Origin of the sequence: Candidatus Zymogenus saltonus (assembly GCA_016929395.1) — a bacterium.
Classification (GTDB): domain Bacteria; phylum Desulfobacterota; class Zymogenia; order Zymogenales; family Zymogenaceae; genus Zymogenus; species Zymogenus saltonus.
Genome location: JAFGIX010000052.1, coordinates 1 through 57671 on the forward strand (window position 1 = coordinate 1; position 57671 = coordinate 57671).

Annotated in this window: 51 protein-coding genes (1 of these 51 running past the window's edge); 35 read left to right on the forward strand and 16 right to left on the reverse strand. The window is 50.8% G+C overall.

What is annotated here, in order from left to right:
- Positions 1-474 precede the first annotated feature (474 nt).
- The 4 genes from JW984_09985 to JW984_10000 all read right to left on the reverse strand — a co-directional run bounded on the left by JW984_09985 (position 475) and on the right by JW984_10000 (position 3915).
- Entirely contained in the window at positions 475-924 is a 450-nt protein-coding gene (locus tag JW984_09985) for a hypothetical protein (protein ID MBN1573511.1), read from the reverse strand.
- Positions 893-1486: a DUF4065 domain-containing protein gene (locus JW984_09990; protein ID MBN1573512.1), complete on the reverse strand. Its 594-nt coding sequence runs from the start codon at positions 1484-1486 to the stop codon at positions 893-895. The genes JW984_09985 and JW984_09990 overlap by 32 nt, the downstream gene beginning before the upstream one ends.
- A 346-nt stretch (positions 1487-1832) precedes the next feature.
- Positions 1833-3362, reverse strand: a complete 1530-nt coding sequence (locus JW984_09995; protein ID MBN1573513.1) for a GMC family oxidoreductase — start codon at positions 3360-3362, stop codon at positions 1833-1835.
- Between the two features lie 28 nt (positions 3363-3390).
- A complete protein-coding gene (locus JW984_10000; GenBank protein MBN1573514.1) occupies positions 3391-3915 on the reverse strand; it encodes a gluconate 2-dehydrogenase subunit 3 family protein in 525 nt (174 codons plus the stop codon).
- A 241-nt stretch (positions 3916-4156) separates the two neighbouring features.
- On the opposite strand from JW984_10000, the gene JW984_10005 reads away from it, so the two are divergent.
- Positions 4157-4453, forward strand: a complete 297-nt coding sequence (locus tag JW984_10005) for a hypothetical protein (GenBank protein ID MBN1573515.1) — start codon at positions 4157-4159, stop codon at positions 4451-4453.
- Between the two features lie 465 nt (positions 4454-4918).
- On the opposite strand, the gene JW984_10010 is transcribed toward JW984_10005, so the two are convergent.
- Positions 4919-6055 (reverse strand): acyl-CoA dehydrogenase family protein, encoded by a 1137-nt coding sequence (locus JW984_10010; GenBank protein ID MBN1573516.1) that lies wholly within the window; start codon positions 6053-6055, stop codon positions 4919-4921.
- 199 nt (positions 6056-6254) lie between these two features.
- Positions 6255-7298 carry a tetratricopeptide repeat protein gene (locus JW984_10015; GenBank protein ID MBN1573517.1) on the reverse strand — a complete coding sequence of 348 codons (1044 nt, stop codon included), beginning with the start codon at positions 7296-7298 and terminating at the stop codon, positions 6255-6257.
- A gap of 405 nt (positions 7299-7703) precedes the next feature.
- Here JW984_10015 and JW984_10020 point away from each other — a divergent pair, with 405 nt between their 5' ends.
- Entirely contained in the window at positions 7704-8129 is a 426-nt protein-coding gene (locus tag JW984_10020; GenBank protein ID MBN1573518.1) for a prepilin-type N-terminal cleavage/methylation domain-containing protein, read from the forward strand.
- A gap of 872 nt (positions 8130-9001) precedes the next feature.
- Here JW984_10020 and JW984_10025 read toward each other — a convergent pair.
- The gene (locus JW984_10025; protein ID MBN1573519.1) at positions 9002-10408 is read right to left on the reverse strand and encodes a hypothetical protein; all 1407 of its coding nucleotides are present in this window, start codon (positions 10406-10408) and stop codon (positions 9002-9004) included.
- Positions 10409-10659: 251 nt separating this feature from the next.
- Here JW984_10025 and JW984_10030 point away from each other — a divergent pair, with 251 nt between their 5' ends.
- Complete coding sequence (locus JW984_10030; GenBank protein MBN1573520.1) at positions 10660-11973, forward strand: UDP-glucose/GDP-mannose dehydrogenase family protein; 1314 nt, start codon at positions 10660-10662, stop codon at positions 11971-11973.
- Entirely contained in the window at positions 11974-12912 is a 939-nt protein-coding gene (locus tag JW984_10035; protein ID MBN1573521.1) for an SDR family oxidoreductase, read from the forward strand.
- Positions 12913-13299: 387 nt separating this feature from the next.
- On the opposite strand, the gene JW984_10040 is transcribed toward JW984_10035, so the two are convergent.
- Positions 13300-14736: a CoA-binding protein gene (locus JW984_10040; GenBank protein ID MBN1573522.1), complete on the reverse strand. Its 1437-nt coding sequence runs from the start codon at positions 14734-14736 to the stop codon at positions 13300-13302.
- A gap of 203 nt (positions 14737-14939) precedes the next feature.
- Between JW984_10040 and JW984_10045 the strand changes: the two genes are divergently transcribed.
- Both JW984_10045 and JW984_10050 read left to right on the forward strand, forming a co-directional pair.
- Positions 14940-16052, forward strand: coding sequence for an endonuclease/exonuclease/phosphatase family protein (locus JW984_10045; GenBank protein MBN1573523.1), 1113 nt, complete (start codon positions 14940-14942; stop codon positions 16050-16052).
- Between the two features lie 22 nt (positions 16053-16074).
- Complete coding sequence (locus tag JW984_10050) at positions 16075-16521, forward strand: DUF192 domain-containing protein (GenBank protein ID MBN1573524.1); 447 nt, start codon at positions 16075-16077, stop codon at positions 16519-16521.
- A 120-nt stretch (positions 16522-16641) separates the two neighbouring features.
- On the opposite strand, the gene JW984_10055 is transcribed toward JW984_10050, so the two are convergent.
- Positions 16642-17439: an enoyl-CoA hydratase/isomerase family protein gene (locus JW984_10055; GenBank protein MBN1573525.1), complete on the reverse strand. Its 798-nt coding sequence runs from the start codon at positions 17437-17439 to the stop codon at positions 16642-16644.
- A gap of 168 nt (positions 17440-17607) precedes the next feature.
- Here JW984_10055 and JW984_10060 point away from each other — a divergent pair, with 168 nt between their 5' ends.
- From JW984_10060 to JW984_10075, 4 genes are all read left to right on the forward strand, one after another.
- Positions 17608-18396 (forward strand): phosphodiester glycosidase family protein, encoded by a 789-nt coding sequence (locus JW984_10060; GenBank protein ID MBN1573526.1) that lies wholly within the window; start codon positions 17608-17610, stop codon positions 18394-18396.
- 276 nt (positions 18397-18672) lie between these two features.
- Positions 18673-19404, forward strand: coding sequence for a transcriptional repressor LexA (gene lexA, locus JW984_10065; protein MBN1573527.1), 732 nt, complete (start codon positions 18673-18675; stop codon positions 19402-19404).
- Between the two features lie 72 nt (positions 19405-19476).
- Positions 19477-19728, forward strand: coding sequence for a hypothetical protein (locus tag JW984_10070; GenBank protein ID MBN1573528.1), 252 nt, complete (start codon positions 19477-19479; stop codon positions 19726-19728).
- Positions 19729-19827: 99 nt separating this feature from the next.
- Entirely contained in the window at positions 19828-20991 is a 1164-nt protein-coding gene (locus JW984_10075) for a site-specific DNA-methyltransferase (GenBank protein ID MBN1573529.1), read from the forward strand.
- A 1-nt stretch (position 20992) separates the two neighbouring features.
- Here the strand turns inward: JW984_10075 and JW984_10080 are convergent, their stop codons facing one another.
- A complete protein-coding gene (locus JW984_10080; protein MBN1573530.1) occupies positions 20993-21712 on the reverse strand; it encodes a restriction endonuclease in 720 nt (239 codons plus the stop codon).
- Between the two features lie 120 nt (positions 21713-21832).
- Between JW984_10080 and dinB the strand changes: the two genes are divergently transcribed.
- The 19 genes from dinB to atpC all read left to right on the forward strand — a co-directional run bounded on the left by dinB (position 21833) and on the right by atpC (position 42718).
- The gene (dinB, locus tag JW984_10085) at positions 21833-23119 is read left to right on the forward strand and encodes a DNA polymerase IV (GenBank protein ID MBN1573531.1); all 1287 of its coding nucleotides are present in this window, start codon (positions 21833-21835) and stop codon (positions 23117-23119) included.
- Between the two features lie 176 nt (positions 23120-23295).
- A complete protein-coding gene (locus tag JW984_10090) occupies positions 23296-24030 on the forward strand; it encodes a hypothetical protein (GenBank protein MBN1573532.1) in 735 nt (244 codons plus the stop codon).
- Between the two features lie 205 nt (positions 24031-24235).
- Positions 24236-27238 (forward strand): phosphoribosylformylglycinamidine synthase subunit PurS, encoded by a 3003-nt coding sequence (locus JW984_10095; protein ID MBN1573533.1) that lies wholly within the window; start codon positions 24236-24238, stop codon positions 27236-27238.
- Positions 27239-27322: 84 nt separating this feature from the next.
- A complete protein-coding gene (locus JW984_10100) occupies positions 27323-28168 on the forward strand; it encodes a phosphoribosylformylglycinamidine synthase subunit PurQ (protein MBN1573534.1) in 846 nt (281 codons plus the stop codon).
- A 250-nt stretch (positions 28169-28418) separates the two neighbouring features.
- Positions 28419-28553 carry a 50S ribosomal protein L34 gene (gene rpmH, locus JW984_10105; protein MBN1573535.1) on the forward strand — a complete coding sequence of 45 codons (135 nt, stop codon included), beginning with the start codon at positions 28419-28421 and terminating at the stop codon, positions 28551-28553.
- A 447-nt stretch (positions 28554-29000) separates the two neighbouring features.
- Complete coding sequence (gene rnpA, locus JW984_10110) at positions 29001-29399, forward strand: ribonuclease P protein component (GenBank protein MBN1573536.1); 399 nt, start codon at positions 29001-29003, stop codon at positions 29397-29399.
- A 96-nt stretch (positions 29400-29495) separates the two neighbouring features.
- Positions 29496-31151 (forward strand): membrane protein insertase YidC, encoded by a 1656-nt coding sequence (gene yidC / locus JW984_10115; GenBank protein ID MBN1573537.1) that lies wholly within the window; start codon positions 29496-29498, stop codon positions 31149-31151.
- A gap of 9 nt (positions 31152-31160) precedes the next feature.
- Positions 31161-31823 carry a KH domain-containing protein gene (locus JW984_10120; protein ID MBN1573538.1) on the forward strand — a complete coding sequence of 221 codons (663 nt, stop codon included), beginning with the start codon at positions 31161-31163 and terminating at the stop codon, positions 31821-31823.
- Positions 31824-32106: 283 nt separating this feature from the next.
- Entirely contained in the window at positions 32107-33582 is a 1476-nt protein-coding gene (gene mnmE / locus JW984_10125) for a tRNA uridine-5-carboxymethylaminomethyl(34) synthesis GTPase MnmE (protein ID MBN1573539.1), read from the forward strand.
- 273 nt (positions 33583-33855) lie between these two features.
- The gene (locus tag JW984_10130) at positions 33856-34629 is read left to right on the forward strand and encodes a ParA family protein (GenBank protein ID MBN1573540.1); all 774 of its coding nucleotides are present in this window, start codon (positions 33856-33858) and stop codon (positions 34627-34629) included.
- Positions 34629-35501 carry a ParB/RepB/Spo0J family partition protein gene (locus JW984_10135; protein MBN1573541.1) on the forward strand — a complete coding sequence of 291 codons (873 nt, stop codon included), beginning with the start codon at positions 34629-34631 and terminating at the stop codon, positions 35499-35501. The genes JW984_10130 and JW984_10135 overlap by 1 nt, the downstream gene beginning before the upstream one ends.
- Positions 35502-35622: 121 nt before the next feature.
- Complete coding sequence (locus JW984_10140; protein MBN1573542.1) at positions 35623-36102, forward strand: polymer-forming cytoskeletal protein; 480 nt, start codon at positions 35623-35625, stop codon at positions 36100-36102.
- A 147-nt stretch (positions 36103-36249) separates the two neighbouring features.
- Complete coding sequence (locus tag JW984_10145; GenBank protein ID MBN1573543.1) at positions 36250-36675, forward strand: ATP synthase F0 subunit B; 426 nt, start codon at positions 36250-36252, stop codon at positions 36673-36675.
- Position 36676: 1 nt separating this feature from the next.
- On the forward strand, positions 36677-37345 hold the full coding sequence (locus JW984_10150; protein ID MBN1573544.1) for an ATP synthase F0 subunit B: 669 nt from the start codon (positions 36677-36679) through the stop codon (positions 37343-37345).
- A gap of 38 nt (positions 37346-37383) precedes the next feature.
- Positions 37384-37893, forward strand: a complete 510-nt coding sequence (atpH, locus tag JW984_10155; protein MBN1573545.1) for an ATP synthase F1 subunit delta — start codon at positions 37384-37386, stop codon at positions 37891-37893.
- 1 nt (position 37894) lies between these two features.
- Positions 37895-39403 (forward strand): F0F1 ATP synthase subunit alpha, encoded by a 1509-nt coding sequence (locus JW984_10160; GenBank protein ID MBN1573546.1) that lies wholly within the window; start codon positions 37895-37897, stop codon positions 39401-39403.
- A 63-nt stretch (positions 39404-39466) separates the two neighbouring features.
- On the forward strand, positions 39467-40327 hold the full coding sequence (gene atpG / locus JW984_10165) for an ATP synthase F1 subunit gamma (GenBank protein ID MBN1573547.1): 861 nt from the start codon (positions 39467-39469) through the stop codon (positions 40325-40327).
- Positions 40328-40640: 313 nt separating this feature from the next.
- Positions 40641-42044: a F0F1 ATP synthase subunit beta gene (gene atpD / locus JW984_10170; GenBank protein MBN1573548.1), complete on the forward strand. Its 1404-nt coding sequence runs from the start codon at positions 40641-40643 to the stop codon at positions 42042-42044.
- Between the two features lie 263 nt (positions 42045-42307).
- Positions 42308-42718: an ATP synthase F1 subunit epsilon gene (gene atpC / locus JW984_10175; GenBank protein MBN1573549.1), complete on the forward strand. Its 411-nt coding sequence runs from the start codon at positions 42308-42310 to the stop codon at positions 42716-42718.
- Positions 42719-43218: 500 nt separating this feature from the next.
- On the opposite strand, the gene JW984_10180 is transcribed toward atpC, so the two are convergent.
- Positions 43219-44742, reverse strand: a complete 1524-nt coding sequence (locus JW984_10180; protein ID MBN1573550.1) for a YifB family Mg chelatase-like AAA ATPase — start codon at positions 44740-44742, stop codon at positions 43219-43221.
- 9 nt (positions 44743-44751) lie between these two features.
- Positions 44752-45213 (reverse strand): cyclic nucleotide-binding domain-containing protein, encoded by a 462-nt coding sequence (locus JW984_10185; protein ID MBN1573551.1) that lies wholly within the window; start codon positions 45211-45213, stop codon positions 44752-44754.
- Positions 45214-45366: 153 nt separating this feature from the next.
- Between JW984_10185 and JW984_10190 the strand changes: the two genes are divergently transcribed.
- A complete protein-coding gene (locus tag JW984_10190; GenBank protein MBN1573552.1) occupies positions 45367-45954 on the forward strand; it encodes a hypothetical protein in 588 nt (195 codons plus the stop codon).
- A 628-nt stretch (positions 45955-46582) separates the two neighbouring features.
- Here the strand turns inward: JW984_10190 and JW984_10195 are convergent.
- From JW984_10195 to JW984_10205, 3 genes are all read right to left on the reverse strand, one after another.
- Complete coding sequence (locus JW984_10195) at positions 46583-47728, reverse strand: glycosyltransferase (protein MBN1573553.1); 1146 nt, start codon at positions 47726-47728, stop codon at positions 46583-46585.
- A 147-nt stretch (positions 47729-47875) separates the two neighbouring features.
- On the reverse strand, positions 47876-49306 hold the full coding sequence (locus JW984_10200) for an aromatic ring hydroxylase (GenBank protein ID MBN1573554.1): 1431 nt from the start codon (positions 49304-49306) through the stop codon (positions 47876-47878).
- Between the two features lie 191 nt (positions 49307-49497).
- Positions 49498-49818 (reverse strand): hypothetical protein, encoded by a 321-nt coding sequence (locus JW984_10205; protein MBN1573555.1) that lies wholly within the window; start codon positions 49816-49818, stop codon positions 49498-49500.
- Between the two features lie 391 nt (positions 49819-50209).
- On the opposite strand from JW984_10205, the gene JW984_10210 reads away from it, so the two are divergent.
- The 5 genes from JW984_10210 (at position 50210) to JW984_10230 (ending at position 55671) form a co-directional block, all read left to right on the forward strand.
- Complete coding sequence (locus JW984_10210) at positions 50210-51121, forward strand: ABC transporter ATP-binding protein (protein MBN1573556.1); 912 nt, start codon at positions 50210-50212, stop codon at positions 51119-51121.
- On the forward strand, positions 51118-51930 hold the full coding sequence (locus JW984_10215; protein MBN1573557.1) for an ABC transporter permease: 813 nt from the start codon (positions 51118-51120) through the stop codon (positions 51928-51930). The genes JW984_10210 and JW984_10215 overlap by 4 nt, the downstream gene beginning before the upstream one ends.
- A gap of 241 nt (positions 51931-52171) precedes the next feature.
- Positions 52172-53668, forward strand: coding sequence for a DnaJ domain-containing protein (locus tag JW984_10220; GenBank protein ID MBN1573558.1), 1497 nt, complete (start codon positions 52172-52174; stop codon positions 53666-53668).
- Positions 53669-53680: 12 nt separating this feature from the next.
- On the forward strand, positions 53681-54598 hold the full coding sequence (locus JW984_10225) for a branched-chain amino acid transaminase (protein MBN1573559.1): 918 nt from the start codon (positions 53681-53683) through the stop codon (positions 54596-54598).
- Positions 54599-54771: 173 nt separating this feature from the next.
- On the forward strand, positions 54772-55671 hold the full coding sequence (locus JW984_10230; GenBank protein MBN1573560.1) for an MBL fold metallo-hydrolase: 900 nt from the start codon (positions 54772-54774) through the stop codon (positions 55669-55671).
- A gap of 462 nt (positions 55672-56133) precedes the next feature.
- On the opposite strand, the gene alaS is transcribed toward JW984_10230, so the two are convergent.
- A protein-coding gene (gene alaS / locus JW984_10235) for an alanine--tRNA ligase (protein MBN1573561.1) crosses the window boundary here: on the reverse strand, positions 56134-57671 show its 3' portion. The gene runs 1105 nt beyond the window's last position; only the last 1538 of its 2643 coding nucleotides appear in the window; its start codon lies off the right edge, out of view; the stop codon is at positions 56134-56136.

The following is a 57671-nucleotide window of genomic DNA, read 5'->3' on the forward strand; positions in this document are numbered from 1 at the left end:
AGAGCTTCGGATCAACGTCCGGGATCTTCCGACCGTACGATTTTGTCCAGAATCTCTTTTCCTCTGCACTATTTTTTGCCATAATATACCCCTTAAAAATGATGAATAATAAAAACCAGAACGTCTCTGAAAGTTAGTTTGGGATGTTAGCAGGTTTCTCCCCCTATTTCAATGCTTCAATATCAAAAAATGAAATTCATTTGCGGGTATGGGGTCGCGGCAAATGCGTGGTGCATTGTTATCTCGAAGCGATCAATATCGTGGACGGCCGCATAGTGAAAAGCATAGCGTTAAGGCTGTGCGGACGCTGCGTTTGCGTGTGCCCGAACAACGCCGTTAGCCTCACCCTTGGATCATCCTCAGTACGAGGAGGAGGTGATAAGGCGGAGCGAGGCGGTTGTTGTGTTGCGTGGGGGGGGGAGGAAACTATCTTGCAGGAAGGCAAACGGTCAACACACCCATGACTAATGAATTTTATAACCTATCCAGCTTATGTTGAATTTCATCAAGAAATCTTTTAGGATCATCTTTGATTCTATCGGATATTAGATCAGATTTAATAAGGCCTTTTATTATTTGCACCATCGTTAAACCGTCTAACTCACCTTTTATTTCTATATCTGGATTGTTGATAATTTTTTCTTCTTCTACACACTCAGGAATTTCATTATAATTGATATGACACTTTTCTTCGAATGGGAATTTTTCAGGCAAAAAATTTTCTGGTAAAAACGAATAGTAGTCGCCTTCTTCTAACCATGCCTCCCTTGTTGTCGTTGTAGAAATGTATAAACTAAATGAGAATCCTAATAATTTATGTATTTTACCAGTATGGTTAATACAAACAAACCATCTCGGTTTTGTTTTACCCTCGAATTTTCCATATGGATAATTATTCCATTTTAAGACTTTTCCTACTTCCACCTGAAAGTTCTTCCCAAGCAATATGATTGAGATATTTTTCTTCTGGATAAGTTAAATCTTCTTGAGGTTTTTCTGTTATATTACCTCCAAAAGTAATTTTGTAATCTATAATTCCTTTTGGATTTCTATTCCAAGTTATTTTCCAAGCTAAAATAACTTCATGGGAAGCATCACTCATGTCTTTTGAAAATACTTTACTATTTGCGTAAATCTCGATTAGACGAGACATCTCTTTTCTTTCCATTTCTGAAAAATAAGATAAATCGGGCTTCCCTTTAGGTACAATATATATTCTGCCCTCTTCTCTCTCCTCGAATCTATATAAAGCAGTATCCAACTTATGTCTATTATCATATAACTCTTTAGGTACTGGCCCCTGTTTATAGGCACGATAAGTAAGGCCCAATGATGGTATTCCCGTTTTTTCAAGACAGGTAAAGTCTAAGAATGCTAAATACTTATACAAATATGTCTGTGTAATAAGTTTTCTCGCTTTACTTTTATGACTTAATGCAAAATAACATATTGCATTGTCAATTTTTTCTTTTTGATAAGGAATCATTGTCTAATATATTCCTCTTTTTTATAAAATAATATCATATAATATTCATTATAAGTATTTCTGTCAAGAGGACATATTATTATACTTCTTTTTAGAAATATTAGCAATTCTAATAATAGCACCATCGCTAAATGGGAGGTTCTGCCTTATTAAAAGTGAGGTGCCACTGTATAGAGGTTTTAATAAGCGATATGTAAAAGAGTAATGCTTCCCGACCTTACTTCTAAGATTGTAAACCAAAAACATCTTAAAATACAACAACACAATAAGAGTCTGACAAACACCCAAAGACAAACCGCTGGATTTAAAAAACCAAGAAACATCAGCTAAATACTAAAACCCCCCCTTATCCAAAATACCTCCCCCTGTTCGCTAATATGTAGTCCGCCGTCCTGTGGGAGAGCGCCATCGTGGGGAGCATGTTGTGGGAGCTTGACGTCGACGGCGAAACCGACCCGTCGACCACAAAGAGGTTCTTTGCCCCGTGGCACTCGAGGTAGCTGTCCACCACGCTCGTCTTCGGGTCGGGCCCCATCCTGCAGGTTCCCTGTATGTGAAAAGACATGATTGTCAACGTGCACGGCTCTATCCCCCGCTCGTCGACGATCGATACCTCCGACGGATCGGAGATGACGGCGGGCACCTCGTAGGTGAACATCACCTTCTTGGCCCCGGCGGCAAACAGGAGGCCTGCGGATTCCTTCATCGCCCTTACCATGTCGGCCTTCGTCTCGCCCTTCATCTCGTACTCTATGACGGGCCTCCCGAACCTGTTGAGGGAGACGGAACCGTCAGGGCCGTCGAAGACCAGGACCATTATGTTGGCCATCCGGCTGTATTCCGTCATCAGCTCCTTGTAGTCCTCCCCGAAGCCGGGGACGACCGTCGACACCTGGCCCGGCAGCGTGAAGCCCCCCTCCAGCCGAAATCCGGTGAGGCCCCGATCCTCGTCCACCTCCTCGTACCGGTCGGTGTAGTATGACTGGGGGATGCCCCTGTAGCTCTTCAGCTCCTCGTCAAACAGCCCGAAGACCATGGTATAGGGCTGGAGGATCAGGTTCTTCCCTATGAGACCGCTCTCGTCCGGGATTTTTGATTTGAGGAGGAGCTGGGGGGTGTTGATCGTGCCGGCTGCTATGACTATCACCTTCGCGGTAACCTCTATGGAAGCCTTATCCATCCCCGTCTTCCCGTCCAGTATCGTACCCGCCACTTTTTCCGCCCTTTCGCCGTCTCCCACGATCTTGTCCGCCCTGGCGTTGACGTAGAACTTCGCCCCGGATGCAATCGCCCTCGGGATGTAGTTTTCTGTGGTCGCCTGCTTGTGGCCGTAGGGGCAGCCCAACAGGCAGTAACCGCACTCGATGCACCCCTCCCTGTTGTGGTAAAAGGCGTCCCCCGTATAGCCGGCCCTTTCGACCCCTTTTTTCAACACCAGGTTGTTGTTATTGAGCTCCGCCTCCTCGATTTTTTTGGTCTTGAGGATGCTCTCCGCCCTGTCGAAGTATTTCTTCATGGTATCGGGCGAGATATCGGTTATTCCGAACCTCTTCTCCCACATCCTGAAGACCCCGTCCGGCGTCCGGACGCTGTCCGCCATGTTTATCAGGGACCCGCCGCCCAGGCACTTCCCCTGGGAGAGCGCGATGGAGAGGTCCTTGGTGAACCTCTGGTTGTAGAGGGCGGGGAGCATGTCCTCCTCCCGCATGTTGAGGCGCGAGCCGGAAAAGTGTCCTCCCTCCTCCAGCACGATCACCGAAAGTCCCGCCTCCGCCATCTCCATTGCCATCACGGAGCCGGCCGGCCCCGACCCCACGATACAGACGTCGGCGCTCTCTTTGATGTCACTCACTATATTATCAGATTTTATTATCATCTTTTAAGCTCCGGTATTCTCTTTATCCTCAAATTGGCGGGCCGTCGTAGCCGATATATTTCCAGACTTTTTCATTTGAGAAGAAGCCGAGGGTGCAGATATTTTTGAATCCCTTGAACACACCCCTGAAGAGTGCCACCCCGCTCCCCTCCCACTTCTTCAGATATTGATCTTTTTCGTCGTCGGTCAGCTGGGTGAAGCGCTTGAACTTGAACATGAGGAAGATCGGGGCGTGTTCCAACAGCATTATCCCGCTCCTCATGTTTTTCTGGATCTCCGGCGGCTGCGCCCCGACGAGTTTGTCGAAGAAGTCGGTTACCTCTATGTCCTCGGCCCCTTCCGGAAAGGCGCCTCCCTTTGGAATTATCCTCTCGGAGAAAGATTTAATCACAGCATGGGTCTTGTCGTCGAGAAAGGCGAAGTCCCCTTCAGCTTCCGGATAGTCGGCGCAGCCGGATGTAGACACAGTCGCCGCGGCCCCAGTCAGGACGAGCATCGATTTGATGAACGTCCTTCTCTTTATCCCAAACCTCCAAATATCGTAATCGTTCATCTCCCCACCTGAAAAATCGACTATTAAGGCCCCTTTGATACGAATCGCGAGATCTCTCAAAAGGGATTTACGTAAAGGTCAAAAAAATGGCTCCGTCTCCCCTTTAATAAGCGTAAACGCCAAGAGAATAACAAAATTCCTTAGGAAATTGCAAGACATTTTTAAGGGATGTAGCTTTATGGAATGGAGGGCCGTCAATGTATTTTTCTGATCTGGGGCTTAAAAACACGATGGAAGGATATTGGGCGGGGAGACAACCGCAATAATACCATTAATTACAATAATTGATATTACCTATCTGCCTGTAACTGCCGTGTGGTTGAATGAAACCACCTTAATCCACAACAAAGAAGTAATTGGGGGCGAGGGTAAGTGGCGAACAAAAACGCTAATATCTAAAACAGATCTTATTTGCCCCCCCTCCAATTTTCCCCTAAATGAGGGAGACGACATATTCCCTAAATCCATAACAGGGAGATTGAGGAAGATAAAATATTATAAAGGCGACGGCTCGACTATCCCGCCGACAATGAAATAATATAGGGACCTGGGGCGAGTAACAATTCGGATATCTTAAATAGATTTTGTTTACCCCCTTTTAAATTTTCCCTGTAATCGAGGGAGACGACACAAACCCCCTCATATTTTATATTTACGGCAGGCTATAACAGCGTGATTTAGAGAGAGGGGGGGAGCAATAAAACTACTAAAACAGATTTTCTTTATCCGATTCAATTACATCACAAAATAAACGCAACGGCTCGATTATCCCACCGATAACGAAGAGATCGAGGGGGGAAAAGCTATAACGGCCGCGACAGCGAAACCGAGGGGGAAAGAAAGGTGTGGGGAAGAGGGGAGAAACAATAAAGTTTTAAAAAAACAGGTCTTGTTTATCCCCTTTTTAAATTTTCCCTGTAATCGAGGGAGACGACACAAATCTCCCCATATTTATATTTACGGCGGGCCATAACAGGGCAATTTAGAGAGAGGGGGGGGAGCCTTAAAGCCCCGCCAGCCTTGCGATCACGTCGCTCATCACCTCATCCGCGCCGCCGCCGATCGAAGTCAAGCGGCTGTCCCGCCAGTATCTGGAGATCGGCGTCTCGTTCATAAAGCCCATGCCGCCGAACATCTGGACGCACCCGTCGGGGATGGTCCTCGTTATACGGCCGGCGAAGAGCTTGCCCATGGAGACCTCCTTCGTGACGTCGATACCCTCCATCTTCATCCTGACGATGTGGTAGCTAAGCTGCTTCAAGCACTCTATTTCAGTAAGCCAGTCGGCGATGTGGTGTCTCAAGACCTGCTTCTTTGAGAGGGGCTTCCCGAAGACGACTCTCTGCTGGATGTACTCCACCGTCATGTCTACCATATCCTTGAGGGCGACGTAGACCAAGGGGAAAACGGCAAAGCGCTCGTGCTGGAACTGTTTCATCTGGTATATGAAGCCCTCCCCCTCTTCGCCTATGAGATTTTTTACGGGGACCTTAACATCGTCGAAGAAGAGCTCGGCGGTGTCGCTGGACCTCATCCCCACCTTATCCAGCTTCTTGCTAACCACGAACCCGGGAAGGTCCGTGGGAACAACGAAGAGGCTGAAGGAATGGTAGCCCGGATCTTCGCTGGTCCGCGCCAGGAGAGTCAAGTAGTCCGCCTTGACACCGTTTGTGATAAAGGTCTTCGATCCATTGATGATATAGGAGTCGCCGTCCTTCTTTGCGGAGGTCCTGAGTCCCGCCACGTCCGACCCGGCCCCCGGCTCGGTCACCGCTATGGCCGCCACCATATCCCCCATTACGGCGGGCTTAAGGTAGGTCTCCTTCAGGTACTCGCTTCCGAACTCGCTGATGGCGGGGGTCGCCATATTTGTCTGAACGGCGATCGCCATCCCGACGCCCATCCCCTTGATGTGCCCCAGCTCCTCGAGCATGACCGTCTCGTACCAGTAGTCGAGTTCCTGCCCGCCGTACTTCTGGTTGTAGCGTATGCCCAGAAGTCCCAGCTTCCCCATCTTCTTGAATATATCGTGAAGGGGGGCCGTGGTCTCCTCCCACTCATCTATATTCGGATTTATCTCCTTGTTTACAAAATCCCTTACAGTCTTGCGGAGCATCTCGTGCTCCTCGTTGAAATAGATCGAATCCGACGTCCTTGTGCTCAATTGACCGCTCATTTATACAACTCCTTTATCCACATTATTTGAAGTAGGCCCTTAAACAAATCCAAATTGACATCCAGTCTCAACAATTTGAGTATATTTTTATCAACTGTAATGCGTTCGATTCTCTCTGTCGACCGACTTTATTTGTGCTTCGGACCGCCCGATCGAAGGCCGATCAAAGCTCTTCCGCTTCCTCGCAGGCGGACTTCAACTCTAAATCACAGGCTCTTTGAAAATCCTTCTTGGCCTCTTCCTTCTTGTCCAATTTAAGGTAGTTTACTCCCCTATTCCAATAAGACTCGGCGAAGTCAGGATTTATCTTTATCGCCTGGTTGTAATCCTTTATGGCGTTTTCATGCTGCCCCATTTCGTAGTATATGACGGCGCGATTGTTATATGCGATGTAATCATTCGGATTGAGTTTTATGGTCTTGTTGTAATCTTCCAGGGCCTTGGCGAAATCTTTCTGCCTCCAGTAGACGACTCCCCTGTTATTGTAGGCCTTTGCGTAGTTGGGATCAATGTCGATAATCTTGTTATAATCATCCAAGGCCTTCTTGTAATCTCTCTGATTTCTGTAACTCAATCCCCTGAAGAGATAGGCGTCCTTGTTCCTTGGCTTAAGCTCGATGGCCCTTGTGAAAAAATCGGCTGCGGTGTCGTACCTGCCTGTCTTCAGGGATTGATTGCCCAAAGCGATCCAGTCCGATGCGGTTCTCTCTTTAACGTCATCGCCACCGCCGCTCGCCAATGTCCCTCCGGCGCCTCCAAGCTTATAGTTGCAAGCCCTTTCGAAGCCAAAATCACATGCCTTTTTTATATCGGCTTCGGCCTTACTGATATTTCCCAGTTTCTCATACGCCCTTGCCCTGTCAAAAAGGATAGTATGAGAATACTCGTTCTTCTTCAGATATGCAGTGAAATCGTCAGCGGCTTCTTTGTATTTTTTAGTCTTGAAATAGGCCTGTCCCCGAAATTTATAAACCTGATAATCGAGAGGTTTGCCCTTCGAAGTCACCATCGTCTCGTAATTATTGAAGCATCTTATACAATCATCGTAGTTTTTAGTGTCGTACAAATTCTTGCAGGCCTCAAACGTCTTGGCCTTATCGGTGGGGGAGGTTGAAATGTAGTAGAAAAACGAGACCGAAGCAATAGCTATCACCGTCAAAACACCTAAAGTTATTAGTCTTTTTTTCCTTTTCTCATCTTTGGCCATTTTTACTGTCCCCCGTTGAACTCAGTTATTAGGGCTTTTTTATAAAACTGCCAATATTATACTTCTCTTGACATCATTGGTCAAATACTTTATACTACAATAAATATTGACGCATTTTTACCTTCAACCCATCAAGTTTTTCCGATCTTTGAAATGATTGTAGAAATCAGTGTGACGCTTTTTTTATAAAAAATAGCAAATACGCAAATTAATTTGCAGATTTACAAAATTTCGAGCTAAAACAACAAAGAATAAAAATAATAGCAAATTCAATTTAGAATAAAATCAATAATATTAGCGGTTTACAGGGCAAAAAAAAAGTGTGCAATGGACTAAATGGTATGTCTTTTGCAACTATATACAATATGGATTTGTATCCTATACATCTATAGGAGATTTTGCGCTATGAAAGTTTTTACAAAAAAAATCTTAGGGGATAAAAAAGGTTTTACCCTGATCGAGCTGATGATCATGGTAATGATCTTGACCATCCTTACATCGTTTGCAATACCGATTTTCTTCAAATACAGATCGCAATCTATGCAAACCGAAGCAACCATTCTTCTGGCCAGTATTTGGACCAATGAAGTCACTTATTTCGGCGAAAAGAGCGAATTCTCCATGGAAAACTCCGTACTCAGCTTCGATCCGATCACAGATCCGAAATTCTACCATAACTGGTACATAAATGTCTGGGATGATGGTTTGCATTTTATCGCCACGTGCTCCACTAACCTCGATAACGACATCTTTCTCGATTCGTGGAGGGTAACGGACACCGATAAAGCCCCGTTTAACTTCTATGACGATATTTCCGATATGTCTCACTAAGTGTCTTAAAAGGTGAGATGGGGATTGGGAGATTGGAACGTTAGTAAGCTGGGATTGTCAGGTCATTGGAGGATTGGAACAATGGGGAGCCGGGGCGTTGGGGGTTTGGGAGATTAGGACATAGGAACATTGGGCTTTTGGAGCGGAGAATCAGGAAATTGAGGGATTGGGGGGCAGTGGGGCGTTGGGGGATCGGGGCAGCGGGGGATTGGGGCAACAAAGGATTGGGAGATTAGGGCGTTAAGGAATTAGGGCATTTGCGTTTTGGGAGATTGGGGCGGCGGGTAAATATTCGATATAGAATATAGATAAAGTCTCGGAATTGAGTTATTATTATAAAAAAAGGCCTTCAAAAGGCCTTTTTTATTGGAAGACAAAAGCGTTTTATATAGGTTTTATATAAAAATATAGGAGCGGAACCGGGAATGTGAAAGGGGGCGCGTTTTCAATCTACCCGTCCATCCGGAAAGAACAAAACCGCTTTTCCCCGTCAAGTCTTACAACAAGATAACGTAATTAAAAAATTCAACGGATAACGCCACGCTTCACCTCAATCAATCTCCATCAATTTCAACCCATTTCAATCAAATTCGATGAATGAACAAAAAACATCCCCTTCCGTCCCTGAAGCGATATCTAAATGTATTCAAGAGATGACTTTTTTGTTTCCCATCCGGAATCACCGTGTCGTAATCCGAGAATGAATTACCATCCACCCCGTTAAAAAATCGTTACCGCACTTACAAAAACAAGAGATGCAGGCAAAAACCCGCAAATATCATTTTCTGGAAGGAACTCATCCCCTCGATTCATTAAGGTTCTGTTCCTTAAGCGGTTTTCAAACTGCGCCATCTTGCCGTTTGAATCTTCCCTCAGTCATCTATCCATATTTTCCTCAGGGGCCTTTTGAACTTCACAAGCCCAGTCAGGCGATAAACCAACATCAGGACGATGTACATTGCCAGAACTCCGATCAGGGTCTGCCAGTAAGCCGCCGGATTCACCGTCTGCCAGCTATCCCCGACGACTTCAACTCCCTTGAGAGGCAAGTTTATCATGAAAAGGAGAGGGGCGCACAGCGGCAGCGAGATGGCGCTTGTGTAGACGAGGTCCTGGGCCACGGGGGTCTCATACTCCGGATCAACCATCCTGAGGAGGATAAGACCGGTGTTGATAGTGCCTGTGAGCATTCCATATATCGCTATCGCCCGCTCAAAGGGAAATTTGTCGTAGGAGCGCTTGGCGTACCAGAAACAGAAGTAGAGGGTGACCAGCCCTACCGCAACCCCCGTAACCAAGATTGGGACGATAAAGTCGATGACCACGGCCAGAGATATGGCGGCTATGGAGCAGACCACAAGGAAATCGACCGAGAGGCCCGCTATGCGGCTCATGGTGCCGTTGTCTATGATGTGTCCCAATCCTATCTTGTGGACTATGATCCTCGCAAGGAGTGTCAAAAGCGTCGCGAAGATGAAGAAGAAACCCTCAAGGGTGCTTGCAATACCTGCGGCCCCGACACCGATCAACAGGTTGATAATCGGGAACATTATAATATAGGTAATCAACATCATGAGTCCTATCAGGGCCACGTGAAACGCAAAAGATTCGATCGCTTCCGAGGTGGTTGTCAGCTTCCCCGCTATGGGCCTCTTGCTGTCCTTCGAGAAAAAGCCCGTATAAACGTCCCTGCTCAAGTGGGATTTGTCCTTGACGAGGGTCGCCCATCCCTTCCTTATCCCGATGTTGACGAGGGGAACTCCGATGAAACAAGCCCAAAAGTAACCGAACGCGGCGAGGGTAAGGCCAAGGTTTCCCGCATGTTTAAAATTGAAATTCGTCTCCCAGCCGTTGGCTATGGAGAAGGTAAGGCCGGGACCCTGTCCGAATCCCAAGGGGGCAATGGCGCCAAAGGTCGGAAAAAGACCGGGGTAGATGGTGTACATAAGCAAAAATCCCAGCCCGATTCCCACAACCCCCTGGAGGGCGTAAAGGGTCGATGAGCTGACCCCCATGGCCACGGCGTCCCTCCCCCTCTTTTCCCCCTCCGGCTTCCTCCAGGCCATGGCGATAAACGTAATCGCCAAAAGATGATAGACGTAAACTCCGAGCCTGTCTATGTCAAAGGGAAGAGAAAGATAGGGAGCGATCTTGCCTATGAAGCTCTCGTTCATAAGCATGGCCAGAAAGCCCCCGATCAAGGCCACGGGAACGAGAAAGTTCTGTAAGAACTTTATTTTGGCCCTGAGGTACGATCCCAAAAGTAAAAAACTGAACAAAATTGAAACCTCGACTAAAATATCCCAACATAAATTGGTGCTCATTATTTCCTCCAAGCAAAAGACGAAAAATTGACATAAAGTCTTAAAAAACGACATATTATATAATATTTTTATACCTTTACTGTCAAGATAATAAAATCCGCCAAAATATGCACGCCAATGACCTTAATGTGTTGACTTTTTAGATTGTATACGATTAAATTAACTAATCCATCTCGTTAACATTATTTGCAGATTATGAGGACAAAATGAAACTTTGTATCATCGGGACCGGGTATGTGGGATTGGTCACGGGAAGCTGTTTTGCAGATATGGGAAACGACGTCATCTGCGTCGACAAGGACAAGGCCAAGATCGATGCATTGAAAAAGGGAGAGCTGGGCATCTACGAGCCGGGCCTGAGCGATCTCGTCAGTCGAAATTACTCCAGGGGACGGCTCATATTCACAACGAACCTCGAAGAGGGCGTAAAAAACTCCCTCATATGTTTTATCGCCGTAGGCACCCCCGAAAACGAGGACGGCAGCGCCGACCTCAAACACGTATTGGATGTTGCGGGAGCCATCGGCAGGGTGATGGACGGCTACAGGATTATCGTGGACAAGAGCACCGTCCCCGTGGGTACGGCCGATCTCGTGGCGCAGGTAATAAAGAAAGAGACAAACAACGAGTTCGACGTGGTCTCCAATCCCGAATTCCTTAAGGAGGGAGCGGCGGTCGACGACTTCATGAAGCCCGAAAGGATAATCATCGGGACCGACGACGTGCGTGTGGCCGAGATAATGAAGGAGCTCTATGCGCCGTTTATCAGAACAGGAAATCCGATGTATATCATGGACGTAAAATCCGCGGAGCTGACGAAATACGCCTCGAACGCCTTTCTGGCCACGAAAATATCCTTTATGAACGAGATCGCAAACCTCTGCGACAGGCTCGGGGCCAACGTCGAGCACGTCAGGAAGGGGATGGGGTCCGACTCGAGGATCGGGCCGAAGTTCCTCTTCCCGGGAGTAGGATTTGGCGGCTCCTGTTTCCCGAAGGACCTGTCGGCAATCATCAAGACCAGCGAAGAGGCGGGCTCTCCCTTAAGGATTGCAAAATCCGTCATGGATGTAAACCGCGCCCAAAGGGAGGTCTTCATTGAAAAAATCTCTTCCCATTTCGAAGGTAAAATAGAAGCTCTCACAATTGCCGTCTGGGGCCTCTCTTTCAAGCCCCAGACCGACGACATCAGGGAGGCGCCCTCCATAATTATTGCGGAAAGGCTCCTCGAAAGCGGCGCCAAGCTCAGGGTCTTCGACCCGGCGGCGATGGACAACTTTAAAGAGATCTTCGGGAAGAAGGTCTATTTTGCCAAGGATGCTTATGACGCTGTAAGCGATTCCGACGCCATGGTCCTTGTAACGGAGTGGAACGAATTCAGAAACCCCGACTTTCCGAGGATCAAGAAATTGATGAAAAGCCCTGTCATATTTGACGGCAGGAACCAGTACAACCGGGACGAGATCGAGAGGATCGGCTTCACATACTACTGCATTGGGAGGCCCGGGAGAAAGGGATAGATGAAAAAGCGGGTTCTCATAACCGGTGGTGCGGGCTTTATCGGATCACATCTTATCGAGAGACTTATGGGGTCGGACGTGGAGGTAATCTGTCTCGACAATTTCTTCACGGGTGAGAAGGAGAACATCGGCAAGTTCCTGGGACAGCCGGAGTTCGAGCTTATCCGCCATGACATCGTGGAGCCGATACTCCTCGAGGTCGACGAGATCTACCACCTGGCGTGTCCGGCCTCCCCCATCTACTACCAGCACAATCCGGTAAAGACGATCAAGACGAACGTGATAGGAACCCTGAACATGCTGGGTCTGGCAAAGAGGGTAAGGGCCAAGCTCCTCCTCACCTCCACGTCGGAGGTCTACGGCGATCCCGAGGTCCACCCTCAGGTGGAGGAATACTGGGGGCACGTAAACCCGATAGGCCTGAGAAGCTGCTACGACGAGGGGAAGCGGGTGGCGGAGAGCCTGATGGTCTCCTACCGCCAGCAGAACGACGTGGAGATCCGAATAGCGAGGATATTCAACACCTACGGCCCGAACATGTCGATAGACGACGGGAGGGTTATAAGCAACTTCATCTGGGCCGCTCTATGGGAAAAGCCGATCACAATCTTCGGAGACGGGAGCCAGACCCGGTCTTTCTGCTACGTCTCGGACATGGTGGAGGGCCTGATCAGGCTCATGGAGTCCGCCCCCTACACAGGACCGATGAACCTGGGCAACCCGAAGGAGATGACGATATTAGAGATTGCCGAGAAGATAAGAGAGATGACAAAAACCAGATCGGAGATTGTCTTCGAGCCGCTGCCGGAAGACGACCCCACCCGGCGCTGTCCCGACATCTCAAAGGCGATAAGGGAGCTCAACTGGGAGCCGAAGGTGACGTTCGACGACGGGATAAAAAGGACGATAGACTATTTCAGGGGATTGAAGGGGAATTGAAGGCGATTTTCTCCTCGAATCCGAAAACGGCGGTTGGTTTAATCTCGAATTCATCAGGGGAGGGAGTTAAAGCAATCGTTGGTGGCAGTCAAAAAGACCGGTGAAATCCTAATTATAACCATTTTGGTATTGGTAAGATCGGAAAGTATATTTTTCAAGTATTGGAGCTGACCCAAGTTTTTTTAAATCGGTTGTCAATAAATTGCAGTATGCCTTCCCCCGTTAAAAAAACGTTAGTGTCTTTCAGTCATTGAGAATCCCGAAAGACCTGAATATTTAACAAACCATCCTGCCGGCCTACCGGCCTGTCTTTAATTGAACTGCTGCACTAAAGAATTGAGTCCGTATATTAATTGTAATTGCAATCCATCGCCTACAATTTGACCGTTACTCTCCCGAATCCCCCACCGCCCTCAAGAACTCCCCGTAGTCGTAGACCTTCTTCAACGCAGAGAGCGCCCGCTCCGGCGAGGGAAACGTCGGCACCCCACCCTCGATGAACTCCGCCTCCATCCTGTCGTCACCCACGTTCTTCGTAAACTCCTCGAGGGTCACGGCGATAAGCGCCTTCTTCGTGTCGTTCTTGGCAGAGATAAGCTCCCTCCTGTACACCTCGTTCATCTCCTTGTAGAACGTTCCCCCGATGATAACCACCGAGTCCACGTTCGGGTCCTCAAGGAGATACCTCGCAGGGAGGGTGTACTGCTCCGAGATTCCCGAGGCCCCCAACCCCACATCGACCGGGTTTTTCACGCTCGTCCCCTCTCCAGGAATGACCTTCGCTATCTTCCGCTTCGTCTCTTCGGTGAGGGCGGCAAGAGCGAGCCCCTCCCTGGCAACAATATCGGCGGCGGAAACCGCAAGCCCCCCCGGCCCCGATAGGATCGCGACCCTCTTCCCCAGGGGATAGGGAATAAACTTGAGCGCCATCATCGCGTCGACGATCTCGTCCATCCCCTGGGCGGTCACGGCTCCCAGCTGTCTCAGCGCGGCCTCCCACAGCTCGGAATTGCCGGAGAGCGCCCCGGTGTGGGAGAGGGCCGCCTTTGCGCCCAGATCGGTAAGCCCCGCCTTCCAGACCACGACCGGCTTTTTGGGCGTGACACCCTTCAGGGTTTCGAAAAACCGCCTCCCCTCCGGGATCCCCTCGATGTAGGAGATGATCACCTTCGTCTCGTCGTCCCCGGCGAAATATGAGGCAAAATCGGAGGGCGTCAGGTCGCAGGCGTTCCCGAAGCTTATCACCTTGCTGAAGTAGAGGTGGCGGCTTGCCGCCCGCCAGACGGTCATCGAGGCGAGCGACCCTGACCCCGCCACAAACGATACGTCCCCCGGCGTCGTCGGCATCCCCGGGAAAAAGGACATCCCCGCCTTCGGCGAGTAGACCCCCTGGCAGTTGGGGCCGATGAGCCTTATCCCCGCCTTCCCCGCCCTCTCCACCAGTAGCCTCTGCTCTGAGGCGCCCTCCTCCCCCAGCTCGGCGAGGCCGGCCGTGAAGATGACGGCGGCTGTGGTCCCCACCTCCCCCAGCTCATCGATGATGCCGGGGAGGTGCTTCTTAGGAACGAGGACGATTGCCAGATCGATCGGTCCGGGGATCTCCCGCGTCCGCTTGATCACCTTTATCCCGTCTATCTCGTCCGCCCTCGGGTTTACGGGATATATCTTTCCCTTGTATCCTGAAGCGACCAGCCCCATCAGAAAGAGCCTCCCCATCTTCGGCCCCTCCGGCACCCCAACCACCGCAACGCTCTTCGGATTGAATATCGCGTCCATAAGCCCATTCAGGCTTTTGCCTCCGACACCGGCAGAGAGAGCGGTCATAAATCGCCTCCGAAATTTTTGTGCGTGCTATTTTCCATATTTTCCCTTTAACATCTACCACAAAGGGGAGCCGATGTAAAGTTACAAGAGCGCATCTTCCCACTCATTACGCTTTTGACGGGTAAAAACCATCCAATCCGATTGACACCCTCGGAAATGCGGTTTAAAATAGGGGCCTGTAATACTTTTTATGGAGGTCTAAAGTGAAAGGCAAGATCCTGATGTTATTTCTGATTTTTGCCCTTTTATCTACACTTTTTGCGGCCGCGCCCGCATTCCCCAAGGAGCTCAAGGTCGTCACCATCAACGTCTGGTCGGGCCTAGACTACGAGGGGACGTTAAAGATGGGGGAGTACGAGTCGAAGGAGGTGAGGATGGGGAGGTACAACCTCCTCGTTAAGGAGTTAAAACGCCTCGACCCTGACGTGATCGCGATCAATGAGGCGAACCTCCTCCCCAGGTACGCCCGCAGGCTGGCCAAAGACCTCGACATGGACAAAATCCACTCCGTAGGCCTCGGGGGAATCCACTTCGGCTACATCGGGATACCGGTGAACTTCAGGGAGGGTGACGCCATCCTCGCTAAAAAAGAGCTCAAGCTCAAATCCCTCGGAAGGAAGAGGCTCTCCGGCGGGGGGATCATAAATAACTTCATGACGTTCCACCTGACCGACGCCTGCCAGATAATCGGTGGCGTGATAAATTTCGACGGCAGGGACGTCTACATCTTCAACACCCACACCCACGCAAGCCCCCCCAACGAGCCCTGGTTCATGGAGAGGCTGGAGGGGGCGAGGGCCGAGGGGAGGCTCACCGAGGAGGGACTCAGAATCGCAAAAGAGTCGGTCGTTGAAGACCAGAAGTGGCGGATGGACGAGATAACGAAGCTCCTCAAGTGGGTGTCCGAGGTTGTGCCCAGGGGTAGGCCCGTTGTGCTCGTGGGGGATTTCAACGCGGAGATTGACACCGTCGAGATGAGGCAGGTTATAGACGCCGGGTTCATCGACACACACGCCGTCGCAAACCCCGACTCGGTATCCATGGGCTACACATGGAATCCCGAGACGAACCTCAATATAATCAAATACTACGATGCAGAAGCGGCAAGGACGTTGAGCGAGGCCGACGGCGCAAGCCCGAAGAAGATCGCCGACAAGCTGGATGACTTCATCCAGAAACGCCTCGACTTCATCTTCGTGTCGGAGAGCATAGGGGCGGAGAACGTCATCGAGAGCGCGGTCGTCTTGGACAGGGAGGAGGGGGGACAGCACCCGTCCGATCACTACGGCGTTATGAGCGTAGTCAATATTGAATAGTTGCGGAAGGACGATACTCCCCATGAAAAACAGCAAAACTGTTTCCGTCATCGCTGTAATGCTTCTTGCCGTCTCTCTCTACATGATACTCCCACCGACGGCCAAGGGGGAAGGGACGGCCCTTGTCAAGGTCAAGGGAATCCCCCTCACGGTGGAGATAGCGGATAAACCGGCCGAGCGCTCCCTTGGCCTCATGTACCGCAAAAACCTCCCGGAAAACAAGGGGATGCTCTTCATATACAAGAGGCCCGCAACGATGAACTTCTGGATGAAGAACACCTACGTCCCCCTCTCCATCGCCTATATCGACACTAACGGATACATCATCGCGATATTCAAGATGGAGCCTCTGAACGAAAAAAAGATCTACTCGTCGCCCGCCCCCGCAATATGGGCGCTTGAGGTCAACCAGGGGTGGTTCGAGAAAAACGGCGTAAGGGTAGGGGACAGGGTGAAGCTATACAAGTAGCAGATTTCAGCTACAGCGGTTTTTTTTAAATCGCAATGCTCATTAAAAGGGGCCGCCCCGTGACCAAAACCGGGCGGCCCTAGCTTCTTCAGCATGTATCCAAGGCGCAACATATTAAAATCACCTCCCCTTGAACTTCGCCGGCCTCCTCTCGAAAAAGGCGGCGGCCCCCTCCCTCAAATCCTCGCTGTTCAGGGAATCCGTTATCATCTTTTCGATCTCCGGGTAGTCCTCCTCGGAGATTCCCTGGTGGGAAAGGAGCCTGTTGAATATATGCTTGTGCCCCTTGAGGGCCAGGGGGGCGTTCGATGCAATCTCCCTTGCCATCTCGTAGGTGAAGGCGCCAAGCTCCTCCCTCTTAACCAGATAGCTCACCATACCCATCTCCAACGCCCGCTCCACCTCGTAAAACCTACCGGTGAAGAAGAGCTCCTTGGCGTTTGCCAGCCCCACTACGTTGATGAATCTCTGTATCCCTCTGGGATGATAGACGAGGCCCAGCCTCGACGGGGGAATGCCCATCCTCGACCCGACGGAGGCTATCCTGATGTCACACGTCACGGCCAGCTCGCACCCCGCCCCGAAGGCGTATCCGTCTATCATCGCAATGGTCGGATACCGAAAGTTCTCCACCGCATCGAGGCCTATCTCGAGGGGGCTCCTCTTCGCCAGCTCCTTCTTCTGCTCTTCCGAGAGCCCAGTAGGTATTTCGGCGATATCGTAGCCGGAGGAGAATGACCCCTCCCCCGCTCCCCTGAAAACCACGGTCCTCACCTCATCGTCCTTGGAAAGCTCCCCCAGATGCTCCGCAATCAAAAGCAGCATCTCGGGATTCAATGAATTTTTCCTCTCGGGGCGATTGAGAATTACGGTGGCCACAAACCCCTCCCTCTCTATGAGAATGGAATCGTTCGACATCTTCGGTCTCCTGACAAGAAAATATTAAAACTCGGCGTCCAAACCTCAGCGATTGAAGACGATCTCAAACAGCCGTCATTCAAAACCAATATCACCAAAGACACAGAGGTGTCAACGGAATTTGTAAGAAACTTCTCACCTTCGCCCAGGGCGGCAAAAGAAAAAGGGGTGGAAATTAAATACTACCTTCGCTATAATGATAACATGATGAACTTAAAATCAAAAAACCTACTTTTAATCACTCTCCTAATCTCCCTGACGCTCCTCCTGCCCCGATGCGCCCACGTCCCCCTGTACGACATCACGTCCTCCGTAGACCTCAAGAGCGGCGACCGCCTCTTCATCACGAGACTGAAGCACGGAACCTACAGGGCGAAGATAGTGACGGCCGAAGAGATCGTAGGGGAGAAGTTCGCCCGGACAAGGGAGATCCTCAAGGCCACAAAGGCCGACATCTGCCTCAACGGGAGCTTCTTCGAGCTGGACGGCTCCCCCAGCGGCCTCTTGATAACAAACCGCGAGGAGAAAAACCCCTTCGTCCCCGGGGTGGGGGACGGCGTCCTCTTCACAGACAAAGACGGGGAGCTTCACCTTGTGTCCATAGAGGACTTTCTGAAATACGAAAACGACGACTTCGTGGACGCCGTTCAGCTAAACCTGCTGAGCGTAGACGACAACCTCCTCTACCGGTGGTGGCGGTGGTACGCCAAGGAGGTCCCCAGAAACCTCATCGGGATAAACGAGCGGGAGGTCGTTGACGTGATCTTCAAAAACACCAACCTGGTTTTGGGCGACGAATACATGAGGCACGTTCATAAATGCCGCGTCGTGGGGGCGCTGGACGGCGGCGGGAGCGCGTCCGCCGTCGACAGGCTCGGCAGGGGCAGCAGCGACGACGAAAGCTACGAGCGGCGCGAGGCCCGCGTCCCCATATTCATATTGATATACCTGAAGTGAATCGACACATCCCTCCCCTCACACCCCCAAAAAGACCAAATTTTTTTCTTGACATGTCCCACCCTCACCCCATATAATGTTACCCAACACCAGTTGGTCTATTTGACAAAACGCTATTGAGCCAATTTTAGTCCCTCAAGCTGAGGGTGTAGTGGAAAGATGGGAGTGGTGGCAAAACGGGGTTGGGGCCTTTTGGGGGTGGCAGAACGCTATTGGGGCACTTTCCGTCCCACTGAGCTTCCAATCAAAGAATTACCATTGAAGGAGAATTTCCCTATGACAGGCTCTTCGACAAAAAACAACCCCAAGGGGGCCGGGAGGCTCACCGACCGGCAGAGAGAGGCCCTTGACATCATCCGCACCTTCATCGACAAGGAGGGCTACCCCCCCACCGTCAGGGAGCTGGCCGACACCATGGGGATATCGGGGCCGAAGGGGGCAAAAGAATACATGGACATCCTCGAGCGAAAGGGCTACATCGAAAGGGTCCACCAGAGCCCGAGGGCGCTCAAGATCGTAGACCTAAAGCCCGGAGATACGGGCGCCGCCAGCGAGGGAGTAGAAATCGAGGGGGCAACGAGGCCGCCCCTGTGGCTCAGAGACATCCCTGTCATCGGGCGGGTGGCGGCGGGAGAGCCGATCACCGCCGTAGAGAACATCGAGGGATACTTCTCCCCCGACAACAGAAAGGACGACCTCTTCATGCTCAGGGTCAGGGGGGAGAGCATGATAGACGTCCACATCGCCCCGGGAGACATGGTCCTGGTAAGGCCGCAGCAGCACGCCGAGAGCGGAGACATCGTGGTCGCCCTCCTTAACGGCGAGGCCACCGTAAAGCGCTACAAGATGGGGTCGGGGCGGGGGCCGGAGGGCGCCGGCGCGATGCTCTTTCCCGAAAACAGGGACATGAAGCCTATCGTCGTCGAGGGGGAGGACGACTTCTCCATCGTGGGGAAGGTCGTCGGCGTGGTGAGGGACATGGAGGGGGACCTTGTGGTCCCGGAATAGTGGAATTTCAAAAGAGAGGATGCGGGGCGATGGCCGAACCCAAAAGCACCGGCCGAGGCCCCAAAAAGATAGATGGTCGTCACGATCGAGGAACAGATAAAGGTGGCCGCCGTCTTCGGCGGGGGAAAGGTGCTGCCGAGGTGGTTCGTGTGGCGCGGAAAAAAATACACGATAGCCGAGATCACCTACACATGGAAAGACAAGGAGGGAAAAGAAACCCGCCACCACTACGCCGTCACCGACGGCATAAACCTCTACGAGCTCTGCTACATGGAGCACGACATGAGCTGGTACCTGGCGTCGGTGGAGATCGAGGGGAGATGAGGGGGAATAATCGGATTTATATCTTGACATGAGGCAACTGGTGATATTAGACTAAGTTTAAGAAAAAGTTGCTTTATAAGATGTCCAGAGGACTCAATTATGAAAAATCAATACAAAAAGATTGAGTTGGAACTTAGAAGGGAACTCAATGGAAAGGAATTAAGTATATTGAAAGACCTTTCCGTTCGAATCCCCGAAGAGGATTTTTTTATAGAGCAAGCAAATGGCAATATAGTTTTAAACCTGAGAGCGCTGGACTTAAATAGTTTTGAGAGCATGGTTAAGGAATTGTCAACAAGATACCATTTGCAGGAAGATGACAATCCGTTCCTTAAGATACGAGACAAGATACTGGCCATTGGAAGCTATGGTATTAAGGGTAAGAAGAGACTTTTTGTAGGTTATAACAAAGAAAGGAAAGTAAAGGACAGGACAAAAAAGGGAGAAGAAAGAGGCTTACATTACTATGCGATGGACGGAAATTTTAAAAAAAGGAATAATGAATTACCCGATGAATATGTAAATAGAATCATATGCGATGACAGTGAGGAGTTCCTTAAGCAGCTTCCAGAAAACAGTATCGATTTAGTATTTACCTCACCGCCGTACAATTTCGGCCTCGATTACGACTCTGATGAGTCTGAAGATGGAGTGGACTGGCAAAAGTACTTTGATAAGCTTTTTGCGGTTTTTGATGAATGTATAAGGGTTCTAAAATATGGTGGCAGGATTATTGTGAACATCCAGCCACTTTTTTCCGATTATATTCCAAGTCATCATGTAATAAGTAACTTCTTTATGCAGAAAAAGCTAATCTGGAAAGGCGAAATCCTTTGGGAGAAAAACAACTACAATTGCAAGTACACCGCCTGGGGCAGCTGGAAAAGTCCCAGTAGCCCGTACCTGAAATACACATGGGAATTTCTGGAGGTCTTTTGCAAGGGGACCTTAAAGAAGGAAGGTAAAACCGAAAACATAGATATCACAGGAGATGAATTTAAAAAGTGGGTTGTAAGTAAGTGGTCGATAGCCCCCGAAAGGAACATGAAAAAGTATGATCATCCGGCAATGTTCCCTGAAGAATTGGCAATAAGGGTCTTGAAGCTTTTTAGCTTTAAAAATGACATCGTTTTGGATCCCTTTAACGGGGTGGGCACAACAACTGCAGTCGCAAGAAAGTTGCAAAGGCGTTATTTGGGAATAGATATTTCCGAAGAATATTGTCAAAGGGCGCAAGATAGAATAGGAGAGACGCTATTTTAAATCAAACGTGTTTTCGCAGGATTTCTCTTATCGTGAATACCGCCTTATCTAAATTCTCCTTTTTCAGAGGTTTGTAAAATTCCGGTATATGTATGGGTTTGTCTACTTTTCTTTCACCTTCCAGTAAAGTAATTATGGTGGGGGTTATATCGAAATGTGATATTAAAGTATGAGTCGATGGGCTGCCAAAGGTTACATCCTTTAATTTAGAATAGTCGCCCCCCAACTGACTTTCCAGCTGAATTAGAATCAAATCTATATTCGGATATGCTTCTTTTAATAGCGTAAAGTCAACGAGTATTCTCTTTAACATTGCATTTTCTGTGTACGCCTTGCATTCAATAGCGACAACAAATTTTTTGTCTATGTGTACATGTAAATCTGTTGAAAGGCCATAGTAGTGTCTTTTTATATTGTCTCTGATATACTGTCGTGTCTCTTCATTTTTTATCTTTTCAATGTAATCCTTTTTGATGGGGATTTTTACTTTGCGTCTATCCATAAATATTCTTTCGTCGCTACCCCCTAATGTCTCCCACGCCAAAGACACCATTAAACCAGCGATTGCTTCCACCAGTTTACCCTTCCCCGCTCTTACTATTCCTCCGTAGGCCCTGTCATCAGAATGTTGCGCTTTTTCATCTATCCCTTTTACAACAACTTCGTAGGCCTTGATTGCTTTTTCGATATCTTTTTCAATGCTTTTAAGACTTTCGTCCATTTGCCTTAACCCCTATTTAAAAGGATAGTGGGTTTGAATTATATATCATATAAATAGATATTGTCAAAAAATATGTAAATGAGATAACAACCATTTTGCAGCAACAAAAGGTAACCCCCCATGCCCATCGACCTTGTAAAGAGCGCGTTCATAACGCCGAAGCTGAAAGGCCGGAAGATCACGGAGAACAGGTGCGTCCTCCATCTCGACATGGACGCCTTCTTCGCCCAGGTGGAGCAGGCCACGAACCCGGCCCTCAGGGGGAAGCCGATCGCCGTCGTCGGAAGCAAGAAGCGAACCGTCATCGTCACCTCCTCCTACGAGGCGAGAAAAAACGGCGTCAAGACCGGCATGACCATGGGCGAGGGGATGCGCGCCTGCCCTGAGTTGATTTTAGTTCCCGGAAACAACAGAAAGTACATCGACACGTCGGTAAAGATCATGAAGATACTCAAGGAGTTCAGCCCGATGGTGGAGGTCTTTTCCATAGACGAGGCCTTCGCCGACCTGACGGGGTCTTTACGCCTCTTCGGGGGAAAGGAGGCGATCGGGAGACTCGTCAAGGAGAGAATAAGGGGGGAGCTAAACCTCACCTGCTCGGTGGGGATCGCCCCGAACAAGCTGATAGCGAAGCTCGCCAGCGACCTGAGAAAGCCGGACGGCCTGGTGATCGTAAACGACGGAGAAGTCCCGGCGCTCCTTGAAGACCTCCCCATCGAGGAGATCTGCGGCATCGGCAAAAAGATGGGAAAAAAGCTTCGCACCCTGGGGATCGGGACGATGGGGGAGCTCGGGAGATACCCGGCCCAGGTCCTCAAAAAGAAGTTCGGGATAATAGGGGAGCGCCTCCACTACATGGGCCTGGGCATAGACGAGAGCCCCGTCGTCCCCCTGGGGGACGAAGACCCGGCAAAGAGCATCGGCCACTCGATGACCTTTCCTGCTGACGTGGAAGAGCGCGAGGATATGAACCGCTACCTGCTGCTCCTCTCCGAGAAGGTGGGGAGAAGGGCCAGAAAACACGGCTGCTCCGGGCGCACCGTCTACCTCTACGTCAGGTTCTCCGACTTTACCGGCACAGGCAAGAGGCAGACCGTCAAGAGCCCCGTAAACCTCGATTTCGATATATACTGCGTGGCGTCGAAGATCTTGGACACCATAGAGATCGAAAGGCCGGTGCGCCTTCTGGGGGTCAGCATCACCAACCTGGCATACAACGGAAAGCAGTTCCCCCTCTTCACCGGGGAACGCCGAGAATTTCTTCTGACGGACGCCATGGACAGCGTCAAGGACATCTACGGCGAGGACGCCCTGACCTACGCCACCGTGACGCAAAGGCAGATCGAGGCGGGGGTCATCTCCCCGGCGTGGCGGCCCCAAGGCCCGAGGCGCGTCGATCCCAAATAGCGCGGCTCAATCCGCCCCTCCTTGTAAAAGAGAGCCGTATCCGGAAGAAGGCGGTTTTTTTCCGGTTTTTGTTGACTGCGGAACAATTATCTAATATATTTTAACCTTAAAGTAATATCGCGAAAATATTAAATTCCATACACCCATCAAAAAATTATTACTATGGGGCCGCCAATATGAACTATATGAAGCTTATAAAAGGCGATAAAAGAAGGATTTCGATCCTTGCCGTAAGCGCCCTTTTTGTCCTTCTCCTCACAACCAACGCCTTCCCGAAGAGTCCCCTCGAGACGGGAAACCAGATCATAGCCGAGAGGGCCGATGAGCTTATCAAGGGAGGGGGAAAGGCGGAGACCTACGCATACGGGGCGATAGCCGATAACGATAACAACCGGAATATGTTCCGCATACCCGCCCTCATCTCCGAGCTTACGGGTCTTGATTTCGTGCCCCTGGCGATCATCGAACATATAGGGAGCGACATAGTCCTGTACGCCACGGTTGCCGGACTCCCGGACGACCTTAGGGGCAAGGAAGATGCGGTCAAGATACTGGCGAGGAGGCAGCTCAAACACTTCGAACGGACATATTACGACTCCTACTTCAAAGAGTTGAAGGGGGAAGATCACCTCACGTTTTCCAACGCCGCGGCAAAAGAGGTCTCCGAGGCCTTCACAGCCGAGTACGGCGACCTGACAGCCTCAGATCCCGAAAGCCTCGGGAGGAAATACCCCACGGCCAAAGAGGCGTCGGAGCTGACCGGTATAGATATCTCGGCCCTTTCGAGGATCAGGGCCTTCGGTGGACTGGAGAGCCTCTTGAAGTTTCTGAGCCTCCTCCCGGAAGACCTGCCCGGCAGGGACAAGGCGATAAAGGTTGTTGCCAAGGAGAAGAGAAAGGCCGGCTTTTAATTTTTGATTTCCCCCCTTGCCTTGTTCGCAAGTGGTTTAGCTCTATGTTATCTATTGTTAATTCGGTCTCTTTAAATTGGGCTTCCGATATTGAAGTCAGCGGGTCCTCGAAGCTCATCGGGACCTGGTTTTTATTTGGGCCGGGTTTCTGATTTGTTTTTTTAATGTTCGAACTCAATAGATACTTTAAAATGAGAGACGGTATATGGAACGCAGGGCACACAGAATAGAGGTAGGCCTTAGGCGCCGGTTCAAGGACGCCCTGGGCGACAAGATGAAAAAGAGGATCGCCGAAGACCTCAAGATCGACGTCGACTCCGTAAAGACGATAAACGTCTACACCATCGACGCCGACTTCAAAGATAGCGAGCTAACGAAGATCGCCGAAAACCTCCTCGTCGATCCTATCGTGGAGACCTACTCGATCGACTCCCCCTTGGGCGCTCTATGGGGCGAGTTCGATTTCGCCGTGGAGGTCTCGTATCTCCCGGGGGTCACCGACAACGTGGGGAGGACGGCGACCGAGGGCATAAAGCTCATCTTTCCGGGGAGTCTCGGCAAAAAGGAGAAGGCCTACTCCTCCGTCCAATACCTCATCTCCGGCAAAATAGACAAAGACGATGCTGAGACGATAGCGAAGAAGCTCCTGGGAAACGGCCTAATCCAGAGGTTCACCATTTTGGACGAAGGCAACTTCAAAAAGTCGGACGGGATTCTCCCCTACGTCCCCAAGGTCACCGGCGCCCACACAAACGAGGTAAGGGGCGTTAAACTTGACGTTAGCGACGACGAGCTTATGAAGATAAGCAGGGAAGGTGTCCTGGCGCTGTCGCTCGAGGAGATGAAGGAGATTCAATCTTACGTCCACGACAATAAGGTCGTTGCGGGAAGGGAAAGAGCCGGGCTGGGAAATATGGTCACGGATGTGGAGCTGGAGGCGTTGGCCCAGACCTGGTCGGAGCACTGCAAGCACAAGATATTCAACGCCGATATAGACTACGTGGATGACGGTAAGACAGAAAAGATCACGAGCCTCTTTGACACGTATATCAAGGGGGCCACCAAGAAGATCAGGAAGAAAAAGGGGCGCAAAGATTTTTGCCTCTCCGTCTTCGTTGACAACGCCGGGGTTATAAGCTTCAACGAAGACCACAACCTCGTCTTCAAGGTGGAGACACACAACAGCCCCTCCGCCCTCGATCCCTACGGCGGGGCACTGACGGGGATCGTCGGGGTGAACAGGGACCCCTTCGGGACGGGGATGGGGGCCAGGCTCATCTTCAACACCGATGTCTTCTGCTTTGCAGACCCAAACTTCAAGGGGGACATCCCCCCTAGGCTCCTCCACCCGAAGAGGGTCTACGAGGGGGTGAGGGAGGGGGTGGAGCACGGCGGAAACAAGAGCGGCATCCCGACGGTAAACGGGACGATCGTATTCGACGACCGCTTTCTGGGAAAGCCCCTCGTATACTGCGGCACGGGGGGGATAATGCCGAAGAAAGTGGGCAACCGCCCCTCCCACAAGAAGCGCGCCCGGGTGGGCGACAAGATCGTCATGACCGGCGGCCGCATCGGCGCCGACGGCATCCACGGCGCGACCTTCTCATCGGAGGAGCTTCACGAGGGCTCCCCGGCAACGGCGGTCCAGATAGGCGACCCGATAACCCAGAAGCGAATGACCGACATGCTCCTCGTCGCCAGAGACCTCGGCCTCTACAACGCCATAACCGACAACGGCGCCGGCGGCCTCTCATCGTCGGTGGGCGAGATGGCAAGGGACACCGGCGGGTGCATCCTCCACCTCGAGAGGGCGCCCCTCAAGTACGAAGGTCTTCGTCCCTGGGAGATCCTCCTCTCGGAGGCTCAGGAGAGAATGACGCTTGCCGTCCCCCCGGATAAGCTCGACAGTTTCCTCGATCTGGCCGAGAGGATGGACGTGGAGGCGACTGTCCTTGGGGAATACACCGACTCCGGCAAATTCCACATCCTCTTCGAGGGGAAGACAGCGGCGTACCTCGACATGGACTTCCTCCACGAAGGGAATCCGAAGATGAAGCTCACGGCCAAGTGGACCCCCCCGAAACACCCGGAGCCGGGAGAGAGTGACCTTCCTCTTCCGGAAGACCTGAACGATGCACTGTTGAAGCTGCTGGGGAGGCTCAACGTTGCCAGCAAGGAGTCGGTCGTCCGCCAGTACGACCATGAGGTACAGGGGACGAGCGTCATAAAGCCTCTTGTTGGTATTAAAGACGACGGCCCCTCCGACGCCGCCGTGCTGACCCCGGTTCTGGGGAAAAGGGAGGGGGTAGTCGTATCGAGCGGCATCTGCCCGAAGTTCTCAGACATCGACACCTACCGGATGGCAAAGATCGCCGTGGACGAGGCGGTCAGAAACGCGGTCGCCGTGGGCGGAAACATCGACTACATGGCGGGCCTCGACAACTTCTGCTGGTGCGACCCGGTGAAGAGCGAAAAGACCCCGGACGGCGAGCACAAGCTCGCCCAGCTCGTTAGGGCGAACAGGGGCCTCTACGACATAACGACCCACTACGGGATACCGATGATCTCGGGAAAGGACAGCATGAAGAACGACTACATGATCGGGGAGACAAAGATATCTATCCCCCCAACGATCCTCTTTTCCATCATCGGAAGGATCGACGACGTGACCAGGTGCGTCACCATGGACGTCAAGAGCGGCGGCGATCTCGTCTATGTCCTTGGGATTACCAAAGAGGAGATGGGAGGGAGCGAATACTTCGCTCATCACGGATTTATCGGAAACTCGGTCCCGACTGTGGACGAGAGGTCAAACCTCCTCCTCTACCGCGCCCTTTACAAGGCGATTCGGGCCCGCCTCGTCAGGTCGTGCCACGACGTCTCCGACGCCGGGCTCGGGGCGGCGCTGGCCGAGAGCGCCTTCTCCGGCGAGCTGGGGATGGAGATAGACCTGAAATCCGTTCCAAGAGAGGGCGTCACGAGGGACGACTACCTCCTCTTCTCCGAGTCCCAGGGGAGGTTTGTAGTGACCGTAAGGCCCAAGGACGCATCGAGCTTCGAGAGGGTTGTTAAAAAGTCGGGCTTTGCCCGCGTGGGGATTGTAACCGAGGAGAAACGCCTCGTCATTACTGGTCTCTCTGGGAAGGTTGTTGTTAATATAGAGATCGGGAAGTTGAAGGAGGCATGGCAAAAGCCGTTGATGTTTTGACCCGGTAAAAAAATGAAGACGCAAATAGAAACGCGAAAAATTGTACCTTTAAAAAGCTGAACGAAAAGGATTGAAAAATTTGTCATGAAAGACGGAGTAAAGGTAATAACAATATCGGGAAACGGGACGAACTGCGAGATGGAGACCGCCTTCGCCTTCAGGCTGGCGGGGGCCGATGTCTCCGACATCGTCCACATAAGCCGGATAGTCTACGGCGAGGTAAAGCTTGACGACTACCACATCCTCGCCCTGGCGGGCGGCTTTTTGGACGGCGACGACCTCGGCGCCGCAAAGGCGATGGCCAACAGGCTCAAGTTCTCAAAGATGGTGGAGACGGGCGAGAGGCTGATAGATTCCATCATGGAGTTCGTCTCCGACGAGAAGTTGATAATAGGAATATGCAACGGCTTTCAGCTGATGGTGAAGCTCGGTCTCCTTCCCGCGGTCAATAAGACCTACGGCACCCAGTCCACTACCATCACCTACAACGACTCGGGGCGCTTCGAGGACAGGTGGGTATATCTTCATGTGGACGAGAAATCTCCCTCCGTCTTCACGAAGGGGATTACGGACCTCTACCTCCCCGTGAGGCACGGCGAGGGAAAATTCGTCGCCGAGGATAAAGTCCTCGATGAGATGGAGAAGAAAAACCTCGTCATCTTCAGATACTCCGACGAGAATTACAATCCCACCATGGAGTACCCGAAAAATCCGAACGGCTCCTTTCGATCGATCGCCGGGATAAGCGACGAGTCGGGCCGGTTGATGGCGCTGATGCCCCATCCCGAGGGATTCATGTCGTTTACGCAACATCCCCGCTGGACGAGGGAGTACTCCCAAAATGGCTCGTCGGATACACAAAACCGGGAGGGGAAGGGACTCCTCATCTTCAAGAACGGGGTTCGGTACGTCCGGGAAAACCTCCTCTGATCAATGCCCGCCGGACTATTAAGTGTATTTCGATCCCCACATCCCTATCCCAATAAATTTGCCAATAATCCCTCTTAGTTGTTGATGATCTGAGGTGGCAATTTTTCAAAACAGGGCTTCTTTTGGGAAACAACCCCCTCCCCCTTCACTCAATAAAAATCAACTCAAAGTTCTTGACAATCTGGCCATTTAATGATTTAATTATGAAGTTTTATGGTAAAATCTCATTTAGAAATAGAGGTATAGGTTTATGAAAAGGACATTTCAGCCAAGCAACTTAAAGAGAAAGAGAAACCACGGTTTTTTGAAGAGGATGAGCAGTCCCGGCGGCAGGAACGTTATAAAAAGGAGAAGGGCAAAGGGGAGAAAGAGGCTCTCCGCGTGATAAAAAAGCGAAGGGCGGCTCTTGATTGGATTTGTTGGGGAAGAATAGGGAAAGTGAGGGGAATGAAAGGCGGAGGAAAGGGGGAGGAGAGCAGATCCCGTTCGCGATGCTTCCTTAAATAACCGCTGTTCAAATAGTCTTTGCCTTGACCTACAAAATCCGACAAAACATTTTTTCATCTTAAGCGGCCGGTCATTACTGCTTTAAGAGCTTTCACGCCCCGGGTTATATTTTTCAGGGGCGGTTTTGTTTTTTACGGTAGGGGTTGGGCGAATTTCTTGGGGTGGGCGAATTTTTTAAGGGGGAGGCAAATATTGCTCGGGGAATTTGCCTTTTTTGGGATTGGAAACGCGGCTCAATTATCGGGGCAAGATTAGACAGGAGTGCCGATCTAATTTCAAGATATTTTACTTAGGTTTTTTTACAAACAAAACTGCCGGGAATTCGGTGGAAAAAAAGACTTTTTCCAGAAGCGAGAGAATCAGAAAGAAAACCGATTTTGAAAGGTTCAAACTTTACAGGGGAAAAACCACGAAGGTGTTTGGCGGCCCCTTTGTCATCATTCAGCTTCCGAACAATCTGGACATCACCCGAATCGGAATAAGGGTGCCCAAGAAGATCGGCAAGGCGTACGTGAGAAACAGGATAAAGAGATTAATCAGGGAAGTATTTAGACAGAACAAGAAGGCCTTCCCCCCTTCGGCCGACCTCCTGATCATCGTTACGGAAAGGCCCGGTGCCCTCTCTCTGAATTTCTTCATGGAAGAAATCATCGGCGCCGTATCGAGATTATCGGAGAAGTTGAAAACCGACCGTGAAAAAGGTCAAACTGAGAATGGATTTTGAAGATTTTGATTGCTAAATAAAGTGCCGCAGATAATAAAGGATAAATAGAAAACATGTCATTAAATTATATAATCGGAAAATATTGGAGACCCACACATGGATAAAAAGACCCTTTTGGCCATCGTCCTCTCCTTCCTTATACTTATAATCTGGCAGAAATTTCTAGTAAAGCCGCCGGAGAAACCCGCTCCCGGTGAAGAGAGCACCACCGAGGAGATTACAAAAGAAGAATCGACAAAAACCGATGAGCCGGACGCCGAAAAGACCCCCGTGGAGACCGCAAAACCGGAGCCCAAGGGGAAAAAGTCCCCGACTCCGGTCGAGGAGGCGGGGAGGGAGATCGAAATTACAACCCCGAAATACAACGCTGTACTGACCACCGAAGGGGGAAGGATTTCCTCCTTCAGACTGAACGATTACTCGGAAGCGATAGAGGAAAACTCGCCTCCGGTCGATATAATTCTCGAAGAGGTGAAGGACCTCTCCCCTAAGATCGCCTTCGACACAAATCTCGAGGAGTTCAGCGAGGATATAGTATATGCCACAGAGGCGACGGATAAGATCGAGCTGAATGAGGGCGATGAGCCTAAAAGCGTCGTTCTTGTCTGGGAGGGGGAAAATTTCCGGGTCGAGAAGAGCTACACTTTCAACCCCGATACCTACGGGATTGATTTTGACTTCAAGATATACAATCTAACCGACAAAAAGGTCAAGGGAGATCTAGATGTATCCCTCTTTGAATATGTGAAGAAGGAGGAGAAAAAGTCGTTCAGTCTCTTTAGTGGATACCAGTTTCCGGCGAGTTTTCTTGTTTTCATAAACGGAAAAGTGGAGAGGGAAGTTGCGGCGAAGGTAAAAGAGGGGGAGGATAAGGTCATAAAGGGTGACATATCGTGGATCGGTTTCGACTCAAAATATTTTATGCTGGCCCTTTTGATAAAGGAAGTTCCGGGAGAAACGACGGAGGCGATAAGGCTGGAGACGGAGTTGATCGAGGGCGTCTATAGAGTCGGGGACTTCTCCCTCTCCGCCGGGGAGTCTTTCGAGGGAGACATGGGACTGTACCTCGGCCCCAAAGACCCAAAGGCGATGGATGAGGTCGGCCATTCCCTGAGCGAGGCGATCGACTACGGTTTCTTCGCATTCCTCTCCATTCCCCTTGTAAAGCTTTTGAAGTTCTTCTTTATCATATTCAAGAACTACGGCGTCGCGATAATCCTGCTTACCGTTGTCGTCAGGCTTTTACTGTATCCGATAACCCACAAGTCGATGAAGTCGATGAAGGATATGCAGAAGATACAGCCCCTGATGAAGGAGATCCGGGAGAAGTACAAGAACGACAAGGAGAAGATGAACCAGGAGGTAATGCGCCTGTACCAGACCCACAAGATAAACCCGCTTGGCGGGTGTCTTCCCCTCTTCCTTCAGCTTCCGATTTTTATCGCCCTCTACAAGGCGCTCTATGTCGCCATAGACTTGAGGCACGCCCCGTTCTGGCTGTGGATACAAGACCTCTCGGAGAAGGATCCTTATTACGTGACTCCCATCGTCATGGGGCTCTCATATTTTCTCCAGCAGAAGCTCACACCCACCGGCGCCGATCCCACCCAGCAGAAGATTATGCTCATGATGCCGATTGTCTTTACGGTCATCTTCCTCAACCTCCCTTCGGGATTGGTGCTCTATTTTCTCGTGAGCAACATCTTGTCAATAGCCCAGCAGCTTGTGACAAACAAGATAGTAAAGGATTAAGGTTCCGTAATGGATTCTAACGATCACGCAGGACAGAACGAGGATTTGGGCATAGTCGTAACCGGCGTCGACCTCGAGGACGCCCTTAAAAGCGCGGCGGGTCAACTCGGATTGGATCGGAACAGCATGGAGTATCGGGTTATAGATTCGGGAGCGGGGGGAATCTTCGGGCTTCTGGGCAAGAAAAAGATCACCATCAGGGCGTGGGAGGCCGACTCCCAGAGGGCATTAAGAGACGCAATAGAGTTCCTGTCCGAGATATTGAGAAAGATGAAAATAGGCGCCAGGGTTGAGGGCGTCGAGGACGAAGACGGATTGAATCTCAATATCAGGGGGGAATCGGAAGGTTTAGTCATCGGAAGGCGGGGACAGACGCTGGACGCCCTTCAGTACATCACAAATAGATACATTCAGCGAATCCACGAGGGGAGGATACGGGTGGTCATCGACAGCGAGGGATACAGGAGCCGTCGTGAGCAATCGATCAGGAAGATAGCCATAAGCCTCGGCAAAAAGGCAAAGAGGCTCGGGAAACCGGTTGCGGCCGAGCCTATGGGCTCCGTGGAGAGAAGGCTCTTTCACCTGGCACTGAAGACGGATAAAGAGCTCAAGACGGAGAGCCGGGGGGAGGGCGAGAAGAGAAAGGTCATAATCTATCCGGTCAAGAGATAAGGGTCTTCAATCTTCGATCAACTTCATCTTGGCATCAGACTTCAGACCGATTTGCCATTTCAGCGGGGGCTGCGGAATTTTTGACGAGGGAATATCTTTTTAGAATCAAGAGATCTAAGATAAAAGCCTACGGCCCATAGCAATCAATAGCAATGTCCGATGTCGTCTTTTTTATCACGGCTAAAAAAACTCAAAAGCTCAATATAAGATTACACCCCGGGAGATATTCTTCGACTTATAAATTCGCTTCCAACTTTTCCATAACAGCCTTTCTTTTAAATAAATGAACAGAGATTTTGACCGAAAGATCGATGCCGACACAATTGTCGCGGTGGCGACGCCCTGGGGAGAGGGTGCAATAGGGGTGGTCCGTCTCAGCGGCCCCGATTCCCTCTCCATTGGGAAAAAGCTCTTCAGATTTATCCAAAAGCCTCAAAAAATCGAAACCCACAGGATGTACCTCGGCGACGTCCTCGACTCCAACGGGAAGGCGATCGACCGCGCCCTTTTTGTCTTCATGGAATCGCCCAGCTCCTACACCGGGGAAGACGTCGTGGAGCTCCAGTGTCACGGCGGCCCCCTCCTCTTAGAGTCGGTGGTATTGGGAGCCGTGTCCGCGGGGGCGCGTCCCGCCGAAAACGGGGAGTTCACGAGGCGGGCCTTTATGAACGGGAAGCTCGATCTCGCCCAGGCGGAGGCGGTGCTGGACATTATCACCTCCGTCACAGAGAGGGGCCTTCTGGTCTCGGCGGGCCAGCTCTTCGGCGGGCTCTCCGGAGAGATCGAGGATATGAAGGAGGCGCTGGTTCTGCTCCTCGCCGACGTGGAGGCCTCAATAGACTTCCCGGACGAGGAGACCGAGATAATATCCCGGGAGGTCGTCATAAAAGAGTCGGAGCGTATCCTGAAGAGGATAGAAGAACTCCTCTCCACATACCGCCGGGGGAGGATGCTGAAAGAGGGCGCGAGCGTGGTCATTCTCGGGTGTCCCAACGTGGGGAAGTCGAGCCTGATGAACAGGCTTCTGGGGGCGGATCGGGCCATCGTAACGGCCGAGCCCGGAACGACCAGAGATACCGTCTGGGACTTTACCAGAATTAACGGCATCCCGCTCAAGATCGTCGACACGTGCGGCATCCGGGAGGTCCTGGGCGAAGCGGAGCGGGAGGGGGTCAGAAGGGCATGGGAGGCGGTCTCGGGGGCCGACATAATCCTCCTTGTGATCGACGTGACATCGGAAATCGGCAATGAGGAGGAGAGGATGATCTATCTCATCGAGGGCGGGGGGGCCGTAAAGGAGGGAGTCGCAACCCTCGTCGTCCTGAACAAGGTCGATCTCCTCGATGTCAATGAACCGGAGGGAAAGGAAGATATGCGTATAAACGAGATGGAAGACCTCCCCTTTCCCTATCTCTTCACCTCAGCTCTGACGGGCCGGGGGATAGACGATTTGAGATCGGAGATCAGGAGGCTCCTCCTCGATGAGGCGGGGGGAGGCGGGGCCGCTTCCGACAGGATAATCATAAACAACGCGAGACACCTTGAGGCCCTCTTGGGCGCAAGGAGATCCCTAACAGAGATATTAAACGGGGAAAATATCTACGGCCCGGGGGAAGGGAGGATCAAAAGACGTTTTGAGCCGGAGCTACTGGCTGTGGACATCCGCGGTGCGTTGACATCCCTTAAGGAGATTACTGGAGAGGTAGGAGCCGAAGATGTGCTCGACGCCATTTTCTCCCGATTCTGCGTCGGCAAATAGGGGCATTGATTATTCAAGGCATTTCGGGGGGCAATTGTTTCACGTGAAACAATTGCCCCTTTTTTTCGACGGATCGCCCCCCGGGAGTGTTTCACGTGAAACGTTTCGGCAATTTAATTCCTTATCGGCAAGACAAGCAGGGGATTTTTTTCAAATTATTGTCATTTTTATCTTATTATGTTCCATTTTCCACTTCCGATATTTAGAACTTTGTGATATATTACTTCGTATTTTTCGATCTCAATTCAATTCTGTATCAGGCTTAAATACAATATGGCAGCAAAGGTAATTTGTATTGCAAACCAAAAAGGGGGGGTGGGAAAGACCACCACCGCCGTTAACCTCTCCGCCTCTCTGGCTGCGGCGGAGAGAAAGACCCTCGTCATCGATATCGATCCTCAGGCCAACGCCGGGAGCGGGCTCGGAGTCGACAAGAACGAGGTCCGTGAGAGCATCTACCAGGTCCTTATTGAAAAAACCTCCATATCGAAGATATTATTGAAGCCGAAAAGGGAGCTCCCCTTCCTGATGCTCGCCCCCTCGAACACCGACCTGATCGGAGCGGAGATAGAACTTGTCGGGGCTATCGGCAGGGAGCAAAAATTGAAGTCGGGGATCGAAGAGATATTGGACAGATTCGATTATGTCTTGATAGACTGCCCGCCCTCCCTGGGACTTCTAACCGTAAATTCCCTCACGGCGGCACACAGCATCATCATCCCCCTGCAGTGCGAATACTTCGCCCTGGAGGGGTTGGGTCAGCTATTAAACACCATAAACATTATCAGAAAGAATATAAACAAACAACTCGTCATCGAGGGTATCCTCCTCACAATGTTCGACTCAAGAAACAACCTGTCCCATCAGGTTCAGGAGGAGGTGACAAAACATTTCGGCAAACAGGTCTTTAAAAGCGTTATTCCAAGAAACGTTAGTCTCTCGGAATGCTCGAGCTTTGGGCTGCCCATCATCCTCTATGACATCAACTCGAAGGGGGCAATGAGCTACCTGGAGCTCACTCAGGAAATTATTCGGAGAGAGAGATAATGGCAAAGAGAAAGGCACTTGGGAAGGGACTCTCCGCGCTCATTCCGGACGCCGCACCGGTGGAAGAGTTCATCGAAAAGGGAGTGGGAAAGGTCACCCATGGAGATCTCTTTACGGTAAAGGTGGGGGACATTATCCCCAATCGTTATCAGCCCAGGAAGGACTTCGATGACGAAAAGATAGAGGAGCTTGCCGCCTCCGTCGAAGAGAATGGGATTATCCAACCCCTTATTGTCAGAAGCTCAGAAGACGGCTACGAGCTCATCGCCGGAGAGCGTAGGCTCAGGGCTGCAAAGAGGGCGGGCCTCGAGCGCGTTCCCGTGGTGATCAAGGATGTATCAGACTCCGAGATCCTACAGCTGGCATTAATCGAAAATATCCAGAGGGAAGACCTCAATCCGATCGAGGAGGCCAACGCCTATCTTAGGCTGATCGAGGAATTCGATATTACCCAGGAGAATTTGGCCGGGCGCGTGGGCAAGGACAGGTCCACCATAGCAAACACCTTGAGGCTCCTTTCCCTTCCCGATGTCGTAAAGGAGGATGTGGCAAGGGGAGTCCTTTCCTCCGGTCACGCAAGGGCTTTACTTTCCCTAAACGACGAGAGGTCGATCCTCAAGGCGAGGGAAAGGGTCACGTCCAAGGGGATGTCCGTGAGGGAGACGGAGTCTTTGGTTAAGAGAATGAAAGAGGGCGAGCCTGAAAAATTGGCGAGGGAGGTAGATCACCTTCTCCTGGACATCGAAGACGAGCTTACCCGGACCCTCGGAACAAGAGTAAAGATCGTCTCCAGGGGAGCCGGCGGGAAGATAGAGATAGAGTATTATTCAGACCAGGAACTGGAGAGATTGACGGATATCTTGAAATCTTGAACCGTTAAATGAACCTATTTTTTCGGTCTAATTCAGGTTTTCCGGCGGAACGGTAAGGTGCGAATATATATTTTTTTTGTTCGGTTTTTTTATTTTAAAACTTCTGTTGGGGGATAATATCATGTTTGGAAAAGTCAAGATCATCGGCGGCAAGAAACCGGAAAGCTTCGACAAGACATCCGAGCTTAACGCTTTTTTGGGGGAGGGAACTAGCTTCGAGGGATCCCTTTCCTTTGAGGGAACGGTAAGGGTGGAGGGAAAGCTTAAGGGCGATATCTTCGCAAAGGACATCCTTATCGTTGGGCACAACGGCAAGGTAGAGGGCGAGATCGAGGTCGACACGATTATCATCAACGGCCTTGTAAAGGGAAATATCAGGGCCGCCAGAAGGGTGGAAATCTCACCGCCCGGGAGGTTCTACGGCGAGATCGAAACCCCCACTTTTGTCATACACGAGGGGGGCATCTTTGAAGGCAACTGCAGGATGGAGCGGATAAAGGATGAGCTTACGGCGACCAAGTTTTCAACATCGCTGAGGGAGACGGGCCACTACATGGTCAAGGAAGTAAACAAGAGTAACAGCGGCGGCTCCACCCACTGACGGTTGACTCAATCCCGTTCTATTTGCCCGTTATTTTTACTCTTTTTTTAAAAATTCCCCTTGACATAAAAAAGGGCATATGGTAAATTCTCTGTTGAATGACTATTCATTCATTTATTGTAACCGTTTCTTTGGGTAATATAAAAAGTGCTGGAACTTAATTTCACATTCTTTATACAGATGATAAACTTCCTCGCCTTTGTCCTCGTGATAAACTGGCTCCTGGTAAAGCCTATACTTAGAGTCCTCGATGAAAGGAGGAACAGGGTAGAGGGAAACGAAGAAGAGTCGGAGCGCCTTCTGGCGGAGTCGGAAAGGATATTTAACGAGTACCAAACAGCCCTCAAAGAGGCAAGAATCGAAGCAAGCAGGGAGAAAGAGCGTTTGAGATCCGAAGGGATCGAAAGGGAATCCGAAATTATTAAGACAGCCAAAGAAGAGTCCAAGAATATGACGGATAAGCTTAAAGAGGAGATCGCAAAGGAATCGGAAATGGCCTTAGCCAAGATGAAAAATGAAGCCGATGTCCTCTCTAAAGTGATCGCCGAGAAGATCCTCGAAAGGGAGATTTAAAATGAACCTGAAGATAAAACTCACTCGCTCCCTTACCGTTCTGATAATCTTTGCAGTAGTCTCCATCTCCTTGGCCCTCTATACGACGCTTCTCGCCAACGGCGTGGTATCCATCGATGCCATGCAAAATGTCGCCTTCCTGAAAAAATTTGCCCTTTCGCTTGAAAGCGACATTAACAGATTCGAGGACTTCGCATGGAGAATAGCCAACTTCTCTATTTTGATCATCATATTGCACGTTGTCCTTACAGAAAAGATTATCGATTTCTTCTCGAACAGAAAAAAGGCCATCCGCGAGGCCCTCGATGACGCGGCGGAATCCAAGATTAACGCCGAAAAGAGGTACCAAGAGATTACCGCAAAGTTTTCAAAGGTTAAGAAAGAGGTCGAAGAGCTCAGGACAACCTTTCTCGAAGAGGGGAAAAGGGAGCGTCAACGGCTGATTGAAACCGCCGCCAAGGAGGCGGAGAAGATTCGACTTATGGCCGAAAAGAGTATTGAACATGAGCTGATCATGGCAAAGCAGGCCATCAAGACCGAGACCGTTGATTTGGCCTTAAGTATCGCGGAACAGATACTGAAAAAGAATATCAAGAAAAAAGACATCTCGAGAATGACCAACGAATATATTGAAAACACTATTAGTGAAAAGACTGCTAAACTGACATGATTCAAAAAACCGTTGCAAGAAAGTACGCACGAGCCCTGATGGAGCTTGCCAAGGAAGACAACAAAAAGGAGCAATACGGAAAGGAGATATCCTCTTTTTTCACCATGCTTAAAAGTGACAAAATGCTCTGGAGTTTTTTTGTCGGGCCTTCGGAATCTCTGGAGAACAAAAGGGCCGCCCTTGAGGAGATTTTGCCGAAATTTAAATTTTCAAATGTGGTGCAGAATTTCATCCGTCTGATCTTTGAAAAGGAAAGGCTCTCATTCTTGGGGGATATAGTTGAAATCTACAACACCCTTTTGGATGAGGCGGAGGGAAGGGTCAGGGCAAGGATAATAAGCGCCTCCCCCCTGACCAAGGCGGATTTAAATAAAATTGTAAAGGGACTCTCGGCCGCTATCGGCAAAGAGATAGTCGCCGACGTCAGTCTCGATCCTGAAATAATCGGTGGTATTATCGCCCATGTGGGTGGATTGGTCTTTGACGGAAGTATAAAGACCCAGCTGAACAATATTGGTTATAATCTTAAGAAGGAATACGTTAATTGATATGGAAATCAAAGCCGAAGAGATAAGCAGTATTTTAAAGAAGCAGATTCGAGACTACGAAAAGAAACTCGAAATCTCTGAAACCGGTACCATCCTCTATGTCGGCGACGGCATCGCCAGGATTCACGGCCTCGAAAACGCCATGGCCGGCGAGCTTTTGGAGTTTCCGGGGGAACTTACCGGTATTGTTCTAAACCTCGAGGAAGACAATGTGGGCGCGGCTATATTCGGTGAGGGTTGGCACATAAAGGAGGGTGATATAGTAAAGAGGACCGGCCGTATCGCCGAGGTCCCAGTGGGAGAGGAGCTCCTGGGCAGGGTCGTCAACGCCCTCGGTCAACCGATCGACGGAAAGGGCCCCATAAAAACCAAGAACTTCTTCCCCATCGAGGTCAAGGCCCCCGGCATCGTATATCGCCAGCCGGTAAAGGAGCCCCTCCAGACGGGAATCAAGGCCATCGACTCAATGACACCCATCGGGAGGGGACAGAGGGAGTTGATCATCGGCGATCGCCAAACGGGAAAGACCGCCATTGCCTTGGACACCATCTTGAATCAGCGGGATACGGACGTTGTCTCTATCTACGTGGCCATCGGTCAGAAGCGCTCCACGGTCGCCCGGGTGGTGGACATCTTGAACAAATTCGGCGCCATGGATAAAACCATTGTCGTGGCTGTGACCGCATCTGAACCCGCACCGCTCCAATTTATTGCGCCTTACTCCGGCGTCACCATGGGCGAGTATTTTAGAGACAACGAGAGTCACGCCCTTATAATCTACGACGACCTTTCAAAGCACGCAATGGCGTATCGTCAGCTCTCGCTCCTACTGAGGAGGCCCCCGGGAAGAGAGGCGTATCCTGGGGACGTCTTTTACCTCCATTCGAGGCTCCTGGAGAGGTCGGCCAAGCTTTCGGACGACAAGGGGGGTGGATCGTTAACCGCCCTTCCCATAATCGAGACCCAGGCGGGAGACGTCTCCGCGTATATCCCGACGAATGTAATCTCCATCACCGACGGCCAAATATTCCTCGAATCCGACCTTTTCTACTCGGGTGTTAGACCGGCCATCAACGTGGGACTTTCCGTCTCCAGGGTCGGCGGCAGCGCCCAGATAAAGGGGATGAAGCAGGTGGCCGGCTCACTGAGGCTCGACCTCGCCCAGTACAGGGAGATGGCCGCATTTGCCCAGTTCGGCTCCGACCTAGACAAGGCGACCCAGGCCCAGCTCTCCCGGGGAAGCAGGCTCGTTGAAATTTTGAAACAGCCCCAATACAAGCCTCTGCCCGTGGAAAAACAGGTCCTTATCATATTTGCCGCCACAAACGGCTTCGTGGACGAATACCCGGAAGATGTTTTAAAAAAGTATGAGGAAGACCTTTATCTCTTTATGGAGACCAAAAATCCCGAGGTATTAAAGGAGATAAAGGAAAAGGGAGCGCTCACGAGCGAGCTCGAAAGGCAGCTCTCCAAGATAATCACCGATTTCAAAAAGAATTTTATAGTCTAATTTTACCAATTAAGCTTGGCAGAAATTTGAAAAGCTATTTAAAAGAAATATAACGGCAACCCTATGGCGAATCTCAAAGACATACGAAAACGAATCCTATCTGTAAAAAGCACCCAGCAGATCACGAGCGCCATGAAGATGGTCGCCGCCGCAAAGCTCAAAAAGGCTCAGGATAGGATAGAGAAGGCAAGACCCTACGCCGATAAGATGATGGAGGTGCTGGCGAGCATCGCGCTGAGAACCAGCCCGGATGCTCATCCCCTCCTGAAGAAAAGACCCGCGGAGAAGGTGATGCTTGTCATCCTGACCTCCGATAAGGGACTCTGTGGAGCCTTCAACCAGAATATCATCAAATCGACCGAGCTGTTCGTCAGGGAGAACAGGAAGAGATATTCCGATATTCAATTTACGATCATCGGTAAAAAAGGATACGACTACTTCAAAAAAAGAGACATTCAAATATACAGAGACTTCGTGGGATTTTCGGGAAACGTCGATTTCGAGCTGGCGGGCAATATCTCCTCCGATATAAAGACCAGGTTTCTGTCGGGTATGGTCGACGAAATATACCTAATGTACAACAGGTTCCTTTCCGTAATGAGCCAGAAGATCGTCTTCGATCGGATCATCCCTATCGTCCCCCTTAAGGTGCCCGATGGTGAGTTGGCCCTCGAACATATCTTCGAGCCTTCCGAAACGGAGATATTGGACGATATCTTGGCGAAAAACATCGTGATTCAGGTTTTCAGGGCCCTCCTTGAATCGGAGGCCTCCGAGCTGGGAGCAAGGATGACCGCAATGGACAGCGCCACATCCAACGCCGATGAGATGATCGAAAAGCTTACCTTAAAGTACAATCGCGCCCGCCAGGAGACTATTACCAAAGAGCTTATTGAGATTGTAGGGGGGGCTGAGGCGCTTTAAACTTTTAGGAAACCCGAACTTTCGGGTACAAGAGATCTTTTTGGCTTAATCGTTGTCGGGAATCATGAAGAGAGGTTAATATAATCATTTAACGATAAAGTGGTGCAAACCGGTTTTAATGGGGCTTCGAAAGGCAACTTAAATGTATTTTTGGTTATATAACTTTTTATCCAAAAGTAAAGGAAGCTTTTTCCTCCACTAAAAAGTTGTTCGGTGCTTTTTTAGGATTTGAAATTTGTGCTGTTTTCTTATATTGTTTTCAAATTCTTTTGCATATTCAAGTTACGTTGGCTAAGGAGGGCGCTGTTTAGATATGAACCAAGGTAAAGTTATTCAGGTTATTGGTCCTGTTGTGGACTTATTTTTTCCGGATAAGCTTCCGGAAATATATACAGCCGTCAGGTTGACCAACCCCTCCATCGACGATAGAGAGGGAAATCTGGTGGTTGAGGTCTCACAGCATCTGGGCGACAATGTCGTCCGTTGCATAGCAATGGACAGCACGGAAGGCCTTGTCAGGGGAATGGTCGGCATCGACACCGGAGAGCATATAACCGTTCCCGTAGGGGAAGGCACTTTGGGCAGGATTATGAACGTGGTCGGGGAACCGGTGGACGAGCTCGGCCCCATCAATACAAAAGAGCGGTGGCCCATCCACCGCCCGACTCCTGAATTTGTCGAACAGGACGTTTCCGTCGATGCCTTCGAGACCGGAATCAAGGTCGTCGACCTTTTAGCTCCATACCCGAAAGGGGGAAAGGTAGGTCTCTTCGGCGGCGCCGGTGTGGGCAAGACCGTCTTCATCATGGAGCTTATCCACAACATAGCCGTTCACCACGGTGGATTTTCCATTTTTGCGGGTGTCGGCGAGAGGACAAGGGAAGGAAACGACCTCTGGCTCGAAATGAAGGAAAGCAAGGTCATCGATAAGGCGGCCTTGGTCTACGGCCAGATGAACGAGCCCCCAGGAGCGAGGGCAAGGGTCGCCCTCTCCGCCCTTACCGTCTCCGAGTACTTCCGGGACGTGGAGGGACAGGATGTTCTCCTCTTCATAGACAACATCTTCAGATTCACCCAGGCGGGCAGCGAGGTCTCGGCCCTTCTGGGACGTATGCCTTCCGCCGTCGGCTATCAACCCACCCTCGCAACGGAGATGGGAGAACTGCAGGAGAGGATCACCTCAACCAGCAAAGGCTCCATCACCTCGGTACAGGCCATCTACGTCCCTGCCGACGACCTTACCGACCCGGCGCCCGCAACAACGTTCGCCCACCTCGACGCCACTACGGTCCTCTCAAGGCAGATCTCGGAGCTTGGTATATATCCCGCCGTCGATCCCCTCGACTCCACATCGAGGATTCTGGATCCCCAGGTTGTGGGCGAGGAACACTATAAAGTGACAAGAGACGTTCAGCTCGTCCTTCAAAAATATAAGGACCTTCAGGACATCATCGCCATTCTCGGTATGGACGAGCTCTCCGAAGATGACAAGCTCGTCGTCTCTAGAGCCAGAAAGATCCAAAGATTCCTCTCCCAGCCGTTTTTCGTCGCCGAGGAATTTACTGGTACTCCGGGTAAGTACGTCCCCCTCGAAGAGACCATACGCGGATTCAAGGAAGTCGTCGATGGAAAGCATGACGATATCCCGGAGCAGGCGTTCTATATGGTCGGCGGGATAGAGGAGGTCATCGAAAGGGCAAAGACTCTCTCCGGGTAATCCCAGCCTCCAAAAGAGGGGAGGCAGGGACTAATACATGGGGGGGAGGTTCTAATAAAAGGGGGGTAGGGGCTGATAGAAGGAGGGCAGGGTTTGATACATGGAGGGGCAGGATTTTATACAAGTGGGAGAGTTGATGTGAGAGGTGCGTGGTCTGATGCGATAGGGCAATGTCTGATGGAAGGGGGCAGGGTCTGATAGAAGGGAAGGCTTTTTAACTACTAATTGGATATTTATCCTAAACCCTTAGGGGAAAAAAAGAGATGGGAATCCAACTTGATATAATTACTCCTGACAGGATCGTCGCCAGCGAGGAGGTGGATAAAGTCGTATGCCCGGGTATCGACGGGGAGTTCGGAGTGCTTCCGGGCCACGTCGGTTTGATGACGAAGCTCAGGATCGGCGAGGTCAATTATTACGGAATCGACACCAAAAGGGAACACTATCTGGTGGTAACCACCGGCTACGTCGAAGTAACAAAAGACAAGGTAACTATCCTCCCCGATTGGTGCATAAGATCAAGGGATATAGACAAAGTCCAGACGGAAATCGACCTCAACAAGGCCGAGGATATAATAAATAACGCCGAAAAGGAAACCGAGGAGTATATTAAGGCGAAGGATGATTATCTCCTTGCCAAGGCCATCCTAAAACTCTGGGATAAGATAGGATAAGGGCCGCCCCTGTCGGCAAGCGAACGATATATGGGAGACATGGGGGGAAGAAGGGGCAGGGAGAAATACGATTGGGCACGTAGGGTATGATGGGGCAAGGAGAATACGATAATAAACAGTAGATGCTTAACCTCATCCCTTTTTTCTTATCTAAATACTTTTTTCACAATAATTCCCTAAATCTATATCCCCGACCTTTGAATTTAACCTCGGTTCACGATGTAGACACGCCACCCAATTTTACCAACATCGCGGCTTTCACCATTTATCTGAAAATCCCTCTTCTACCATGTAATCCACTGCCGCCGCCGAAAAGGGCCGCTGTCCTTAGTTCAATTGATCCTTCCTGAAGTACTTCTTATTCCCTCGTACTCTAAAGCCCTGATCGCTGCTTAGTTTTTTGCTGGGCAGGGCCCTATTTGTACTTTAAACAGAGGGCCTCTCTTTTCGGCCGATGATTTTTGGCCGTTCCGTCCGGTACAATGGAAACCTTCCACCGACTAAAAGACATCCCGATCCAGACTCCTGTACTGGACCGCCTCGGCCAGATGTGAGGGCGTTATATCTTTTTCACCGCCGAGGTCCGCTATGGTCCTCGACACCTTGATAATTCTCGTGTACGCCCGGGCGGAGAGGTTCAGCCTGTTCATTACCTTTTCGAGGAAGCCCCTGCACTCGGAAGAGAGTGGTGCAAAGAGCTCCAGGTCCCTCTGGGGCATCCCGGAGTTGAAGAAGTAGGGGCGATCCTTGAACCTCTCGTACTCTATCTTGCGGACGGCGTTGATCCTGTCTCTGATCGACGCCGAACTCTCGGACGGCTTCTCCGCAAGCTCCCTGTATTTCACCGCAGGCACCTCGATGTGGATGTCTATCCTGTCCATGAGTGGTCCCGAGATCCTCTGCCTGTACTGCCTGACGCGGTTAAGGTTACAGGTACACTCGTTGTTTCTATCCCCGAAATAACCGCAGGGGCAGGGATTCATCGCGGCGATAAGCATAAATCGTGATGGATAAGTAATGCTCGTTAAGGCTCTGGATATAGTAACCTTTCCATCCTCCAGGGGCTGCCGCAGCACCTCGAGGGCGTTCTTCTTGAACTCCGGTATCTCGTCCAAGAAGAGCACTCCGTTATGGGCAAGGCTCACCTCCCCCGGATTCGGGATGTTGCCGCCCCCGATGAGCCCCACATCGGATATGGTGTGGTGGGGAGACCTGAAGGGCCTCGTGGCAATTATGGGCTTCCCGTCCATCTTTCCCGCGATGCTGTGGATCTTCGTTGTCTCCAGCGACTCCTCGAAGCTCATCTCCGGCAGGATGCTCGACACCCTTTGGGCGAGCATGCTCTTCCCCGCCCCGGGCGGCCCTATCATGATGAGATTGTGTCCGCCGGCGGAGGCGACCTCGAGAGCCCGTTTTGCGTGGCTCTGGCCCCTCACCTCCGAGAAATCAACCCCGTACTCCTTGTTCTCGTTGAATATCTCGTCGCGATTTACCCTCTTGGGCGGTATCGAAAGCTCCCCCCTGAGAAAGCCCACCCCCTCCTCGAGGCGTTTTATCGGTATTACGTCGATTCCCTCCACGAAGGCCGCCTCCTCGGCGTTACCGTCGGCGACCATAATGCCGGAAAATCCCCCCTCCCTCGCCGCCAGCGCCATAGGCAAAATGCCGTTTATCGATTTCAGGCCTCCATCGAGGGAGAGCTCGCCTACAAGGATATATTTGAGGGGTGTGTCCTTTGGGATCTCTCCCGAGGCCGCAAGGATGGCGATCGCCATCGGCAAGTCAAACGCCGACCCCTCCTTCTTAATATAGGCGGGGGCGAGGTTGACCGTAATCTTCTTTTGCGGAAAATCGAATCCTGAATTTTTTACGGCGGCCTTGATCCTGTCCTTGCTCTCCTTTACGGCGGCATCCGGAAGCCCCACGGTGGAAAAGAGGGGCAAGCCGCCGGCAAGATCAACCTCCACGTCCACAACGTAGGCGTCAATCCCCAAGACCGCGCTGCTCTTTACAAGAGAAAGCATAAGTGTGGATTAAAAATTCCCTGCCATGTGAAGAAAGGCCTTGATCTTCTCGTTGGTCTCCCTCAGACGTGAGGAAAAGGTTCTTACAAAGGCCCACAAAATCTTGTACGCTATGTCCTTGTCAAAAAAGAGGAGGTCGTCGAAGTCCTTCTTCGAAATCACGAGAAGCTCGGTATCTTCGTGTACTATCAGATCGGCGGACCTCGGGGCGTCATCTATAAGGGCCATCTCACCGAAGTACTCCCCCTTTTCGAGGATTGTCAACGCCTCCTCTCCTGCCCCGCCTATGGCCTGGCTCACCCTGACGGAACCGGTGCGTATGATATAGAATTTATCACCCTTGTCCCCTTCCTTAAACAGGGCGTGGTCCTTCGGGAATTTTTCCTCCGACACTATCCCTGCAACCTTTGTGAGCTCTTCGTCGTTAAGGTCTTCAAACAGATAAATACTCTTAAGAATCTCTGCTTCCATTCAAACACCTCATAATTACAAATAACGTATATCAGAGACTTGCCCTTAATACAATGTAAAAAAACGGCTTTTGCATAAAAAATGGTGGCGACGAAGATAAAATTTTGACTTTACACCAACTTTTTCCTCTGTTATATTTGTTTTATGGAACCGATGGAGCAAATCAGACTCTTGGAGGCAAAGCTCGCGGATCTCAAGGTGGAATACGACAAGTACTTTTCCGGCGTTGAGAAGATTGAGCCCACCAAGCTCAAAGGCGAGGTCCAGAAAATCGTCCGGCGCCTGAGCACCCTCTACATCAACAACACTGCAATTCGGTTCAGGAAAGACAACATAATTGCCCAATACAACTCCTACAACCAGTACTGGAACAGGATATTGAGGCAGATCGAAGAGGGGACCTATGTTAGGGACATCTTCAAGGCGGACTACAGGGACAGGTTAAAATCGATTAACTCCCAGACAGGCCGCCCCCCCTCCGAAGGGGGCGGGATGCCGGGGGGAAGAGCGGCCCGACCGTCCGGTTCAGGACCGAGGGAGTTCGAGGGCGTATTCTCAAGCCTCATAAAAACGAAAGAGAGGCTCGGGGAATCCACCGTCAACATCGACTACAACGTCCTCTCGTCAAACCTGAAGAAGCAGTCCGACGCGATAATGAAGAAGTACAAGGTCTCCCGGGTTGATTTCACCGTGGAGGAAAAAGACGGCAAGGCGATTATAAAGGCGCTTCCCAAGAAATAGTATTATTTCCTCCCCCCCTTTCCCTCTTTGTCTCTTTCCCTCTTCGGCTCTCCCTTTTATATATTATCCTCTGACTCTCACTTTTTTATAAGCTTAAAGGACATTCCGCATCCCACCTGCTATTTCAGGTCGCATCCTTTCGTGCTTCCACCCGTCGTGGGCTGTTGTTTCCGAGATACAACTGCGTTTTCCCAATCCGTTTACGGCCCGAAACCGCATCCCCTCGGCTCAAAACACTTATTGCCCCGCCTTATCCCGCAGTTCACCGCCCCCCCAAACACTAACCAATCCACGGACCCACCGACCTTCATGTACTTTAACTGTCTAAAAAAATGTGTAATCTATCTTCTCTCATCCCCATTGAAACCGAGAAACATCGAAGCCTTTTTTTAGCTAAATTTTATTTCCCGGCCGTCGTCTGAAACTGAAATCTCGATATATAAAAACAGGTGTTTCCTTAAAAATACAGCATAATTAGACATTTTTCTTTTCACATGTATTAATATCGGCCGCCGACCATAACGATTTTCAGCGACCCGACACCACAAATATGACCGCGAGCAAGGGACCCGAATTAGTATCTACAATAGCATTACGTCCCGGCTAAAAAAATTTTTCCAACCCCCGTTTACGACAGGTGAATCGTCCTGTCCTTCCAGACTATCCCCTGCTTGCTCATCACAACGAGCATCGCCCTTATGAACATCCCGACCCAGATGAGGGCTCCCAGTGGTAGAAATATTGCCTCGCCGAAGGTCAGTCCGAAGTTGCCCACGGCGGTCACAAACATGATGATTCCGAGCAGTATTTGTACTATCGGGGCGATAAGCTGGAGCCCCGAAAAATCCGCCGTGAAGGGGAGCACCAGGATTTTAATTGCCGGATAGACGAAAATGGCGAAATAGAGAAGGGCAAGGAGCATCGACGCGATGATCGATCTGTTCGCCATCGAGTACAGGTATCTGGTAAGCCCCTCCCAGAGCTCGGGTGGCTTGCCGTGAACCTTCGCCTTCGCCAGGGATGCCCCGGAGAGGAGGCGTATCTTCCCCCCTTTTTTCTTCATGGCCCTGGCCAGCGCCACTCCTTCCCTTATACTCTCGCTCCCGGAGCTATGCCCGCCTATCTTCTTGTATGCCTCCCTTTCTATCATCATGCACTGTCCGTGGGCGTAGGCGGCAAGGGGCTCCCAGGGCCAATCCATGGCGTAGGAGGGAAAGAGCAGAAAGAGGTGAAAATATTTAAAGGGCGCTAAAATTCCCTCGATAAATCCTTCTTTTGTCTGAAAGGGGATCATAGAGACTATCCCAGCGCTCCTCTTTTTCGCCGCGGACACCATCATCGACAGCGCCTTCCTGTTCAAGACCACGTCCGCGTCCATGAAGAGGAGGTATTTCCCCCGGGAGACCTGGGCAGCCTGAAAGGAGGCGTAAGGCTTTCCAATCCAGTGGGGGGCGATCTCCCTCCCCCGTGCCAGCCTGAATCGGTCATTCCTTGAGGCGATCTCGTTTGCCAGCTGGAGGGTTTTATCGGTGGAGGCGTCGTCCACGACGATTACCTCGAATCGGGGGTGATCCTGGGCCGCCAGTGCGTTGAGACACGCCTTTATATTTTTTGCCTCGTTCCTCGTCGGGATAAGGACCGAGACCGAGGGCAAGGCGTCCCTCCCGAGGTTTTCCTCGGGCTCCTTAATCCTCATCTTATTCATTATGACGTTTACGAAGAGCAATACGGTCAAGACAATGAGTAATAAATCCAAAAATGATGCATATTCCATATTAATCCCCGGAATTTCCCTTTTTTACTATTTTTCTCAATAATAACCCAAAGAGGTGTTTTCGGTCAACTCTTTTTAATCTGAAACGCCTTCTCACCCCGCCGTTTTCGAAGTTTTCAGCGATGTCTTGAGGCACAAATTTTTGATTTATTGAGCTATCCCCGCAAGCTTTTTGACCAGCCGCTTCTTCTCCTCGATGTCGTACGTCCCCATGATGGCGATGTTCTCCATCACCGGGGAGCCTCCGCCGTGCACCCCGGCGTACTGCAGAACGCCCCCCAGGGCGGAGACGCTCACGTCGGAGATGAACCTGAAGCATCTATACTGGTCTTCCGCCGATACATCGTCCTTCCTCTTGATATACTTCTTCAGGAGGTGTCCCACCTCCGGGCTCAAAAACTCTTCGTCGTAGGGGAGGGTTGCGGGAAGCCCCCCGGCGAGGTCGCAGACGGTCTCGTATTCGTGATAGATGTTGAGCCCCGCGTGACGCCTCCCTACGTTGCAGTAGACCACGTTCGGTATCTGCGTCCCAGAGGGGTGCTTCGTGCTCTCCACCGCCGCGGCTATCCCCGCCGAATACGTGAGCTCCGCAACGCTCACCAGCTCGGCCAATTTATCCCTGACGTGAGTCGACCTCTCTATGCCGTTGTATTCGCTGACCAGGGCCGCCGCACCCATCATGATATCGGTCACGGCCGGCTTGCAGCCGGTGTAGCTGTGCCTGTGAAATAGGGCGAAGAGGAGTGCGAGCCTTCCGCCGTACTCGGTCTCCCCGCAGAGAAAGACCCTCTCGTTCGGCACGAAGACGTCATCGAAGACAGTCAATGAATCGGCCGCCCCCAGTCTCACGTACGGGGCGTCTATCTCCGGTCTCCTCGGCCTTACTGAGGTCACCCTCGTCAGGAGCCTTACCCCCGGGGTGTCCGCGGGGACTGCGAAGGCCACGGCCCAGTCGGTCTCTTCCGGGGTCAAAAACCGCGTTGGGATCGCGATTATCTCCTCCGCGTAGGGCGCCATCGTGTTGTGGGCCTTGGCCCCTCTCACCACGATCCCGTCCTTTTTCCGCTCCACAATCCTCAAATAAAGGTCGGGGTCGGTCTGTTGATGCGGCCTTTTCGTTCTGTCTCCCTTGACGTCGCTCTGGGCGCAGCAGCCTACCATGTTGCCCTTCTGAAATCTCTTCAGAAACTCCAGGAAACGTCCGTTGTACTCCGTTCCCCTGTCCTTGTCACAGTCGTAGGTGACGGCGGAAAGGGCGTTTATCGCGTCTACCCCCATGCAGCGCTGGATACAGCTTCCGCAGTCCCGGCAGAGGATTCTCGTCATCTTCTGCTTCGCCAGAAGGTCTTCCATGCCCCGGTGTACGTGGGTGAACCGGTTTATATTCGCCCCGTCTAGGTGGGATGTGGCGGTGACGAGCTCCTTTCTCTCCGAATCTTCCTGGGCATCGAAGGTCAGGGCTATTATGTTTTTGCCCGGCTGGATCCTCGGATCGTCGCGGCCGACGACCTCACCGCCGATATAGATATTCGGTTTCAGCCCCTTTAGATCCTCGAAATATTCATCCTTGGTTCTCATAAAAAATTCCTCCTTTGATACGATTTATCTTCTATCAACAGATTCGTACCTCTTGAAAATGTCATTTAAATGTTCAATGTGATAAAAGGTGAATTTAGAGCGAGAGAAGGGAGATAGCATTTTGTCCCAGGATCATATCCACCTCCTCAGCCGTAAGCCTGTCCTCCTCGGGTCGGTCGTGACGAAGGGTATTATCCTGTCCCGGTACTTTTTGCGGCGCTGAAAACCATCTCGTTTCGCTCCTCGATGGACACCTCCCCCTCGCCGAACAGAAGGCCTGTGTCAAAGGGCAATAAGACGGTCTTGTCGATCCCCGCCTCCTTAATGGCGGCGACGTGCTTCCGGCCGTCCTTGTCGAAGCAGACGGGAAAGATGTCTTTCACCACCGTATCGACATCGGCGTCAACGTCCATCCTCTTGATGATTGGAAGCGCCATCTTCGCAAAGCCCCTCCAGTAGACCTCCGCGAAAAATCTCTCATCTACCAGACGCCCGTGGATGTCGATTGTCATTGCCCACCTTAATTATTCAGCCATTACATGAAACTTGACGCCAAAAGAAGTGAATATGTTGTCAAAAACAATGGTATTATTGGATAATTTCTTTGTCAAGCCAAAAAATAATTCACCATTTCCCCCTAATTTAGTTGATAATATAGATATAATGTTATATATTAATACAATTGTGATTAGAACTTAGTTAAAATTTCATTTGTGACATTCAACACAGACCGGCCGGCTCAATTGGATTTATAAAAGGATTTAATAAATAGGGAGGGTAATGGGCAGTTTTAAGTTTTTAATATGTTTTCCATGACTTGATGCCATGCCTGGATTTATGATGGATTCGAGAACACTTTTCGTTTCAATTGAAAAAAGTAGAAATTAGGGGGCAAAATAGAATATGAAAGCAATCAGCGCCGCAGGTCTTTTCAAGGACTACCCAAGGGTAAGGGCGTTATCGAATCTCGGTCTTCATGTTGAAGAGGGAGAGATATTCGGATTTCTCGGGCCCAACGGGGCCGGTAAGACCACGTTCGTAAAGATAATTCTGGGACTTGTATTCCCCACCGCCGGGGACGTCTCTGTTTTCGGTCTCCCCGTCGGGGGAAAGAAGATGAGGAGGAAGATCGGGTACCTTCCCGAGAACATGAGGCTTCACGGCTTCCTGAAGGGACACGAGTTTCTCGACCTTGCGGGAAGGCTGTACGGATTATCTTCGTCCGAGCGGAAAGAGGGGATAGATAAATACCTCGATGTCATGGGTCTTGCCGAGGCCGCCGATAGGCCGCTGAGGGAATATTCCAAGGGAATGCTTCAGCGGATAGGGATAGCCCAGGCCCTCATTCACAACCCGGAACTCCTTCTTCTGGACGAGCCCACCTCCGGTCTCGATCCAATAGGGACGAAAGAGGTTAGGGACATAATCTTGGAAGAGAAGAAGAAGGGCAAGACAGTTTTTATAAATTCCCACCTCCTCTCCGAGATTGAGCGAACCTGCAACAGAGTGGCGATCCTGAACAAGGGGAAGCTTGTCAAAACCGGAACTTTGGGCGAGCTTTCCGAAAACGTCCCCACGATTCTGGTCGAAGTGGAGGAGGGATCGCAAAAACTCCTGAAGGGATTGGAAAAGGTCTCCAAGAGTGTAAGGGTCGATGGCAATAAATACCACCTGACTCCCAAGGACAAAAACACCAAGGCCGCAATCCCCGAGATAATCGTCAAAGCGGAGGCCAGGCTGGTTACCATCTCCGAGGAGAGGGAATCGCTTGAGGATATTTTCTATCGTGTAGTAAAACAGGAGGGGGGAAATTGAAACAGATACTCGCTATTGCAGGCAACACTATCAAGGAAGGATTGAGAAACAAGCTGTTCTATATCCTCCTCGGCATCGCTCTCCTCTTTCTGCTGTTGGCCCGTGGGTGTATGTCCGGTGATATGCAGATCCAATCTAGGCAGCTCACCCCTAATGAGGTTGCGGCCTTTGGAACCGTAATGGGCTTTCACGTTATAATTTTTTGGGGACTCACCCTGGCGGGGCTTCTCTCCATGGGGGCGCTTTTGGGGGATATCGAGACGGGCGTAATTACGGTCTTCATCTCTAAGCCGATCTCCCGCTTCCAGTATCTCATGGGAAAATTTATAGGCGTATCGGCCGTTGTTCTCCTCAACATGGCTATACTGGGAACGGGATTTTTCCTCCTGGCCTACCTGAAGGCGGGGACCTGGCCGTTCGAGCTGTTTATCGCCCTCGGGATATTTACCCTGAATATCTTTATGCTGATCTCCTTCATATTCCTCGTCTCTCTTGCCACGGCAAGGATTATCGCCATGGTATTCGGGATTGTTGGCTACGTCTTCAGCATAGGGATTGACATCCCGTTTTATTTCGATGCCATCAGAAAAGGTATGGAGGAATCCGGTTCGAATGTCACGCTGATTATCGTTAAAGTACTTTACTTCGCCTTTCCCCAGTGGGGCTCGACGCAGTTTTACGCCGCGTCCTTCGTTGGCGATTTATTCGGAAATTCCGTAATGTCATTCTGGCCGGTGATTCACACCCTTGTATACACAATGTTGTTCTGGCTCCTTATGGTCCTCTTTTTCGGGAGAAAGGAATTTTAGTTCGAGATTTTTCTATCGAGGGATAAAGACTCGAACGGTGAGCGGAATCAATACCATCCATTCCTTTGATAGGAGATGAAGGGTCTGGCCTATTTTTGCCGTCTTGGGAGCTTCCGGCCCGAGCGGTTTTAAGGGGAAGTTCCTTGACCATGAAAAAACTTATTGGCAAGAATAACTAAACGGGATTTGATATATAATCTTATGTTACTTTATTTCAGATAATCGATCTTCCAAGCAGGCCATGTCATCGCAAGAAGCAACTTTTAGGGGAAATCTTAAAGATATTCCCTTCCCGAAGCTCCTCTCGGAGATTTACGGGATGGGCATCAGCGGGAACCTTACCTTGAGCAGGGGTAAGGTAAAGAAGGACATTTCCGTCAGCCGTGGAATGCCGTTAAAAATAAACTCCAACCTGCTCCAGGAAGTCCTTGGACGGTATCTCGTCAAGATCGGGAAGATCACCGAAGAGCAGTATCAAAGGACATTGAATGCCGCCTTTGAAACCAAGACGATGCACGGCGCCGTTATGGTGAATTATTCTCTCTTGACGGATGAAGAGCTTAAGAAATATTTGAGAACCCAATCGTTATATAAGCTCTTAAACCTCTTCAAATGGAATGACGGAGAGTATTCCTTTATCAAGAGGGACCTGGCCCCGAAGGGGGGCGATCTTGACGGAATATCAATGCCCACAATTATCATCAGGGGAATAAAGTGGGGCTATTCCCTCGACAGGATTATAAAGGCTATGGGGCCCTACAATAACTATTACCTGTATCCCGGCGAAAGCAAGCTCTTTTCGAAAAACATGATGGGTTTGAATCCCCAAGAGGAGTGGCTGTTAAACCAGATCGACGGAACCCGAACCGTGAGAGAGACCATCCAGATGTCGCCTTTGGAGTTCATCGAATCAAACAAGCTCCTCTACGCGTCGATAATAATGCACATACTCGACGTAAAACAGTCTCCGACACCCTCTCCTTTGAGCTTTGATAAGGCCGAAAAACAGGATGAACTATCCACAAAGATCCTCAAGAAGTATCAGAAGATGGCGAGTCAAAATTATTTCGAGGTCCTCGGGGTCGATCAGGACACTCCCCTCCCCGATATTAAGAAGGCCTATCTTCATCTCGCAAAGAAGTATCATCCCGACTCCTTCCCGCAGGATGTGCTGCCCATGGTGGAAAAAACGGTAAACAGGATCTTCGACACCGTCAACAAGGCGTACAGGGTTCTCTCAAACGAAAAGGAGAGGGATCTGTACATACGCTCCATGTCAGCCCCCGAGGAGAACATGACCGAATCGAAGCTTCAGGACGTCACAAACGCCGAGCTTCAGTTTCAAAAGGGAAAGATATATTTGAAGAAGAAGGACTACAGGAACGCAATGGAGGCCTTCAAGTGGTCGGTTAAGCTCGTTCCGGACGAGGGGGAATATCTGGCGTACCTCGGCTGGGTCCTTTTCCTGTCGGCGGAAAACAAGAAGGGGGACGACGCGGTCAGGGCCATAACGTACTTGAAAAAGGCCGCGGCATTGAATCCCTCCATCGAAAGCCCTTCCATCTTCCTTGGGATTATCTACAAGGTTCAGAATCTGAAAGACGTGGCTATACTCCAGTTTAAAAAGGCCCTGGAGATCAATCCCGACTCCATCGAGGCGCGGCGGGAGCTAAAGGCCATCGGTATCATAAAATCAAGAGAAGAACATAGAGGATTATTTGGTAAAAGGAAAAAATAATGGAGTTTTTATATGGTTGACAAAGTTTCCAAAATATGGATGGACGGTAAGCTTATCCCGTGGGAGGAGGCCAACGTCCATATTCTTACCCACACACTGCATTACGGCCTTGGTGTTTTTGAGGGCATCCGCTGTTACAAGTGCAGCGACGGGAGATCGGCCATCTTCAGGTTGAGGGAGCACGTCGATCGGCTTTTCGGATCGGCCAAGATCTCCTTCATCGACATCCCGTACTCTGAGGATGATATCGCCGAAGCCGTTATTGAGACGCTCAAGGTAAACAATATGGAAGAAGGCTACATAAGGCCCATCGTCTTTATCGGCGACGGAGCCATGGGCGTTCACCCGCAGAAAAATCCCATAAGGACGGCCATAGTAGTCTGGAAGTGGGGCGCTTACCTGGGTGACGACGGTCTCTCGAAGGGGATCAGGGTAAAAACCTCCTCCTTTACCAGACACCACGTAAATACAAGCATGACGAAATCCAAGACCTGCGGTTACTACGTCAACTCCATACTTGCAAAGCTCGAAGTCACAAAGGCCGGCTACGACGAGGCATTAATGCTCGACACGGAGGGATATGTCTCCGAGGGGAGCGGCGAAAATATTTTTATCGCGAAAGGGAACAAGATCAAGACCCCGCCCCTGACATCCATCTTGAACGGAATAACGAGGGACGCCATCATTACCCTGGCCGAAGAATTGGGCTATAAAATGAAGGAAGAGAGGTTTACCAGAGACGAGCTGTATACGGCGGATGAGGCCTTTTTTACGGGAACGGCGGCGGAGGTCACTCCCATAAGGGAGATCGACGACAGGGCTATCGGAAATGGGACCGCCGGCCCGATAACCAAAAAGCTCCAAAAAGTCTTTTTCGATTCGGCCATGGGTAAAGACAAGAAGCACGAAAGCTGGCTCACTTACCTTTAATACTTTTGAGTACGAGCCGAGGGGGGGAGCGTGACATTTCACATTAAAGTACTTACAGGTACTTTTATTCACCTCTTGGGACCTTCGGACCCGAAAGTTGTGTTTAATAGAAGATATTTTGACTTATCTCAAAGGGGTGGACTGACGCCCCATTTTTTTTGACGGAAGACAGGATGACATTGGAGGAGATCCGCTTCGGACCCGTAGTGCTGATCCCGGGAGATAATCTTGGAAGATACCCCTACTGCCACTCCCTCTACATAGAAGGGGAAACGAGGGTGATAATCGATCCGGCGTCAAACCGGGGGCGTCTTGCCGAACTAAAAAAAGGCCCCGGCGTCGATCAGGTCTGGCTCTCCCACTACCACGAGGACCACTTTACCCACCTGGATCTCTTCTCCGACACCGAGCTCTGGATGTCGGACCTGGACGCCCCCGCCGTGGAGGACACGGAAACACTCCTCTATTTCTACGAGCTTGACAAAAGCGACAAGCACGATCTCTGGGTAAATTATTTGGTCGACTTTTTCAATTACGCGCCCCGAAAGGTGGAAGGCCGATTTGAGGGCAACGACGACGTCGAGGTCGACCTCGGAGGCATAACGGTCAGGGTCATACCTACCCCGGGCCACACCGCCGGCAATCTATCTTTTTTCTTTGAAGATCTGGGCCTGCTCTTCATCGGGGATTACGACCTTCAGAGGTTCGGCCCCTGGTACGGCGACAGGTACTCGAGCATAGATGAGACGATAGAGTCCATAAACAAGCTCAGGGAGATCCCAGCGAAGGTCTGGATTCCATCCCACGGTAAAGACATTTACGACTCCGATCCGGGGGAGCTCTGGGACAGGTACCTCTCCGTCATTGATACGAGGGAGTTTAAGCTTCTCGATCTTTTGTCCGAGCCGCACACGATGCAGGAGATAGTGGATACAAGGATCGTCTATAAGAAGTCTTTGGAGCCGAAGCTCTTCTTCGATTTCGGAGAGTGGGCATTGATGAAGAAGCACCTGGAGAAGCTCGTAAATATGGGGTCTGTAAAGGAGGAAAATGGCCGATTTGTGAGAATATAGTAACGACCCAGTGTCCTTCCTTCTCTTGAAGAGACGTGATATTTTAAATTTAGATTGCAGTAAGATTCCCTCCCTTTGCGGCTTTATTCTCCCGCCTCTTTCCCGTTGCGATTTCAGTTCAACCGTTGACCCCATCGCAAAACGTTGTCACTTATAAACAACCGGCTAGCCCCTGTCGTCTTCGAGCGACCTCGATCAGAACAGGCTTATCCCGCCCCCCGTTCAACTTTTCTCCCGTTCAACCCTGCTGAAAATCTCTCCCCAACAGCTCATCAACCCGCTATTTTGACATATCAAATAAGCCTTCCCTTCCCGCAAAGCTCAATTAGATGATAACAGAAACCCGTAATCCCCCCTCCATTTTCTTCTGAATGGGCTTTCAAGAAAAAAATAACCCCCTCATTTTTCGAGGGGGCTCACGATGTCACCGTAAAATATTTGTCTGTGAGATGCAGCTCATAATCAGACACAGTCGAAGACCTTTTGTATCGCTTCTTCAACCCTGTCGCCGTTCGGGCCTCCGGCCTGGGCCATGTCGGGGCGCCCGCCGCCCTTTCCGCCGACCACCTCCGCCATCTTCTTTATGATCTCCCCCGCCTTGTATTTGTCGGTGATGTCTTTCGTTACCGAGACGAGGAGGATGGCCTTCCCGCCGGAGTTTGACCCAAGGACCACAATCCCCTTCTTGAGGCGGTCCTTTACCTTGTCGGAGAACTCCCTTAGGGACTTCGGGTCCATGTCGTCGATCACCCTGGCCACCACCTTTATCCCGTCCCTCTCTACCGCACTTTCTATCAGGTCTGAGACGGATAGGGTGGACGCCCCGCTCTTGAGCCTCTCCACCTCCTTGGTCAGCGTCTTTACCTGACTCAGGAGCTTCTCTACCCTCGTCGGGGAGTCCTTAGGGGTCGTCTTCAATAACTCGGTAATCTCCCTGATTATCGCCTCCTCTTCCCTTATATGCCTTACGGCGTTCTCTCCCGTCACGGCCTCGATTCGCCTGATGCCGGAGGCTATGGAGCCCTCGTGCACTATCTTGAATGTGCCGATCTCCCCGGTGGTGTCGGCGTGGGTGCCGCCGCAGAGCTCCATGGAGACTCCGGGGATATTGATCGTCCTCACCTCGTCGCCGTACTTCTCCCCGAAGAGGGCAATCGCTCCCGCCTCTATCGCCTTGTCGTATGGAAGGCTCTTTACGATGACTTCGTGGTTGTTTCTTATCTCCTCGTTTACAATATCCTCGACCCTGTCGAGCTCGTTCTTCGAGACCTGGCCGTAGTGGGTGTAGTCGAAGCGGAGCCTCTCCGGGGATACGAGGGAACCGGACTGTTTCACGTGGTCGCCCAGGACCTTTCTCAGCGCCGCCTGAAGTAGGTGCGTCGCGCTGTGGTTGGCCTCCGTTTTTTCCCTTAGGTTCGAGTTTACCTTGAGCGCTGCCTCGTCGCCGACCTTGACCTCCCCTTTCTTGACTATCCCCATGTGCACGATGAGGCTTCCGGCCGGATTTTCCGTCCTCACGACCTCGAATAGGGAGGATTTCGTCTCGATTGTGCCGGTGTCGCCGACCTGGCCCCCCATCTCGGCGTAGAACGGGGTTCTCTCCGTCACTATCCCCACATCATTGCCGTCCTCTCCAGATTTTACCGAGATCACCTTCTTGCCGTCTTTTATAATCGAGATCACCTTCGATTTCAGGGAGACCTCGTCGTAACCTTTGAAGGAAGTCCCAAGCCCTTCAGATACGAGCTTCATGTAAACTTCGGCGACCTTCTCGTCCCCCGACCCCTTCCAGGCGGCCTTGGACTTGTCGCGCTGTTTCGCCATCGCCTCCTCGAAGCCGCCGATGTCTATCTCTATACTCTCCCCCTTGATGATGTCCTCGGTGAGGTCGAGGGGGAATCCGTAAGTGTCGTAGAGCCTGAAGGCGACATCCCCGGACAGCACTTTTTTCTTTCCCCCCTTTGCCTTTATCTCGTCAACCTCTTCGTTTAATATCTTTA

Bases quoted from the DNA above. Each gene is read 5' to 3' on its own strand.
- JW984_09990 (MBN1573512.1), bottom strand. From the start codon at position 1,486: ATGATTCCTTATCAAAAAGAAAAAATTGACAATGCAATATGTTATTTT.
- JW984_09995 (MBN1573513.1), bottom strand. From the start codon at position 3,362: ATGATAATAAAATCTGATAATATAGTGAGTGACATCAAAGAGAGCGCC.
- JW984_10000 (MBN1573514.1), bottom strand. From the start codon at position 3,915: ATGAACGATTACGATATTTGGAGGTTTGGGATAAAGAGAAGGACGTTC.
- JW984_10015 (MBN1573517.1), bottom strand. From the start codon at position 7,298: ATGGCCAAAGATGAGAAAAGGAAAAAAAGACTAATAACTTTAGGTGTT.
- JW984_10020 (MBN1573518.1), top strand. From the start codon at position 7,704: ATGAAAGTTTTTACAAAAAAAATCTTAGGGGATAAAAAAGGTTTTACC.
- JW984_10030 (MBN1573520.1), top strand. From the start codon at position 10,660: ATGAAACTTTGTATCATCGGGACCGGGTATGTGGGATTGGTCACGGGA.
- JW984_10035 (MBN1573521.1), top strand. From the start codon at position 11,974: ATGAAAAAGCGGGTTCTCATAACCGGTGGTGCGGGCTTTATCGGATCA.
- JW984_10040 (MBN1573522.1), bottom strand. From the start codon at position 14,736: ATGACCGCTCTCTCTGCCGGTGTCGGAGGCAAAAGCCTGAATGGGCTT.
- JW984_10050 (MBN1573524.1), top strand. From the start codon at position 16,075: ATGAAAAACAGCAAAACTGTTTCCGTCATCGCTGTAATGCTTCTTGCC.
- JW984_10055 (MBN1573525.1), bottom strand. From the start codon at position 17,439: ATGTCGAACGATTCCATTCTCATAGAGAGGGAGGGGTTTGTGGCCACC.
- lexA (MBN1573527.1), top strand. From the start codon at position 18,673: ATGACAGGCTCTTCGACAAAAAACAACCCCAAGGGGGCCGGGAGGCTC.
- JW984_10070 (MBN1573528.1), top strand. From the start codon at position 19,477: ATGGTCGTCACGATCGAGGAACAGATAAAGGTGGCCGCCGTCTTCGGC.
- JW984_10075 (MBN1573529.1), top strand. From the start codon at position 19,828: ATGAAAAATCAATACAAAAAGATTGAGTTGGAACTTAGAAGGGAACTC.
- JW984_10080 (MBN1573530.1), bottom strand. From the start codon at position 21,712: ATGGACGAAAGTCTTAAAAGCATTGAAAAAGATATCGAAAAAGCAATC.
- dinB (MBN1573531.1), top strand. From the start codon at position 21,833: ATGCCCATCGACCTTGTAAAGAGCGCGTTCATAACGCCGAAGCTGAAA.
- JW984_10090 (MBN1573532.1), top strand. From the start codon at position 23,296: ATGAACTATATGAAGCTTATAAAAGGCGATAAAAGAAGGATTTCGATC.
- JW984_10095 (MBN1573533.1), top strand. From the start codon at position 24,236: ATGGAACGCAGGGCACACAGAATAGAGGTAGGCCTTAGGCGCCGGTTC.
- JW984_10100 (MBN1573534.1), top strand. From the start codon at position 27,323: ATGAAAGACGGAGTAAAGGTAATAACAATATCGGGAAACGGGACGAAC.
- rpmH (MBN1573535.1), top strand. From the start codon at position 28,419: ATGAAAAGGACATTTCAGCCAAGCAACTTAAAGAGAAAGAGAAACCAC.
- yidC (MBN1573537.1), top strand. From the start codon at position 29,496: ATGGATAAAAAGACCCTTTTGGCCATCGTCCTCTCCTTCCTTATACTT.
- JW984_10120 (MBN1573538.1), top strand. From the start codon at position 31,161: ATGGATTCTAACGATCACGCAGGACAGAACGAGGATTTGGGCATAGTC.
- mnmE (MBN1573539.1), top strand. From the start codon at position 32,107: ATGAACAGAGATTTTGACCGAAAGATCGATGCCGACACAATTGTCGCG.
- JW984_10130 (MBN1573540.1), top strand. From the start codon at position 33,856: ATGGCAGCAAAGGTAATTTGTATTGCAAACCAAAAAGGGGGGGTGGGA.
- JW984_10135 (MBN1573541.1), top strand. From the start codon at position 34,629: ATGGCAAAGAGAAAGGCACTTGGGAAGGGACTCTCCGCGCTCATTCCG.
- JW984_10140 (MBN1573542.1), top strand. From the start codon at position 35,623: ATGTTTGGAAAAGTCAAGATCATCGGCGGCAAGAAACCGGAAAGCTTC.
- JW984_10150 (MBN1573544.1), top strand. From the start codon at position 36,677: ATGAACCTGAAGATAAAACTCACTCGCTCCCTTACCGTTCTGATAATC.
- atpH (MBN1573545.1), top strand. From the start codon at position 37,384: ATGGAGCTTGCCAAGGAAGACAACAAAAAGGAGCAATACGGAAAGGAG.
- JW984_10160 (MBN1573546.1), top strand. From the start codon at position 37,895: ATGGAAATCAAAGCCGAAGAGATAAGCAGTATTTTAAAGAAGCAGATT.
- atpG (MBN1573547.1), top strand. From the start codon at position 39,467: ATGGCGAATCTCAAAGACATACGAAAACGAATCCTATCTGTAAAAAGC.
- atpD (MBN1573548.1), top strand. From the start codon at position 40,641: ATGAACCAAGGTAAAGTTATTCAGGTTATTGGTCCTGTTGTGGACTTA.
- atpC (MBN1573549.1), top strand. From the start codon at position 42,308: ATGGGAATCCAACTTGATATAATTACTCCTGACAGGATCGTCGCCAGC.
- JW984_10180 (MBN1573550.1), bottom strand. From the start codon at position 44,742: ATGCTTTCTCTTGTAAAGAGCAGCGCGGTCTTGGGGATTGACGCCTAC.
- JW984_10185 (MBN1573551.1), bottom strand. From the start codon at position 45,213: ATGGAAGCAGAGATTCTTAAGAGTATTTATCTGTTTGAAGACCTTAAC.
- JW984_10190 (MBN1573552.1), top strand. From the start codon at position 45,367: ATGGAGCAAATCAGACTCTTGGAGGCAAAGCTCGCGGATCTCAAGGTG.
- JW984_10195 (MBN1573553.1), bottom strand. From the start codon at position 47,728: ATGGAATATGCATCATTTTTGGATTTATTACTCATTGTCTTGACCGTA.
- JW984_10200 (MBN1573554.1), bottom strand. From the start codon at position 49,306: ATGAGAACCAAGGATGAATATTTCGAGGATCTAAAGGGGCTGAAACCG.
- JW984_10205 (MBN1573555.1), bottom strand. From the start codon at position 49,818: ATGACAATCGACATCCACGGGCGTCTGGTAGATGAGAGATTTTTCGCG.
- JW984_10210 (MBN1573556.1), top strand. From the start codon at position 50,210: ATGAAAGCAATCAGCGCCGCAGGTCTTTTCAAGGACTACCCAAGGGTA.
- JW984_10220 (MBN1573558.1), top strand. From the start codon at position 52,172: ATGTCATCGCAAGAAGCAACTTTTAGGGGAAATCTTAAAGATATTCCC.
- JW984_10225 (MBN1573559.1), top strand. From the start codon at position 53,681: ATGGTTGACAAAGTTTCCAAAATATGGATGGACGGTAAGCTTATCCCG.
- JW984_10230 (MBN1573560.1), top strand. From the start codon at position 54,772: ATGACATTGGAGGAGATCCGCTTCGGACCCGTAGTGCTGATCCCGGGA.